The organism is Paenibacillus sepulcri (assembly GCF_042647105.1).
In the GTDB taxonomy this organism is placed as follows: domain Bacteria; phylum Bacillota; class Bacilli; order Paenibacillales; family Paenibacillaceae; genus Paenibacillus_Z; species Paenibacillus_Z sepulcri.
On the sequence record NZ_JBHRUP010000001.1, the window covers coordinates 7975293 to 8032963 of the forward strand.

The 57671-nt window shown below is 51.1% G+C and carries 52 protein-coding genes (2 of these 52 cut by a window edge); 41 read left to right on the forward strand and 11 right to left on the reverse strand.

Going from position 1 to position 57671, the window contains the following annotated elements; translation table 11 throughout:
- Both ACFOLF_RS34570 and ACFOLF_RS34575 read right to left on the reverse strand, forming a co-directional pair.
- Positions 1-396 carry the 5' portion of a Ger(x)C family spore germination protein gene (locus ACFOLF_RS34570; protein ID WP_210045371.1) on the reverse strand. It extends 756 nt beyond the left edge of the window, so 396 of the gene's 1152 nt are visible here — the first part of the coding sequence; its start codon is at positions 394-396; its stop codon lies beyond the left edge, outside the window.
- Positions 393-1889: a spore germination protein gene (locus tag ACFOLF_RS34575; protein ID WP_210045370.1), complete on the reverse strand. Its 1497-nt coding sequence runs from the start codon at positions 1887-1889 to the stop codon at positions 393-395. The genes ACFOLF_RS34570 and ACFOLF_RS34575 overlap by 4 nt, the downstream gene beginning before the upstream one ends.
- A 263-nt stretch (positions 1890-2152) precedes the next feature.
- Here ACFOLF_RS34575 and ACFOLF_RS34580 point away from each other — a divergent pair, with 263 nt between their 5' ends.
- A complete protein-coding gene (locus ACFOLF_RS34580; protein ID WP_210045369.1) occupies positions 2153-3274 on the forward strand; it encodes a polysaccharide deacetylase family protein in 1122 nt (373 codons plus the stop codon).
- A gap of 106 nt (positions 3275-3380) precedes the next feature.
- On the opposite strand, the gene ACFOLF_RS34585 is transcribed toward ACFOLF_RS34580, so the two are convergent.
- Positions 3381-4118 (reverse strand): GntR family transcriptional regulator, encoded by a 738-nt coding sequence (locus ACFOLF_RS34585; RefSeq protein ID WP_210045368.1) that lies wholly within the window; start codon positions 4116-4118, stop codon positions 3381-3383.
- 411 nt (positions 4119-4529) lie between these two features.
- Here ACFOLF_RS34585 and ACFOLF_RS34590 point away from each other — a divergent pair, with 411 nt between their 5' ends.
- From ACFOLF_RS34590 to ACFOLF_RS34655, 14 genes are all read left to right on the forward strand, one after another.
- Positions 4530-5816 carry a 6-phospho-beta-glucosidase gene (locus ACFOLF_RS34590; protein ID WP_210045450.1) on the forward strand — a complete coding sequence of 429 codons (1287 nt, stop codon included), beginning with the start codon at positions 4530-4532 and terminating at the stop codon, positions 5814-5816.
- A gap of 416 nt (positions 5817-6232) precedes the next feature.
- Positions 6233-7138: a carbohydrate ABC transporter permease gene (locus ACFOLF_RS34595; protein ID WP_210045367.1), complete on the forward strand. Its 906-nt coding sequence runs from the start codon at positions 6233-6235 to the stop codon at positions 7136-7138.
- Positions 7139-7145: 7 nt separating this feature from the next.
- The gene (locus ACFOLF_RS34600; RefSeq protein ID WP_379113461.1) at positions 7146-8021 is read left to right on the forward strand and encodes a carbohydrate ABC transporter permease; all 876 of its coding nucleotides are present in this window, start codon (positions 7146-7148) and stop codon (positions 8019-8021) included.
- Between the two features lie 87 nt (positions 8022-8108).
- Complete coding sequence (locus ACFOLF_RS34605; RefSeq protein ID WP_210045366.1) at positions 8109-9521, forward strand: ABC transporter substrate-binding protein; 1413 nt, start codon at positions 8109-8111, stop codon at positions 9519-9521.
- Positions 9522-9665: 144 nt separating this feature from the next.
- The gene (locus ACFOLF_RS34610; RefSeq protein ID WP_379113439.1) at positions 9666-10469 is read left to right on the forward strand and encodes a sugar phosphate isomerase/epimerase family protein; all 804 of its coding nucleotides are present in this window, start codon (positions 9666-9668) and stop codon (positions 10467-10469) included.
- A 12-nt stretch (positions 10470-10481) separates the two neighbouring features.
- Entirely contained in the window at positions 10482-11612 is a 1131-nt protein-coding gene (locus ACFOLF_RS34615; protein WP_210045365.1) for a Gfo/Idh/MocA family oxidoreductase, read from the forward strand.
- A complete protein-coding gene (locus ACFOLF_RS34620) occupies positions 11613-13223 on the forward strand; it encodes a gamma-glutamyltransferase family protein (RefSeq protein WP_210045364.1) in 1611 nt (536 codons plus the stop codon).
- 48 nt (positions 13224-13271) lie between these two features.
- Positions 13272-14435 (forward strand): MFS transporter, encoded by a 1164-nt coding sequence (locus tag ACFOLF_RS34625; protein WP_210045363.1) that lies wholly within the window; start codon positions 13272-13274, stop codon positions 14433-14435.
- Between the two features lie 18 nt (positions 14436-14453).
- Complete coding sequence (locus tag ACFOLF_RS34630; protein WP_210045362.1) at positions 14454-15431, forward strand: N-acetylglucosamine kinase; 978 nt, start codon at positions 14454-14456, stop codon at positions 15429-15431.
- Positions 15432-15591: 160 nt separating this feature from the next.
- Entirely contained in the window at positions 15592-16092 is a 501-nt protein-coding gene (locus ACFOLF_RS34635; protein ID WP_210045361.1) for an isochorismatase family protein, read from the forward strand.
- A gap of 85 nt (positions 16093-16177) precedes the next feature.
- Complete coding sequence (locus ACFOLF_RS34640) at positions 16178-17158, forward strand: aldo/keto reductase (RefSeq protein ID WP_210045360.1); 981 nt, start codon at positions 16178-16180, stop codon at positions 17156-17158.
- Between the two features lie 345 nt (positions 17159-17503).
- Entirely contained in the window at positions 17504-18124 is a 621-nt protein-coding gene (locus ACFOLF_RS34645; RefSeq protein WP_210045359.1) for a CGNR zinc finger domain-containing protein, read from the forward strand.
- 255 nt (positions 18125-18379) lie between these two features.
- Positions 18380-19288, forward strand: a complete 909-nt coding sequence (locus tag ACFOLF_RS34650) for a pyridoxamine 5'-phosphate oxidase family protein (RefSeq protein ID WP_210045358.1) — start codon at positions 18380-18382, stop codon at positions 19286-19288.
- Between the two features lie 88 nt (positions 19289-19376).
- Entirely contained in the window at positions 19377-19742 is a 366-nt protein-coding gene (locus tag ACFOLF_RS34655; RefSeq protein WP_210045357.1) for a DsrE family protein, read from the forward strand.
- A gap of 47 nt (positions 19743-19789) precedes the next feature.
- Here the strand turns inward: ACFOLF_RS34655 and ACFOLF_RS34660 are convergent, their stop codons facing one another.
- Positions 19790-20119, reverse strand: coding sequence for a winged helix-turn-helix transcriptional regulator (locus ACFOLF_RS34660; protein ID WP_210045356.1), 330 nt, complete (start codon positions 20117-20119; stop codon positions 19790-19792).
- Between the two features lie 165 nt (positions 20120-20284).
- Here ACFOLF_RS34660 and ACFOLF_RS34665 point away from each other — a divergent pair, with 165 nt between their 5' ends.
- The 15 genes from ACFOLF_RS34665 to ACFOLF_RS34735 all read left to right on the forward strand — a co-directional run bounded on the left by ACFOLF_RS34665 (position 20285) and on the right by ACFOLF_RS34735 (position 39421).
- The gene (locus tag ACFOLF_RS34665; RefSeq protein ID WP_210045355.1) at positions 20285-21184 is read left to right on the forward strand and encodes an SDR family oxidoreductase; all 900 of its coding nucleotides are present in this window, start codon (positions 20285-20287) and stop codon (positions 21182-21184) included.
- A gap of 383 nt (positions 21185-21567) precedes the next feature.
- Positions 21568-21915: a Na-translocating system protein MpsC family protein gene (locus ACFOLF_RS34670; protein WP_210045354.1), complete on the forward strand. Its 348-nt coding sequence runs from the start codon at positions 21568-21570 to the stop codon at positions 21913-21915.
- Between the two features lie 108 nt (positions 21916-22023).
- Positions 22024-22827, forward strand: coding sequence for an ABC transporter ATP-binding protein (locus ACFOLF_RS34675; protein ID WP_379113441.1), 804 nt, complete (start codon positions 22024-22026; stop codon positions 22825-22827).
- A gap of 29 nt (positions 22828-22856) precedes the next feature.
- Positions 22857-23735, forward strand: coding sequence for an ABC transporter permease (locus ACFOLF_RS34680; protein WP_210045353.1), 879 nt, complete (start codon positions 22857-22859; stop codon positions 23733-23735).
- Between the two features lie 67 nt (positions 23736-23802).
- Positions 23803-24870, forward strand: a complete 1068-nt coding sequence (locus ACFOLF_RS34685; RefSeq protein WP_210045352.1) for an ABC transporter substrate-binding protein — start codon at positions 23803-23805, stop codon at positions 24868-24870.
- A 26-nt stretch (positions 24871-24896) separates the two neighbouring features.
- Entirely contained in the window at positions 24897-25535 is a 639-nt protein-coding gene (locus ACFOLF_RS34690) for a cysteine hydrolase family protein (protein ID WP_210045351.1), read from the forward strand.
- Positions 25536-25665: 130 nt separating this feature from the next.
- A complete protein-coding gene (locus tag ACFOLF_RS34695; protein WP_210045350.1) occupies positions 25666-27117 on the forward strand; it encodes an MFS transporter in 1452 nt (483 codons plus the stop codon).
- Positions 27118-27543: 426 nt separating this feature from the next.
- Positions 27544-28539, forward strand: a complete 996-nt coding sequence (locus ACFOLF_RS34700; protein WP_210045349.1) for an oxidoreductase — start codon at positions 27544-27546, stop codon at positions 28537-28539.
- 371 nt (positions 28540-28910) lie between these two features.
- On the forward strand, positions 28911-29963 hold the full coding sequence (locus tag ACFOLF_RS34705; protein ID WP_210045348.1) for an ABC transporter substrate-binding protein: 1053 nt from the start codon (positions 28911-28913) through the stop codon (positions 29961-29963).
- Positions 29960-30970 carry a FecCD family ABC transporter permease gene (locus tag ACFOLF_RS34710; RefSeq protein ID WP_379113443.1) on the forward strand — a complete coding sequence of 337 codons (1011 nt, stop codon included), beginning with the start codon at positions 29960-29962 and terminating at the stop codon, positions 30968-30970. Before ACFOLF_RS34705 ends, ACFOLF_RS34710 begins: the two co-directional genes overlap by 4 nt.
- Positions 30967-31779 carry an ABC transporter ATP-binding protein gene (locus tag ACFOLF_RS34715; RefSeq protein ID WP_210045347.1) on the forward strand — a complete coding sequence of 271 codons (813 nt, stop codon included), beginning with the start codon at positions 30967-30969 and terminating at the stop codon, positions 31777-31779. Before ACFOLF_RS34710 ends, ACFOLF_RS34715 begins: the two co-directional genes overlap by 4 nt.
- Positions 31769-32695, forward strand: a complete 927-nt coding sequence (locus ACFOLF_RS34720) for an ATP-binding protein (protein WP_210045346.1) — start codon at positions 31769-31771, stop codon at positions 32693-32695. The genes ACFOLF_RS34715 and ACFOLF_RS34720 overlap by 11 nt, the downstream gene beginning before the upstream one ends.
- A gap of 5 nt (positions 32696-32700) precedes the next feature.
- Entirely contained in the window at positions 32701-34584 is a 1884-nt protein-coding gene (locus ACFOLF_RS34725) for an ATP-binding protein (protein WP_210045345.1), read from the forward strand.
- Between the two features lie 30 nt (positions 34585-34614).
- Entirely contained in the window at positions 34615-38325 is a 3711-nt protein-coding gene (gene bchH / locus ACFOLF_RS34730) for a magnesium chelatase subunit H (protein WP_210045344.1), read from the forward strand.
- Between the two features lie 148 nt (positions 38326-38473).
- Positions 38474-39421: an aldo/keto reductase gene (locus ACFOLF_RS34735; RefSeq protein WP_210045343.1), complete on the forward strand. Its 948-nt coding sequence runs from the start codon at positions 38474-38476 to the stop codon at positions 39419-39421.
- A gap of 169 nt (positions 39422-39590) precedes the next feature.
- Here the strand turns inward: ACFOLF_RS34735 and ACFOLF_RS34740 are convergent, their stop codons facing one another.
- Entirely contained in the window at positions 39591-40466 is an 876-nt protein-coding gene (locus tag ACFOLF_RS34740) for an oxidoreductase (RefSeq protein WP_210045342.1), read from the reverse strand.
- Positions 40467-40795: 329 nt separating this feature from the next.
- Here ACFOLF_RS34740 and ACFOLF_RS34745 point away from each other — a divergent pair, with 329 nt between their 5' ends.
- From ACFOLF_RS34745 to ACFOLF_RS34755, 3 genes are all read left to right on the forward strand, one after another.
- Positions 40796-41356, forward strand: coding sequence for a TetR/AcrR family transcriptional regulator (locus ACFOLF_RS34745; protein ID WP_210045341.1), 561 nt, complete (start codon positions 40796-40798; stop codon positions 41354-41356).
- 170 nt (positions 41357-41526) lie between these two features.
- On the forward strand, positions 41527-41943 hold the full coding sequence (locus ACFOLF_RS34750; RefSeq protein WP_210045340.1) for a MarR family winged helix-turn-helix transcriptional regulator: 417 nt from the start codon (positions 41527-41529) through the stop codon (positions 41941-41943).
- Positions 41944-42025: 82 nt separating this feature from the next.
- Positions 42026-43144, forward strand: a complete 1119-nt coding sequence (locus tag ACFOLF_RS34755; protein ID WP_210045339.1) for a Gfo/Idh/MocA family protein — start codon at positions 42026-42028, stop codon at positions 43142-43144.
- On the opposite strand, the gene ACFOLF_RS34760 is transcribed toward ACFOLF_RS34755, so the two are convergent.
- From ACFOLF_RS34760 to ACFOLF_RS34785, 6 genes are all read right to left on the reverse strand, one after another.
- On the reverse strand, positions 43139-43729 hold the full coding sequence (locus tag ACFOLF_RS34760; RefSeq protein WP_210045338.1) for a TetR/AcrR family transcriptional regulator: 591 nt from the start codon (positions 43727-43729) through the stop codon (positions 43139-43141). The two genes, ACFOLF_RS34755 and ACFOLF_RS34760, sit on opposite strands and share 6 nt — an antisense overlap.
- Positions 43730-44212: 483 nt before the next feature.
- A complete protein-coding gene (locus ACFOLF_RS34765) occupies positions 44213-44995 on the reverse strand; it encodes a pirin family protein (protein ID WP_379113445.1) in 783 nt (260 codons plus the stop codon).
- 364 nt (positions 44996-45359) lie between these two features.
- Positions 45360-45794 carry a protein-tyrosine phosphatase family protein gene (locus ACFOLF_RS34770; RefSeq protein ID WP_210045337.1) on the reverse strand — a complete coding sequence of 145 codons (435 nt, stop codon included), beginning with the start codon at positions 45792-45794 and terminating at the stop codon, positions 45360-45362.
- 61 nt (positions 45795-45855) lie between these two features.
- A complete protein-coding gene (gene arsC / locus ACFOLF_RS34775; protein ID WP_210045336.1) occupies positions 45856-46278 on the reverse strand; it encodes an arsenate reductase (thioredoxin) in 423 nt (140 codons plus the stop codon).
- Between the two features lie 29 nt (positions 46279-46307).
- Positions 46308-47600 (reverse strand): arsenic transporter, encoded by a 1293-nt coding sequence (locus tag ACFOLF_RS34780; RefSeq protein WP_379113447.1) that lies wholly within the window; start codon positions 47598-47600, stop codon positions 46308-46310.
- A 13-nt stretch (positions 47601-47613) separates the two neighbouring features.
- Entirely contained in the window at positions 47614-47928 is a 315-nt protein-coding gene (locus ACFOLF_RS34785) for an ArsR/SmtB family transcription factor (protein WP_210045335.1), read from the reverse strand.
- A gap of 309 nt (positions 47929-48237) precedes the next feature.
- Between ACFOLF_RS34785 and ACFOLF_RS34790 the strand changes: the two genes are divergently transcribed.
- The 8 genes from ACFOLF_RS34790 to ACFOLF_RS34825 all read left to right on the forward strand — a co-directional run.
- Positions 48238-48585, forward strand: coding sequence for an ArsR/SmtB family transcription factor (locus ACFOLF_RS34790; RefSeq protein ID WP_210045334.1), 348 nt, complete (start codon positions 48238-48240; stop codon positions 48583-48585).
- Between the two features lie 25 nt (positions 48586-48610).
- On the forward strand, positions 48611-49420 hold the full coding sequence (locus tag ACFOLF_RS34795) for an arsenite methyltransferase (RefSeq protein WP_210045333.1): 810 nt from the start codon (positions 48611-48613) through the stop codon (positions 49418-49420).
- Positions 49421-49653: 233 nt separating this feature from the next.
- The gene (locus tag ACFOLF_RS34800; RefSeq protein WP_210045332.1) at positions 49654-50421 is read left to right on the forward strand and encodes a glycerophosphodiester phosphodiesterase; all 768 of its coding nucleotides are present in this window, start codon (positions 49654-49656) and stop codon (positions 50419-50421) included.
- 138 nt (positions 50422-50559) lie between these two features.
- The gene (locus tag ACFOLF_RS34805; protein ID WP_210045331.1) at positions 50560-52296 is read left to right on the forward strand and encodes an alpha-1,3-galactosidase-related protein; all 1737 of its coding nucleotides are present in this window, start codon (positions 50560-50562) and stop codon (positions 52294-52296) included.
- Between the two features lie 52 nt (positions 52297-52348).
- A complete protein-coding gene (locus ACFOLF_RS34810; RefSeq protein ID WP_210045330.1) occupies positions 52349-53965 on the forward strand; it encodes a sialate O-acetylesterase in 1617 nt (538 codons plus the stop codon).
- 81 nt (positions 53966-54046) lie between these two features.
- Positions 54047-55867, forward strand: coding sequence for a cache domain-containing sensor histidine kinase (locus ACFOLF_RS34815; RefSeq protein WP_210045329.1), 1821 nt, complete (start codon positions 54047-54049; stop codon positions 55865-55867).
- A 35-nt stretch (positions 55868-55902) separates the two neighbouring features.
- Positions 55903-57483 (forward strand): response regulator, encoded by a 1581-nt coding sequence (locus ACFOLF_RS34820; RefSeq protein ID WP_210045328.1) that lies wholly within the window; start codon positions 55903-55905, stop codon positions 57481-57483.
- A gap of 125 nt (positions 57484-57608) precedes the next feature.
- Positions 57609-57671: the 5' end (the start) of an ABC transporter permease gene (locus ACFOLF_RS34825; RefSeq protein WP_210045327.1), read on the forward strand. It continues 885 nt past the right edge of the window; only the first 63 of its 948 coding nucleotides appear in the window; it begins with the start codon at positions 57609-57611; its stop codon lies beyond the right edge, outside the window.

Sequence of the window (57671 nt, forward strand, 5' to 3'; positions counted from 1 at the left end):
GCGCATTTCCGAATCGGGATTACGGACAAACATATCGATAAAACTGCTTACCCCATGCTCAGCCATTCCTTGTCCGATAAGGATGGTCTGGCGATGGCCATAAAACAAACTTCTCGACAGCTGCGCCTGCATGTTTTGACCTGCGTCCATAATATTCTTGCCAGTTGCGCTGACCACACTGAAGCTGTTCTTGGTGCCGCCGCCGCTATCCTGTCCACCGACAATACCGGCAGGTATTGCAATTTGTGAACTTAACTGAAACTGACCGTCTTTTGTGAAATCGATCCCGGCACCCACAATAAATGCCAGTTGATCCGGTTCCTTAAGGTTCCAGCAGCCGGTTATGTTCGATACGATCAGGAGCAATACGAAACAAAGTTTACCTATCCTCTTCATGGATGATCCGCCTCGCTATTAGGATTGGCAGTATGCTTTCGAGGCCAACGCATCAGCACGTCCTTAAGGCGGCGCGTCATCAGCGGGGCTGCCGGGGTGAGATAAGGAGTCCCAAATGGATTTAGTTGAATCAGGTGAATTAATACCGCAATGATCCCGATTGCAGTACCAAATAGGCCAAATAATCCGGAAAGGATTAATAACGGGAACCTCAGCATCCGCAGGGGGAAGCCGAATCTATACCGCGGAATGACAAATGATGAGATCCCGGCAGCCGATACGACAATAACAATAGGCGCGGAAATGATTCCGGCACGGACCGCAGCCTCCCCAATAACCAACGCCCCAACGATACTTACGAGAGGACCTATTTGTTTGGGCAAGCGAATTCCGGCTTCCCGCAAACCTTCAAACATGATCTCCATAATAAAGACCTCAATCACGGTCGGGAATGGCGCCCTTTCACGCAGAGCCGCAATACTCATCATCAGCTTTGGCGGAACCATCTCCGGGTGAAAGTTGGTTAACGCAATAAAAATGGAAGGCAAAAAGACCGATATGAGGGCAAATATATAACGGATCCATCTGTTGAGGGAAACAAACAAAAATCGTTCGTAATAATCGTCAGGCGCCTGTAATCCATCCCAAAACGTCATTGGAATGACGAGGGCATGCGGGGTTCCATTAGTTAATACGGCCACTTTGCCCTCAAGCAATCCGGCAGCAACAACGTCGGGGCGCTCTGTGGTCAGCATTTGCGGAAAGGGGGATAAAGAAGTATCTTCAATCGATTCTTCGATATACCCCGATTCAAGGATTCCATCCAGTTTTATCCGATTTATTCGTTGACGTATTTCCTGCAGAACGGATATTGAAACAATCCCCTCAATATAGGTAATAACTACATTGGTTTGTGTAAGTTTTCCGATTTTCAAGGATTCAATTTTCAGCTTCGGCGTTGCAAATATCCTGCGCAGGAGCGTAAGGTTCGTCCGCAGGTGCTCCGTAAAGCTTTCTCTGGACCCCCGAAGTGTCGCTTCGTCTGCAGGCTCTTCTATATTGCGGGTCTGAAACATGGAGACATCGGCAAGAAGTGCAGTATTCTCCGCATCCGCCAATATAGCAACGCATCCCTTTAAAATGTGTTCAGAGATTTCTCCAATGCTGGAAAGCTTCTCGGTATTGACAAAGGATAAGTGTTCTTGCTCACACATTTGGGCGATACTATCGATTGTCCCAAGACCTTGAGGCAGCCCATTGTACATTAACGGTCTGAGAAGGTTTGAGCTAATCATATTTTCATCGATCATGCCGTCTACGAAGATCAATAAAAGTCTGGTTTGGCCTTGAATCGTTATTTCACGGAAACAAATATCCGAACAATTCTGAAATATATTTTTTAAAATCTGCTCATTTTCTAAGAGATTGTTACCTAGATTGTTGTCGGAATCTTCGAAGGATCGGTTGGTAGGAGTTTTGTGTTTATTATTCATAAGCTGACTTTCCCGAACCATTTCATGATTGTACCCGCTTTCGTGATGAGTGTTTTTAGATACTATCCCCCAATTCATGAAAACCATACTTTATTTACCTCGGATTCTCCATTCCACCAAAAGCTTCCTTTTCAGCTCAACTAAAAAATAATTGAAGCATACAGGTGAACAGCTTCGCACTGTAGAAATAGTTTATAACATTGCTGTTTTTTTAAGTAATTGTACGTATGATATGAAATTCATCATGACAAGGAGAGTCGAAAATGAATAACGAAGTGATTTGGCACGGAGATTTGGACCAGAGCTTATGCGCATTTACATTCGACGATGGGCCGCACCGCTATTCCGTTGAACTGTGGTTGGACATTCTGGAGCAGGGAGGGGCGATTGGAACATTTTTCTTCACTGGAGAATGGATTGACCGCCATCCCGGGGAAGCCCGGGCGATAATTGCCCGGGGCCATGTTCTTGCGCCTCATTCCTACCATCATCGGCGCATGGCCCAGCTTCCGAGGGACGTGTTCTTCGAAGAACTGAAGCTCACCGAGCTTGCCTATCAGGATGTTACCGGACAGCCGTGTCCGGCATTCATGCGTTTTCCCTATTGTTCATTCACGCCGGAGAATCTGGTATGGCTCGCCGAATGGGGTTATACGGATGTGGAAGGGGAAGATTCGGGGGATTGGGCGGGCATCTCCGCCGAGCAAATCATGGAGCGGATCGAGCCGCGTTTGCAAAACGGGGCAATCGTCGTTCAGCACAGCAACGACATCGCTCTCGGCACTCCGGCCGCACTTAAAGCATTAATTCGCAAGGCGTACGAAAAGAATCTCACTCCCGTCGGTATCCCGGAGCTGCTGAGTTCGCTGGGAATAAAGGAATCGTTCCGGGCATGGAAAATTGTCATTGACGTTCCGGCTGAAATAGATGTTCCCGCAGATCATTGGGAGCCGGCTTCCAGGGAGGAAGATCTCCGACGGCTGGCCTATGAATCAGCGGACTGGCGAGTGCCGCAATTTACATCCTCGTATGCCAGCGAGCGGGACTGGTATGAGCATCTGAGGACGCCTCTGAGCCGCGGGGCTGTCATGGAGAACCGCGAGCTGCTGTCCGTAAGGCATTTCTCGGATAGCTGCTGGGGTTACGTTCGGGCAGGGGTTGACGGGGATACACTTGTCCTGATGGATTACGCAGCCAAGGAAACACAGGCTGATACGCTGGTGTATCTGCTTCGCTGGGCAGCGCAAGCCTCGATGCGGCTGGGCTGTACGCGAATCGAAGCGGGAAGGGATATCCGCAGGATGAGTGAAATGTGCAGACAGCTGGGGTGGAAAGCGGAGCTGGTCCAGGATAATCAAGCGGCGCCGCTTCTTGGCATTCGATAGTTCGCCGGGACAGGGCATTGCCCTGTACGGCCTGTATAATCTTGACAATCGGGAGCCCTTGAGGCTCCTTCTTCTCTGGCAGAGGACGATTTTAGCTTGGTTCTTCTTACATTTGGTCGTACCTTCGTTCAATAATAAAGTGGGACACATTGGTGCGGAAAATGCTTTCGCTGTATTCGATAGGCGTATTATCCTGCAGATAGGAAACGGTTTGAATGTAAATGGAGGGGGACCCGGGATCAATATCGAGCAGCCGCGCCACATCATCGTCCGCGATGACCGGCTTCAGCGTGTCGAGGGAACGGTCTATCCGGTGCCCGTATTTTTCTTGCAGAAGCTTGAATAACGAACCGATCTGCTTCTCGTTAGAGAGTCCTGGAGCCAGGGACCAGGGCAGATAAGAGGTTTCGTAAGCGACCGGCTGATCATCCGCCAAGCGCAGCCGCACGAGCTTTGTGACGGGGGACAGCTCCGGAATTTCGAGATGCTGCTGGAACGGTGGTCCGGCCGGGACAACCGACGCTTCGAGAACCCTTGTTTCCGAACGGCGGCCAAGCTCCTGCATATGATCGGAGAAGCTGACGATCGGAGCGATCATATGATGAACGATCCCCGATTTGGCTGTGGAAATAAAAGTCCCCTTGCCTTGTATTTTATTGATGCGGCCTTCCAATTCCAGCTGCTGAAGCGCCTGGCGAATCGTCGTCCGGCTGACATTGTACATTTTGCACAATTCATCCTCTGTCGGCAGCTGTTCCCCCGGTTGATACTGTCCTTCTTTAATGGCTTCCCGCAATTTTTGTTTCACGACTACATATAACGCAACGTTCTTGTTTGTTGACATATCGATGCTCCTCAAATGACCTTTAGGCAATGAATTTAAACAAATCAGGCTGAAAACGTAATCATAATAACATATTTCCCCGAACTTCGAAAGGTAACAATTTGTGCCTTCGCTTCTTCGCAGACGATATTTCGCACAAATCGGATCTCTAGATCTGTGTTTTCGCCTGCTTTTCCCTGCGCTTCAGACATCTTGGCTTTCAATGTTCAGAATATTTTGTGTTGACTATTTGTTATTATGAATTTATAATTCGATTATAAATGTAGTAACAAATAAAACAATGACTTGCTGCTGTAAAGGAGTGTGAGCCATGACTGACTCTATTTAAATGTCCGTCGGCATTATACCAATTCCCTACATGGAGGTTGCACAATTGTGAGAAAAGAAAAAGATCGGTTAAAAGTGGCGGTTATGGGTGGCGGGTCGTCTTATACACCGGAGCTGATCGAAGGCTTCATCAATAATCAGGACGCTCTCCCGGTCCGGGATTTATATCTGGTCGATATCGAAGCTGGGCGGAACAAGCTGGAGACGGTCGGCAATCTGGCCAGAAGAATGATTGAGAAAGCGGGAGTGCCGATTAAGCTTCATACCACATTTGACCGCCGGGAAGCGATTGAGGGCGCTGACTTCGTCACCTCCCAGATGCGCATCGGCATGCTGGACGCACGCTCCAGGGATGAGAAGATTCCATTAAAGTACGGATTGATCGGCCAGGAAACAACAGGAGCAGGCGGCTTTGCCAAAGCGCTCCGTACGATTCCGGTCATTCTGGATATCGCCAAGGACATGGAGGAGCTGGCTCCGGACGCCTATATGATCAACTTCACGAATCCGGCCGGTATTGTCACGGAGGCTGTACTGAAATATTCCAGGATCCGCACGATGGGTCTATGCAATCTCCCGATCGGCACCAAGATGCAAATTGCCCGGCTATGCAATGTGGATGTGTCCAAAGTCAGCATTGAAATGGTCGGCATCAATCATTTGAACTGGACGACGCGCATCGTGGTGGATGGGGTCGACATCACCGCCGATGTGTTGAATAAAGCGGCCGGAGCGAGCGGGCTTACGATGAAGAATATCCCTGATTTCGGGTGGGACGCGGAGTTTCTGCAATCCGTCGGAGCACTGCCATGCAGCTATCATCGTTATTATTATATGAAAGACCTCGTGTTTGAAGATATGAACAAGGCGTTTCTGGACAAAGGAACAACCCGCGCTGACGATGTGAAACGGGTTGAAGCCGAGCTGTTCGAATTGTATAAAGATCCAATGCTCACAATCAAGCCCCCTCAGCTGCAGCAGCGTGGAGGCGCCTACTATTCAGAAGCTGCCGTCAATCTGATCAAGTCGATCTACAACGATACGAAGGATATCCAGACGGTGAATGTTCGCAACAACGGCATTCTGCCTTTTCTGCCGGAGGATGTATCCGTTGAGATCAACTGTGTCATCGATTCCCAGGGAGCGCATCCGGTTCAAATCGACACGCCGGTCCCGCCGCAGATCAGGGGCCTGCTGCAAATGGTGAAAGCTTATGAGGAGCTTACCGTGAAAGCGGCGGCAGAGGGGGACTATTTGGCTGGCTTGCAGGCGTTGACGCTGCATCCGCTGGTTGGCAGCGCGAAGCTGGCCAAGCAATTGCTGGATGAGATCATCGAGTCGAACAGAGAGTACCTTCCTCAATTCAAATAAAAGCTCTTGAAGTAACAAGTTTTCAATCATATAGAATCATCACTATGATTTTTATATTTACATAAAAGGTAGTAACATATATAATGAAAAAAAGGTTTTCAGCCATTTTCTTATATGCTTGCTAACCGGATAAAACAGGAGGTGGGGAGCTTCCCGCAAGAAATGCCGTGCCGGGTATGGGGAAATCGCAAACGCGGATTGTAAACGCTGTCAATTTTACAGCTTCATCGAATGTTTTGAGGCAATTCCCTTTCGTACTAATATCAGAACGTATAAAATTTGGCCCCCGCCTTTTCTGATATTTTTGAGGAAGAAACTAACTTTGCCGACATAAGACGGCGAAGCCGTTTCTTCTGAGCTGGCAGAGTTATACCTTTCGCAAGGTTACTAACGATATTAAGGGAAGGAGACCCAATATGACGGGCAAGCGTCTACGGCAAAAAGCGGACTTTCGTGAAACGAAATACTTCTACCTCTTCATTTCTCCTTGGATCATCGGACTCATACTCTTCACAGGCGGACCGATTCTGTTATCCGGCTACTATAGTTTTACACGCTACGATATCGCCCACGATCCCGTCTTCATCGGTTTGCAAAACTACACCAATCTGTTTCACAATGAACTGTTCTGGAAATCATCAGGGGTCACCTTGTATTACACCCTGGTAGGCGTTCCGGTAGGTCTTGCGGTTTCTCTGCTGCTGGCCATGCTCTTGAACGTCCGTATACCGGGTCAGCGCATATTCAGCACCATCATTTATCTCCCGTCAGTTGTCTCCGGCGTAGTGCTTTCCTTGTTATGGGTCTGGCTGCTGGATCCTGATTTTGGAGTCGTTAACGTGCTGTACTACAAAATAACCGGCTCGGTCGGTCCTCAATGGCTGGCGGACGAGAATTGGGTCATTCCTTCCCTGATCATGATGTCGCTATGGACACTGGGCAATAATGTGGTGATCTATCTTGCCGGCCTCAAGAGCGTTCCTGCAAATCTGTACGAAGCGTCCCAGATCGACGGGGCATCCCGCTTCAAACAAATGCTGCATATTACAATTCCGATGATTTCCCCTGTCACGCTGTTCCTTCTGATTACAGGGATTATCGGATCCTTCCAGGTGTTTGTCCAGGCGGATGTCATGACCAAGGGCGGACCGAACTATGCCTCGTACTTCTATGTGTACTATTTATACCAACAAACCTTCAGATCGTTCAACCTCGGCTACGCTTCGGCGATGGCATGGGTGCTGTTCATCGTCGTGGGGATTCTGACCTGGCTGATGATGAAGGTATCCAAACGTTGGGTTCATTACGAAGGAGGGGAATAAATTGTCCGTGCCTACCCAGGTTAAACAGCAAACAGCCGCCCGAAGCAGCTCCATTGCCTCAGGAGAGCGGGCCGTTAAAATTTTTGCCTTCAGTATTCTGATTATTCTATCAGCTTTGATGATCATGCCGCTTTATATCATGCTCAGCACCGCGCTCAAAACGCAGCAGGATGTCTTCTTGTTCCCGCCCAAGTGGATTCCAAGTCCGATGGTATGGCATAACTTCATTGATGCGTTCAATGCCAGACCGTTCGGCCAATATTTTTACAATACCGGTATGTACGCTATTGTCGGAACATTCGGAGAAGTCTTTTCTTCCGCTATTGTGGCTTACGGATTCTCGCGATACCGCGGATACGGTCGCAATGCCATGTTCCTGATTTTATTGGCCACCATGATGATCCCATACCCCGTAACGATGATTCCGCAATTCGTCCTGTTTAAAAACCTGGGTTGGATCGACAGCTATCTGCCCCTGAATGTTCCTGCTTTTCTCGGTTCGGCCTATATCATCTTCCTGCTGCGGCAATTCTTCAATTCGGTTCCCGTAGATTTGTTCGAAGCGGCAAGACTCGATGGCTGCAGCGAGCTGCGGACCTTCTGGAATATCGCGCTGCCGCTATGCAGTCCAGCATTGGCAAGCGCCGCAATCTTCGGCTTCATGTGGCGCTGGAATGATTACCTGGGCCCGTTGATCTATCTCAATACAGATTCCAAATACACCGTTTCCATCGCATTATCTTCCTTTACCAGCATGTACAACATCGTACCCTGGCATTTGCTGATGGCCGCTGCGCTGATGGCTGTTCTGCCTCCGATTATCATCTTCTTCCTGGCGCAGAAATACTTCGTGAAAGGGATTGTCGTCTCCGGACTGAAATAGGGGACCGTCCTGAAGGGAGTTGATGCCGGCCGAGGCAAGCGGTTCATGACAGCTGTTCACATCCACAATATTATGGGAGGGTTACACATGGTGAGAAAGTGGTTAGGCGTTACAATCGTTTCGTGTATTTTGGTCGTATTGGCTCTTAGCGGCTGCAGCTCGAGCACGGACAATAATGCGGGCAACAGCCCCGAAACCGCCGGAACGAATGAACCGGCAGGCAATAGCGGCGGCAATAATGCGGGCAGCGGCGAGAAGGTCACCATCACCCTGCTTAATGCCCAGGACAACGGGATCCGCGACAAGTTTCTGCCGGATGTCATAAAGAAGAAGTTCGAAGAAGCCAATCCAAACATCACTCTGGAAATTATCAGCGTACCTTATGAGCAGTTCGATTCCAAAATGAACACCATGGTTGCGGGCGGAACGCCGCCGGATGTGTGGAGCCATTGGGGGCAAAGCGGTTTCGTCGATTATAATGTCCGCGACATGGTGCTCGATCTTACTCCTTATATGTCGCAGTTCAATAATCCCAACATTTCGCAAGCCACGCTCGATATCTACAAAGTCGGCGACAAACAAATGGGCATCCCGCTTAATGTTTACTCCAGCATGATCTTCTACAACAAGGCTATATTCGAGAAAGCCGGCGTTACGGTAGAGAACTACAAGCCTGGAGATGCTGCATGGACCTGGGAGAAATTAACCGAATTGGCGAAGTCGGTGAGCAAGGATTACGGCAAGCCAAGCGCCATATACGGCTTCACCTATGGAATGGGCGAGCATTTGTTGACCTACAGCTGGGACTGGGGACTTGATGTTTTTGACAGCGGCTATGCGACCGGATTTGTAGACAAAGCCGACTTGACCGATCCCAAAATCGTAGATTCCACGAAGTTTTTCCAGGATCTTATTTTTAAAGACAAAATCATGCCGACGGGAGCCGTTCTGGACTCCATCAGCAAAATCGGCGATCCGATCCTCACAGGCAAGGTAGCGATGTCACTGGTCGGCAGCTGGGCGATGGGCGGCTTCAAAGAGACAAACACGAAGTTCGGCGTGCTTCCGCTTCCAACCGGACCTGCCGGAACATCGACGCCATTCATCTATGCGGATCCGCTTATGATTTCCTCCAAATCGAAGAATCCGGATGCGGCATGGAAGCTGGTTCAATTCATGACCAGTCCCGAAATGCAGCTGGAAATGACCAAGGAAACCGGCTATCCGCCGGCTGACAGCGTGGCTTATGAAGAGTGGTTCAAGCAGTACAGCGATTTGACCGATATCCAATATCTGGAGGAAGTCAATACGGCAGCAATTGAGAAGGGCAAAGAGTCGCCGAACCATCTCATTGCCGGATACGGAGATATTACCTCCTTCATGCTGAACGAGCAGCAGCCGATTTTCAACAAGGAAGAGGATCCGGCAGGTGTGCTGGAGAAGATGAATCCTAAATTCCAAAAGCTGCTGGATGAAATCAAACAGAAGGCCGGCAAGTAAAAAGCACGGTAAAATAAGAAAGGCTGGCTGCGCAGGTTAATCACCGGATTTTTAAATTAAGGCTATTGTGATACAAAAGCCGGGAGGGCTCGACTGTCAGTCCTCCCGGTCATAAAATCAGCATGGATAAGGAGAGTGGGCATTTTGTTGAAGCTTTCCATTGGGGCTTTTTCTTTTTTTAATACGATGCGGGCGGGGAAAATGGATATTTTCGGCTACCTCGAATCGGTTAAATACCGGTACCGTCTGGATGCCGTAGATTTGTGGAATGGATTTTTCGCGGGGCAGGACGATAGCGGTCTGGTTATTCTGCCCGAAGAAGAGGAAATCCGCAAGATCCGCGAGGCGATCGACGAGAAAGGGTTAACCGTTGCGAATATCGCCCTTGACGGTGTGCATCTCATCGATCAGGACCCAGACCTGCGCGAGCGGCTGTATCAAAACGCGCTGCTTCACCTGCGCGCTTCCGAAATCCTGGGAGCCAAAACCGTCCGGATCGATATTTGCAATAATCGGACAGAGGAAATAACCGAGCAGGAATTCGACTATATCGTGAATCGTTATCGCGAATATTGCGATCGTGCGGCGGAGCATGGATATACGGTCGGCCCTGAGAATCACATGGGCGCGGCCTTGAACCCGCATCTGCTCAAACGGATTGCCGAGGCGGTGGACCGTCCGAACTTTGGCATCCTGCTGCATTTGAAACGCTGGAAGCCCGAATTTGCCGACGGCGATGCCATAGTGGCACCATGGGTGGTGCATACGCATATCGATGCGAAAACCGTAGCTTCGGGTGATATCGAGGTCTCGATTCGCGCCTTGGAGCAGGCGGGCTACGATGGGCACTGGGCCGTTGAATACAATGCCAAGGAAAACCAGTATGCGGAAATCGAGTGGCTGCTGTCATCGATAAGACGGAAATTTTATCAAATGGCTGAGGCCTGAGAGGAAGCGGCTATGGAACCGGTCAGAATTGGAATTATCGGCGTCGGTTTGATAGGAAAGCATCATATTCAGCAATATTCCGCCATTGAAGGCGTAGAAATTGCCGCCGTGTGCGATATCAATGAGCAGGAAGCCCGCAAAACCGCAGAACAATACCAGATTTCCAGCGTATATTCTGATTACAGGCAGATGCTGGCACGCGATGATCTGACCGCTGTGGATGTGTGCCTGCACAATAACCTGCACGCGGAAGCGACAATCGCCGCCCTGCAGGCAGGGAAGCATGTGTACTGCGAGAAGCCCATCGCCGGAACTTACCGGGATGGCCTGACGATGGTGGAAATGGCGCAGGAATGCGGAAAAATGCTGCATATCCAGCTGGGTACGCTGTACCGGAACGAGACGAAGGCGGCCAAAACGCTGATTGACGCCGGCAAGCTCGGCAAGCTCTACCATGCCCGGTCTACCGGTTTCCGGCGGCGCGGGCGTCCTTTTGTTGACGGTTATGGCTCCAGGATGTTTACGCGCAAGGAATTTGCAAACGGCGGCGCTCTCCTGGATATGGGCGTATACCATATCGCGCAGCTGTTGTATCTGCTGGGCATGCCGGAGGTTGCGCGGATTTCCGGAAAGCTGTATCAGGAGATGGACATGGACCCCAAACGCAGGGAAGAAAGCGGCTTTGACGTAGAAGAGTCAGGCATGGGATTCGTCCGTTTTGCAGGCGGGGTCTCCATGGATATTATCGAAGCCTGGTCTCTTCATCTGGACGGGTTCGAAGGCAGCAGCATATCCGGTTCGCAAGGCGGCATCCGGCTGCCGGCTTATTCGGATATTCACCCCAAGTCAGCCTTCAGCTATCACACGACGATCTGCGATATGGATTTCGACAGCACGCTGGACCTCAATGCTATGAGCGAGCGCCGGCACCGGCTGAATCCCGATGAGGACGCATACGATTCTTCCTCCAAGCATTGGGTCGCGGCGCTGCAGGGTAGAGTAGGACTGCTGCCAACCGCCGAAATTGCGCTGAAGACCATGCTCATCAGCGAGGGCATATATTTGTCCAGCCGTCTGGACCGGGAAGTCGCCGCAGATGAAGTGGCAGAGCTCTCGTATTTGACTGCAGAGAAGGAGATCTAGATGATGAAATTCGAATCCTTGTTTAATCCTTATCCATCCCAACGCATGACAACCTATGGCAGCAAAGGCATGGTTGCGACTTCCCAGCCCCTCGCTGCCCAAGCGGGGCTCGACATCCTCAAGAAGGGCGGGAATGCCATCGATGCGGCAATCGCAGCGGCTGCCTGCTTGACGGTAGTGGAACCGAATTCCAACAGCATCGGAGGCGATACATTTGCCATTGTATGGACGGAAGGAAAGCTGCACGGGCTGAATTCAAGCGGGCCGTCGCCTGCCTCGATAAGTGTGGAGAAAGTGAAGGCGGAAGGGCTGGAGCGGATTCCCGCGTACGGGATGGTCCCGGTGACGGTGCCCGGCACTCCCGGAGCCTGGGCCGCATTGTCCGAGCGCTTTGGCCGCCTTCCCCTGACGGAAGTGCTGCAGCCGGCCATCGACTATGCGGAGCATGGCTTCCCCTTATCGCCGACAATCGCGAAATATTGGGCGGACGGTTTCCGAAACATCAGCGGACTGAACAGTGAGCTGTATCAGCCATGGCTGGATACTTTCGCGCCGGAGGGCAGAGCCCCTGCCGCCGGGGAAATATGGCGTTCCCCGGATCATGCAAGGACGCTCCAGTCCATCGCGGAAACAAAAGCGGAATCGTTCTACAGGGGGGAGCTGGCAGACAAGATCGACCTGCACTTCCGCGAGCAAGGGGGATTCCTGCGGAAAGCGGATTTGGCGGCATTTTATTCCGAGTGGGTAGACCCCATTCATGTCGCTTACAAAGGCTATGAAGTATGGGAAATTCCGCCCAACGGTCAGGGGCTGGTGGCGCTGCTTGCGCTCAATATTCTGAAGGGCTTCGACTTTGCCGCCAAGGACCTGGCCGATACCTATCACAAGCAGATCGAAGCGGTCAAACTGGCATTTGTCGACGGACTCAAATACATTACCGACCCCAGGAAAATGAACGTCTCCGTCGAAGAGCTGCTTTCGGATTCCTATGCGGATAGCAGAAGAGCACTGATCGGAGATCAGGCTGTCACCCCTCAACCGGGGGAGCCTCCGAAGGGCGGCACGGTGTACCTTGCTGCCGCTGACGGGGAGGGGAATATGGTCTCATTCATTCAGAGCCACGCAGGCGATTTTGGAGCAGGCGTTGTTATCCCCGGAACCGGGATTTGCATGCAAAACCGGGGCACCGGCTTCTCCTTGGACCCCGGGCACCTAAATGTTCTGGAGCCGGGCAAGAAAACCTTTCACACGATTATTCCCGGTTTTCTTACCAAAGGCGGCGTTCCTGTCGGACCTTTCGGCGTCATGTGCGGCTCCATTCAGCCGCAGGCGCATGTGCAAATTCTGCTGAATACGATCGATTTCGGTCTGAATCCCCAGGCTGCCCTGGACGCCCCGAGATGGAGATGGCTACGGGACAAGATTATCGAGGTGGAGCCGCAATTTCCGGATTATCTGGCCCAGGCGCTGGCCCGCAAAGGGCATATTGTGCAGCGGGCGCTGGATTCCGGCATGTTCGGCCGCGGTCAGATTATCTGGAGAGATCCGGATAGCGGCGTGCTGGCAGGCGGAACGGAACCGCGGGCGGATGGAGAAGTCGCAGCCTGGTAAACGTGTTATGCAGGGCAAGGCCTATATACAACCTGGGAGATTTCAACTGTGGGTATTTTAGCGGCTTATTATTTTTTTCTGTACCTTTCCATGTCCGTATTCATGCCGTATACGAGTCTTTACTTCAGTGAAAAAGGGTTCAGCACCTCGGAGGTCGGATTTATTCTGTCCTTATGGGCGTTGGTGAGCGTCGTTGCACAGCCTGTCATGGGACTGATTAATGACCGCATCGGAAGTCCAAGAAAAATAATCATGATTTCGGTCATCGCGGCGCCGGTTATCGGTCTTGGTTTTCATTACGTGAATGAATTCGGCGCCGTTATCGCTTTATCCGTGCTTTTCACATGGTTCCATTCCTCAACAGGACCGCTCAGCGACTCCATTGCAGTAGAAATCGGCAGCCGTGCCGGATTCAGCTTTGGCAGCATCCGTCTGTGGGGGGCGCTCAGCTACTCGGTTGGAACAATCAGCACGGGATTCCTGTATGACAAGTACGGTTACGGCAGCATTTTTGCCTATTATCTTGGGTTCAGCCTCCTGGTCTTCGCCCTGCTGTTCGGATTCCCGAAGTCCAGAACCTCTTCTACGCTTGAAATTACGCTGCTCCAGCAGGCGAAAGAGGTGATCGGGAACAAGCCGTTTATGGCCTATCTGGGCATCTGTCTGATTCTGGTCATGTCCATGGCCAGCAGCTCCACATTTCTGCCCCTGTATTTTCAGGAAATGGGGTTTGACAAAGCGCTTCTTGGCAGCGCGTTTGCAGCAGCGGCCTTGATTGAAGTCCCCATGTTCTGGGCTGCCGCCAAGCTGAGCCGGAGGATCGGGAGATTCCGGCTGCTCGCGCTTGCTGCGTTTATCTTTGCGCTCCGGTGCCTGATTCTGTTCTTATTCCACAATGTTTACCTTACGCTTGGCGTCCAGCTGCTTGACGGGATTTCCTTCGCGTTCGCTGCGGGCACCTTTGTTGAGGTCGTGGAAAGCTACGCCAGCAAAAATACGAAAGCAACGTTTCAGACGATCTTTGCGGCTGTCAGCTCGGGGATGGGGGGCGTCATCGGGATCGCCGCTGGCGGCGTTATCGTGGAGATTTGGGGAGCGCCGGCGCTGTATCTGGTTTTGTTCATCCTGAGTGCTGCGGCATCCGTTTTATTCATCGGCATGCGGCAACCCGGGGCTGCTGAATTTCAGCTGTCTGACCGCTCCAATACCTAGATGAAAGGGAGACGAACAATGGCATATATGATGGGTGTGGACGGAGGAAACAGCAAGACTTTTACGGTTATAACGGATGCTGAGGGCCGCCTGATCGCCCGCGGACTGGCCGGCTGCGGGAATCATCAGGTACCGGGGATCGACACAGCGCTCGCCAATATCATAAAGTCTGCCGACATGGCGCTTGAACAGGCCGGATTGCGTTATGAGGACATTGCTTTTGTGCAGTATGGGCTGGCAGGCGCCGACCGGCAAAAGGATTTTGATATTCTTCGTCCCTGCTTGGCGAGCCTGCCTTTCTTGAAATGGGATGTGGTTTGCGATACATACGAGGGGCTGCGCGCGGGTACCAAGGACAACATCGGCATCGTTCTGGTTTGTGGAAGCGGCACCAATGCGGCAGGCAGAAATCGCGAGGGCCGCATGGTACAGACCGGCGGCTTCGGTTATCTGTTCGGCGACCGGACGGGAGGCGGGCATCTGGCCAGAGAGGCCTTCAGTCACGCTGTCCGTTCCTGGGAAATGCGGGAGGAACCGTCGATCCTGCCCGATAAAGTAGCGAAGTATTTTGGTTTTACCGACATGGGGCAGGTATTCGACCACTTCCTTGATCATGACATTGCGGAAGTCCCCCATGACATGACACTGATTTTGCATGAAGCGGGGGATGAGGGAGACGCGCTGGCCATCAGGCTGCTGCGCCGGGCGGGAGATGAGCTGGGCCGAGGCGCGAATTCCGTGATCAGCCGGTTGGGAGGCTTCCCCGGGGAAACAATACCGGTCGTCATGGTTGGCAGTGTCGTGCAGGAAGGAAGAAATCCGCATCTGCTGGCCGCTTTAAGGGACAGGATCGCACAGCAGAACGAGCATTTTGAATTCATCATTCCGAAAATGGCGCCCGTATTCGGCTCCGTATTGTTGGCCATGGATCAGTTGGGAGTACCGGTAACAGATTCGATTATAAAACGTTTCGAAGAATATGGCAGCTATCAATAGCCCTAAGCAATCGGAACGAAAGCGCAGGACTGCCGGGCCAACCGGCAGTCCTGCTGTGTGTTAATGATATCCAATTATGATGGATGTGCAAAAAGGATAAACAAATGCCTGTCTCGAATACAATATGAGTTGCTGGAAGAATCAGAAGGGAGCTGCAGGAATGAAGATCGGATTATTGATCGTGGATATGCAAAATGTTTATCTGAACGGCTATGTGGAGAAAGCAAAAATAAGAGAAGCGAGCGAGTATATCAATTATGTCTCCAACATGATGCGGGATAAAGAGCAGACGGTCATCCATATTCAGGATATGGATGGTGCGGATGAGGACACGGATCCGGAGGCAAGAGAAATTGTGCCGGAGATCGTCGTGGGTCCAAAGGACATACGGGTAGAAAAGCTGTACTCCAACGGGTTCTGGAAGACGGATCTGGAGCAGGTGCTTCGTGATCAAGGAGTTGGATTTATTGTTGTTGCCGGTTTTTCTGCGGAATATTGTGTGACATTCACGACGAATGGCGCATTGGAACGCGGGTTTCAGGCCGCCATATTGCAGCGGGGAATTATAAGCGCAAACAACGAGGCTGTCAGCTCGACTTACCGGGACCGTCATGTGGTCTCCTATCCGGCGATTAAATTCATGTTGAGTGAACTGGTTTAAATACGAATAGGCAATCAAGCTGGCAAATCTATCATTAAATCGTTTACAATAATCAAGAATGGCAATCATAGAGGAGGAGAAGTCAATGAAATACACCAAACTGGGAAAATCCGGACTAAACGTCAGCAAGCTTTGTCTGGGTACGATGAATTTCGGCGTCGACACCGAAGAGAAGGACGCGTTCCGCATTATGGATGCAGCGCTTGATGCGGGGATTAACTTCTTCGATACAGCTAATATTTACGGTTGGGGAGAAAATGCCGGCCGTACGGAAGAGATTATCGGCCGCTGGTTCGCACAGGGCGGCGGCAGGCGGGAGAAGGTCGTGCTTGCGACCAAATTCTACGGGGACATGAGCGACAAGAATGATGGTCCGAACAGCGGACCCGGCCTGTCGGCGTATAAGCTGCGCCGTCACCTGGAAGGCTCGCTTCTCCGGCTGCAGACGGATCATATCGAACTCTATCAGATGCATCACGTCGACCGTGATGTTTCCTGGGACGAGCTGTGGGAAGGCTTCCGCATCGCCCAGTACCAAGGCAAGATCGGTTATGTGGGCTCCAGCAATTTCGCTGGACGCGATCTGGTCAAGGCTCAGTACGAAGCCAAATCGAAAGGCCTGCTCGGACTCGTGTCCGAACAGCATAAATACAGCCTGCTTACGCGTCAGCCCGAATTGGAGCTGCTGCCTGCGGCACAGGAATACGGCATCGGCGTCATTGCCTGGAGTCCGCTGGATGGCGGCATCCTGAGCGGCAATGCATTAAATCCCGTTGCAGGCTCAAGACGCGCCAGCGATCAGACCCGGGTGAACAAGCACCGGGCGCAGCTTGAAGCCTTCGCGGGACTTGCCAAAGAGCTTGGCGAGTCCGAAGCCAACATCTCACTTGCCTGGACGCTGGCTCATCCTGCCATGACGGCGCCGATCATCGGACCGCGCACGATGGAGCAGCTCGAAGGCGTGCTTCGCGTCGTCGATATCGTTCTGAGCGAAGAAACATTGAAGCGGCTGGACGAAATTTTCCCCGGTCCCGGCGGCGAAGCCCCCAAAGCTTACGCCTGGTAAGGTTATGCCAAGCCGAGCTCCGTTGTCAGAGGCAGCACGATTTTTAACTTGAATGACTTAAGGTAAAATGGCACCCGTTCGGCATGAGCCGGGCGGGTGTTGTTTGTTCAAATATCAGAAAGGATAAAACTGGTCTATGATATTTATTGAGGAAGAAACTAACTGTGCCGCCAAAAGAACTTCAGCCGTTTCTTCTTATGCGAAGGGCATAATAGTTTGCTTTTTCTGCAAGGGGTATCGTGTGATTGACCTGGGTATAACATAACGAGTACCATATGGATAACGGAAGACAATCTCAAACCATAATTCCTTCCGTGCAGAACGTATTAAGGAGCGATGCATAAGATGCCAAAAATAATCGCGCCATCCTTTAATTTTATTGGAAATCATCCGATTCTGGATTTTATAAATACGAAGATAGTCCACAATGGAAAACCATATGATCTGCTTGAATCGTTTGCGGATATCCTCGATTGGTTAAATCAAGCAAATATGCTGGGTCAAGAAGAGGTTGATCATAACGTACCGGGATGGAGTGATATGGATGAAAGACTTCATGTTGTACATGAAGCCCGAATATTGCGAAGCAGTCTGCTCACCCTTGTCCAGAACGGGTTGAATCAAGAAGAGGCTCACGGTGAATGTATTGAAATTGTGAACAGCTTTCTTAAAGACCGGATAATTACAAAGAAAATAATAAAGACAGATAAAGGTTTTGGCACTTTACAGCATATAACTATGCAAAGGCCGCTTGATATTATTGCTCCTATCGCCGAAACGGCTGTAGATTTTTTATGTCATTACAATTTATCATTGGTCAAAAAGTGTGAGAATCCGGAATGTGTCCTTTACTTCTATGACAACAGCAAGAACAGTACACGCAGATGGTGCAGTCAGAAAACCTGCGGGAACAGGATGAAGGTGACAGCTTATCTTGAACGGCAACGGAATAAAGGAAGCTTGTGAACAGGGTCTTAGAAGATATCTTCTAAGGCTCTTTTTTTTCAAGGGAAAACAGTAAATAATTAACCACCAAAAATAATATTTACAGGTTAAATAAATTATTATATAATGCTCCTAATTGAGTTATAACGGTTAAATAACCAATCGAAAGCAACCAGGCCCCGCCATATCAAATTAAGATAAGATGATCAGCTTTATTGGATATGTTAAGAGAAACTAATCGTGTTATACAGTTATTCGTCGTAAGGGGTGATCAGAATGTCGGAAAATTTTCATGCGGGAGAGTTAATGGTTCAAGAAATGGCAGAGGAATCGGTGTTAGCTGCTCAAAACAGTAAAATGATCAGTTCGCATCTTTCAAAAGGTGCTGCTGCATTTTTAAATAAGCAAATGTTTGTTGTGGTTGCTTATGGAGATACAAACGGAAAAGTATGGATTTCGTTTTTGACGGGAGACGAGGGATTTATTGAAGCGTCTAACGAGAATACCGTCCAAATCCATGCACCTTCCTATTTGAAAGATGTCAATTTTCAATCCATCAGCCTGAATCGGCCATTGGGATTGTTGATCATGGACGCAAACAGACGAATACGTCTTCGGATTAACGGAGAAGTCGATTCCTTTGATGAAAACGGGTTGAAATTAAACACCAAACAGGTCTACGGGAACTGCCCAAAATATATTCGCAAAAGAAATTTACGCGAAGACGCAGACAAGCATCGCAGCCTGGTATCGGAGCACCGCAGCCGCATATTGAGCAAAGAACACCAAGAGTGGATTGAATCCGCCGATACCTTCTACATTGGGAGCTTAAACTCGGCTTACGAGGCTGATGCTTCACATAGGGGCGGAAATCCGGGATTCGTTCAGGTGGCGAGCGAGTCGGAATTGGTGATACCTGACTATTTCGGGAACTCTATGTTCAACACGCTCGGCAATATCGTTACGAATTCAGCTACAGGGTTATTATTTATCAATTATGACAACGGCCATTCCCTGCATCTGGCCGGACAAGCTGAAGTGATATGGGATGAGAATGAAATAGCAGAATTCCCGGGAGCAAGCAGATTGGTACGTTTTCGTATCGATGAGGTGCTTCAACTGAATAATGGCTCAAGACTGGGGTGGATTAACGGCGAAGCTTCTCCGTTTAATCCAACTTTATAAAAGATTTAAGGTGGTGGTATGTATAAGCAATCGCGGATTTAAGCAGGTTTTTATTTTGAATCTACTACTATTTTAGGAGGAATTTTACGTGAATACAAATAAATACATAATCATTGTTCAAGCAGGTAAGCAGGATATGGCCAGAGCGCTGCATGGCTTGTTGTACGGCATCGAACTGCATGGAGCGGGCATTGAAGCGGAGCTCTTTTTTGACGGAGCTGGAACGTATTGGCCAACTGAATTTGCCAAACCGGATCACGAGTTGAATCCTCTGTACAAACAGGCTTTAAAAACAGGTATTATTAAAGGCGGCTGCACCGCCTGCTCAGGATTTTTTGAAGTTGCAGAAGAAATGCAGCAGGCGGGTGTACCGCTGGCAGGCAGTGAGGCAAGCGGAGGCCATCTTCCATTTGCCCAATATATTAAAGAAGGTTTTATCCCGGTTATTCTTTAAAATTCAGCCATCTGGCCGGTTTTGCCCAAACAAAGCCGGCTTCTCCTCTAAACGACAGGATCCCATTCATTTTTCCAGCGGTTGATTTCCATAAAAACACCGGTAAAGGCCTTTCCTTTATCCGTCAAGGAGTACTCCACAGTCAGCGGTACAGTCAGAAAAACGCTGCGGGTGAGCATTCGGTGCTGCTCAAGATTGCGTAAGGTGTCAGTCAATCCCTTCGTGCTGATTTTCCCCAAATTTCTGCGTAATTGATTAAACCGTTGAGGCTCTCTCAGAAGCTCGGTGATAACTAAAAAAGGCCACTTGCCTGCTAGAAGCTGTAAAACCTCGGATATGGAAGCAATGCATTGGTTGTCCTCCTCAGTCGTGCTCACAGTTCTGTCATCTCACTTTCAATAATATAGTAATATTAAATTATTAAGTAAATCATAACATGCAGTGATAGGTTAATCCACCCCATAATTGCACCGTGACAGGTACCAATCAGGAACTGGGCGAATACTCTGGTTTTGACTAGAAAAGCAAATGGAGGTTTCGCTGTGATTCCCATGTACCCCTATTACGGTTATCAGACAAAATGCCAGCAGGTGCCGATCACATTTCCGCCCCAGCATCAGGACGTGCAGCCTGGCTTAGAGTATTTAATGAACCCGATTCCTATATCCGACAATCCCCATTACAAGGGAAGCTGCAAGCTGGAGGGGAAAGTAGCCATCATCACCGGGGGCGACAGCGGAATCGGCCGTGCAGTTGCCATCGGCTTCGCCAAAGAAGGAGCGGACACGGCGATCGTCTATCTGTACGAGCGCGAGGACGCCGAAGCGACCAAGCGGATGGTGGAGCATTATGGCGGCCGCTGCCTGCTGATTGAAGGAGATTTGCGCCAGCCCGGTTTTTCCGTGGATGTGGTGAAACGGACGATTGAATGCTACGGCAAGCTTGATATCCTTATCTTGAACCAGGGCGTCCAGTTCCCGCAGGAGAGCATAGCTAATATTTCCAATGAACAGCTTGAGGACACATACCGGACCAATATTTTACCGCATTTCTACATGACGAAGGCTGCGCTGCCTTACCTGAAGCCGGGAAGCGCGATTGTATCTACGGCATCCGTTACCGCGTACGCAGGCGCCCCTTTGCTTGTCGATTATTCTTCTACCAAGGGCGCGATCGTATCCTTTACCCGTTCGCTGTCGCTCCAACTGGTCAGCAGGGGAATCCGGGTCAATGCCATAGCTCCGGGACCGATCTGGACACCGCTAATCGTATCGAGCTATTCGGCTGAATATGTTAAAACCTTCGGACTTGAAACGCCGATGAAACGCGCAGGGCAGCCATTCGAGCTTGCGCCCGCCTACATTTATCTGGCATCCGACGATTCTTCCTTTGTTACGGGACAGGTGCTTCACGTCAATGGCGGCGTAATGACGGAAACTTAAGCAAAGCCTGCAAGCCTTACGAATATGTCATTTAGTCGATTGAAAAAGGTTGGACGTCCCTTGTCGAGAGACAGGAACGTCCTTGCTTTTTTTTTGAAAATATAGAATCTCCCCTACATAGCTTATATTTCAGAGGTGAGGATATTCGCTGTGCCGCAAGAAGAAGGCGATAGCCGGTTCTTCCTATTTTATTGTTAGATATGCGTCATATTTTAGACCGTAATCTATATATCTATTATTTAATGTCATTTAATATTACATAAAATCGTTGACAGTCAGATATTTTCCGATATAATAAAACTCAACAAAGCAAAACACCCAATACTGTGTTAGAAAATATAACAATCATAGGGTGTGATGAATTGGGTTGGACAGCAGGCAGTATGAAACAAAGCATTCTCAAGCTGTACAATGAGATTAACATGGGGATGTTCAACGCCGGCGTCAGCCGTCAGAAGGTTGATTTTGTCGGCAACAAGATATTGATTCTGTCTATCAATCATCGCGTACCGGTATTAAAGCTCCTGGACGGGAAGGACATCGCGTCCACCAGAAGGTTGGACATGCTGTTATCCGAGCATTTCAAGGCTGAAATCAAGAGGGAATTTGAACAGGCATTTCAATTTAATATCGTTGCGATTCTGAAGGATTACGATATCGAGACCGAATACTCCGGTACGATCGTCATCCTGGATCGAGACGTGGAAAGTTATCTGAATGATGCGTTGTAGCTCCGCAAGGAGAGCCGACAAAATCGTCAGTTCCTGGGAAAGCATAGGCACATCTGTGTCTTCCCGGAGCTGGCGGTTTTTTTATTCTATCGCGGGAGGGAATTTGGTATGGAGAATGCGGCGGGACAAATGATCGAGATCAACGGTGTGAGTAAAATTTTCCGAAAAAACGGGAAAGACATCATGGCCATGCAGGAAACGAGCCTGTCGATTGAGGAAGGGCGCTTTGTCAGCATCATCGGACCCAGCGGCTGCGGGAAATCGACGCTGTTCAACATTATTGCCGGGCTCGTTCCCCCGTCGACAGGTCAAGTACTGGCTGGCGGCACCAACATTATCGGGAAAACCGGGCATGTCGGTTATATGCTCCAGAAGGATATGCTGCTGCCTTGGCGCACGATACTGGACAATATTATTCTCGGCATGGAAATTCGCGGCGTCCCCCGGAAACAGGCGGTGGATCGGGCGCTTCCCCTGATGGAGCGGTACGGGCTGAAGGGCTTCGACAGGCATTATCCGAAGGAGCTTTCCGGAGGCATGAAGCAGAGAGCCGCACTGCTCCGGACGCTGCTGTACGACCGGGATATTATTTTGCTGGACGAGCCTTTCGGGGCACTGGACGCCCAGACCCGGATAACGATGCAGAACTGGCTGCTGCAGCTGTGGGGCGATTTCGGCAAAACGGTGCTGTTCGTCACTCACGATATCGACGAGGCGATCTATCTTTCGGATGAAATCTACGTGTTCACCGCAAGGCCGGGCAGGATCAAGACAAAGGTGACGGTCAATATGGAGCGGCCGCGCAAGCAGGAGGATCTCACCTCGCCCGCGTTCATGGAGCTGAAAAATCATCTGATGGGCTTGCTCGCAGAAGAGCAGCAGACAGCGCAGGCGGCAGAAATGATCTCTTAAATAAATGATAGAGGGAAGGGACAGCACTTATGAAAATCGAGAGCGAGGCAACGTTTCTGAAGTCGGCTGTGATTGAAAACCTGCTTCATAAGAAAGAGGCGCATCGGGCTGAGGCGCCGGTCATTCAGGATGAGGAGCTGCAGGAAAGAAGAAGCCAGCGTTTTGTCATGATGGGCCGGTTATTGATCACGCTGCTGGTGCTGGTGGTATGGGAAGGCTTTACGCGGATTGGCTGGCTGGATTCCTACTATTGGAGCAGTCCTGTAACAATCGCCCAGACTGCCTGGATCCAGGCAACGCAAAATCATTTGCTGTCCGACATGCTGTATACTTCGGGCTCCACCATTATCGGCTTCGTCGCCGGTACAGCCATCGGCGCTGCAATCGGATTATCATTCTGGTGGTCCAAACAATATGCGCTGATCAGCGAGCCGTTCCTGATTATTCTGAACGCCATGCCGAAGCTGGCGCTCGCTCCCATCATCGTTATTCTGCTCGGCATCGGCTTCTTCTCCAAGGTGGCGCTGGCCTTCGCCCTGACTGTCATCGTCTCGGCGCTTTCCGCCCACAGCGGCGTCAAGAGCGTCGATCCCGATATGGAGAAGCTGATGTATTCGCTGGGTGCCAAGCGAAGGCAGGTATTCACAAAGGTTGTCGTCCCGTGGTCGATGCCATGGATTATCAGCAGCCTGCGCATCAATATCGCGCTTGCTCTGGCCGGCGCTATCGTCGGCGAGTTCATTGCTTCCAGTCAAGGGGTTGGGCGGATGATCATGTATGCCGGGACCATTCTCGATATTGATCTCGTCTGGGTCGGCGTCGTTGTGCTCTCCATCCTGTCCATGGTCATGTACTGGGGCGTCGTTGCTCTGGAGAAGTGGCTGTCCAAGGGCTTCATCAAGCAGTAGCTCCAGCCGAAACGGTTGTTTGCTCAATAGAGATGGCCTATGAGCCAAAAAAGGGAGAGATGAAATCATGCTGCGTACCCGTAAATTGTTGGCTGCCTTGATCTGCGTCTGTCTGTTCAGCCTGGCCGCCGCCTGCGGCAGCAAGACCTCGAATAACACCGTTGATACCGGCGCTGCTGCGCCCGCATCCGGAACCGAAACCGTCGCGGCAGGCCCGCTCAAGAAACTCGTTATCGCGGAGCCGCTCCATTCTATCGGCTACCTGCCGCTCTATATTGCGCAGCGGGACGGGTATTTCAAGAAGAACGGTCTGGACGTAAAGGTGATCACGGCAGCCGGAGGCACGCATGTAACGGCAGTCGTCAGCGGCGACGCCTGGGGCGTTATCGGCGGACCGGAATCCAACGCCATGGCCAACAGGAAGAACGACGATCCGATCATCTCCGTCGTCAATGTCGTCAACCGGGCCAATGTATATCTGATGGCGAAGAAAGGAACCGGGCCGAAGAGCGATTCGCCTGAGGACTTGAAGGCTTTTCTCCAGGACAAGAAGCTGATTGTCGGCCGTCATGGCGGCACGCCCAATCTGCTGAGCCGGTACCTGCTCATTGAGCTCGGCCTTGATCCAGACAAGGACGCGCAGCTTCTGGAGCCGGCGGACAGCTCCGCGGTTGTCGCCATGATGCAGTCCGGAGCTGGGGAAATCGCGAACGGCGCCGAGCCGCAGGTGAGCGATGGAATGTCCAAGGGGGTATGGGACGAGCCGTTCTACAAGTTCCATTCGCTTGGCGACTACGCCTATTCCGTCCTTAGCGTCAAGAAATCGACCATCGAGAAGGACCCGGAGACGGTCCAAAAATTCGTGAATTCGATTCTGGAGGTGTTGCAGAAGGTCAAAGACGATAAGGAATATGCAGCTGCTCAGGCAAAGCTGGAATTTCCGACCATGACGGATGAGGCGCTTAAAGCATCGATGGAACGCGCTTATGCGGACGAGCTGTGGAGTCCGGACGGGCAGATTTCCGAAGAGGCGCTTAAAAACGACATGGATGTCATGGCCAAAACCAAGATATTTACAGATCCCTATACGTATGACGGCCTGATTGATATGCAATTCGTGAATAACGCGAAATAACTACATTAATCCATGAGGTGACGACAATGAGACTCGTAAAAGAAAACCTGGAGCCTTCAAAAACGGCTATTATCGTAGTCGATGTACAAAACGATTTCTGTCATCCCGACGGCGCCTGTGCCCGTCGCGGCAGCGATGTCAGCGGCGTGAAGGAAATGATGCCGCATCTGCACGGCCTGCTTAGCGGAGCAAGAACATACGGTGTGCCGATTATATTCATCCAGACGTTCCATGAGAAGGCGACCGACTCCGCTGCCTGGACTGGCCGCTCAGACGGCCGCTCGGGCGAAGTGTGCCGGACCGGCACCTGGGGCGCAGAGTTCTACGAAGTGGCTCCGCTGCCGGGCGAGATTATCGTCAACAAGCACCGGTACAGCGCCTTTATCAACACCCGGCTGGACTCCGTGCTCCGCACCCTGAAAATCGAGACGCTGGTCATGACCGGCGTCAGCACAAATGTATGCGTGGAATCCACCGCACGCCATGGCTACATGCTGGATTACAATATTGCGTTCGTAGCCGATGGCTGCGCCGCTTTCTCGCAGGCGGAGCATGACACGACGCTTTCGAACATCGACAGATTCTTTGGTACTGTCGTGAATTCCGGCCAATTGATCGAAACATGGGAGTCAATGGCTGCCAAGACCGTTACGACGGCAGGCTGAAGATCACAATCATAACCGGAAGGAGGCGTCTCCAGCGGCAATTATGCCGCCTGTGGGCGGCCTCCTTTCTTTTTCCCGGCACCCGCACGCTGCGCTGTTTAATACGTTACAGAAATGGGAGAATGCTGCTGTGAAAACCAAATCAACCGCTGCCATCCAGTATGTCATATGTCTTGGAGCGTTCCTGTCCAATCTGTCGGCAGGGATGTTCAATATTGCGCTGGTCGATATCGCCGGAGACTTTCACCGCTCCATTCCATCGACCCAATGGGTGGTGACGATCTATCTGCTGACCATATCCGTTTGTCTGCCGCTGATGGGCGCGATTGGAGACCTGCGGGGCAAGCGGGATATTCACAATCTGGGATATTTTATATTTATGATCGGAGGCTTATTCTGCGCATTGTCGCCTAATTTGCCTGCGCTGATCGGCTTTCGCATCCTTCAGGGCATCGGGGCGTCCATGTACCAGGCGAATAATATGGCACTCGTCGTCTCGCTGTTCCCTCCCGAGAAAAGGGGAAGAGCGCTTGGAACAGTCAGTACCTTCGTGGCCGCCGGCGCTCTGATCGGTCCAAGCCTGGGCGGTGTCATCATTCAGTTGTCCTCCTGGAGGTTCAACTTCTGGCTGCTCGCTGCCGTTGCGCTCGGCGCGTGGCTGCTCGCGCAGCGGCTAATACCGAAGGACAAGACAGTCGGCAAAGCTATGCCCGATTTGCCCGGGGCCGGTTTATTCGCCGTTTCCCTCACTGGGCTTGTTACGGGTCTGAACCTCGGAACGACCCTGGGATGGAATTCGGGGGTCGTCTGGCTGCTGCTTGCTTCCTTCTCCATATTCGCCTATCTGTTCGCCAAGTGGAGCTTATCCGCCAGATGGGCGCGAATTGGCCGTGCGCCCTTCATCCGGCTCGCCATGTTCAATCATCCCGCAATCGTCTTCGGGATCCTGCTGACCATCGTCACATATGCCGCAGCATTTGCCACCCAAATCGTACTTCCTGTATTTCTGCGCAGCGTGATGGGGATGGAGCCGGCCGCTGCAGGTCTGGTGGTTATGGCATATCCGGCTTCGCTGATCATATCCGCGCCGCTGAGCGGCGGCAGCTCCGACAAATACGGTTCTACGCCGATCATGCTCATAGGGCTGGGCTGTATGGTCGCCGCCATGACTGCGCTGAGCTTCCTTTCAGTGGACACCAGCCTGGTTTACGTCATCACGTTCGTTGTGCTGCTCGGCTGCGCGATGGGTATGATCACGTCGCCGAACAACAGCATCGTGATGAGCCGCACGCCGAAACAGAACCTGGGCATGATGAGCAGCATGATCGCGCTGAACCGCAATCTTGGCATGATGACAGGCGCGGCCATCGGCGGCATGATTATGATTGCCGCGCCTGGCAGTCAGAGCGCTGGAGCAGGAGGCAGTGCCGGTCAGCTTGTGCGCAGCTTCCGGGAAGGGTATTTGTTGATGGCGGCGATTGTGCTCGCAGCGCTGCTGGTTTTTGTATGGATCGTGCGCGTCGGCGCAAGACGGGATCGCACCGGAACGCACGCCGGTGTGGAACAGAAATCGATGGTCTAGAGCTGCCCCCGGGATATATGGGGAGCATTGGGAGCAACGCTTGATTCTATTCGGATCGGCCATAGTTTAAAGCACATAGCCGCGCAAAGCTGCGGCTTTTTATTTTGGTATCCCATTGAACGAAATAATCATGCAAGCGTATCAAGGATGGAATTGGAAGAAATAATAAACGAAATACCGCTTGACTTGGAGTGCACTCCAAACGATAAGATATCCCTTGCAGCGAATCAATCCTAACCATAGCGTCCAACATACTGGAAGGAGAGCAGGACGGTGGAGTATGGATTTTCGATTGCAGGGAAAAACGAGCATGCACTCCCATTCGGCAGACGACGGATTTTACCTTAGTCCGGCAGAGGCTGGGAAGGCTGAATAGCTGGATAATGTTAGGAACATCATATCTCAAGACATGAGAGGAGACTGGTTATGCATACGGATAACTTATATAAAATCACCCCGCAAGCGCCGATTCCATCGGGCTTCGGGCATCAAACAACGGCGCGTGAGGCGCTTGGCGGACGCGACCTGAGCGGCAAGACTGCAATCGTAACCGGCGGCTATTCAGGCATTGGCCTTGAAACAACCCGCGCTCTGGCAGAAGCGGGAGCGACTGTTATTGTACCCGCAAGGACGCCGGAAAAAGCCCGCGCTTCAGTCGCCGGGATTCCAAGGGTGGAGCTGGAATCGCTTGATCTTATAAACCCGGCTTCGATTGATGCCTTCGCCAGGCGGTTTCTCGATTCCGGCAGGCCGCTGGATATTCTCGTCAACAGCGCCGGGATCATGGCTGTTCCTCTTACGCGTGATGCGCGTGGATACGAATCCCAATTTGCCACCAATCATCTGGGCCACTTCCAGCTGACTGCCCGGCTCTGGCCCGCCTTGAAAAAGTCGGGAAACGCACGGGTTGTCTCGGTCAGCTCGGGGGCGATACGCTATTCGGGCATAGATTTCGGGGATCCGAACTTCGAGCGCAAAGAGTACGACAAATGGATAGCATACGGCCAGTCCAAATCAGCCAACGCGCTGTTTGCCGTCGAACTGGACAAGCGTGGATATTCGTCCGGCGTGCGCGCCTTCTCGCTCCATCCCGGCGTGATTATAACCGATTTATCACGTCATCTGTCGGATGACGAGATGCGCGCCATGGGCGCGCTCGACGAACAGGGCCGCCGCGTCGCTTCCGATCCTTCGCGGTACAAGTCCCCTGAGCAGGGTGCGGCAACAAGCGTTTGGTGCGCAGCAAGCACACAGGTGGACGGCATGGGCGGCGTTTACTGCGAGGATGTCGACATCTCCGTCGTTGTTCCCGATGACGCTCCGATTGGTCCGGGTGTCGTGCAATGGGCGATCGATCCCGAATTTGCAGAACGGCTGTGGCTGCTCAGCGAGGAACTGACCGGCGTGAAGTTCACGATTTGAACGGATGAGGCGCGCTGATCCGATCGGTTGATAATTTTCAAGCATTAATGCTCCTATGCATACACTTCGAGGGCTGCTCAGATTCCTGCTTCCAGGAATTGAGCGGCCTTTTCACTTTTCTTGCAAAACGCCTTCAGATAATTGCCTTCTTGACACTTGAATCATCCTCACTCTATAATGATCACTATATTAAACGTAATTATTACGTTTAAATAAGGCTAATCGAATTGGATTATTCGATTATTCATTTCATATTAATCAGCACGCGATGATTAGCATGAAGATGGATTCAGAACATAAGGAGGGTCGGAGAGGCACGGGCGGCAATTGAAAATGGAATATGAGACCTATACATAATTGGGAGGATTACCATGAGGAAATCGATTAAGCTTTCATTCACGATCATTGCGGTTTTGATACTTGCCCTGACTGCAGCAGCTTGCGGGCAGGAGGACGAAGCTGACCCTGCATCTAATTTGGCGAACACAACCAACACAACCGCGGCGGCAGCTCCCGTGCAGGATTTATCCCCGACCAAGGAGGAGATCGCCGCAGACGGCCAATCCACAGTTTTTTATACGTTCCAGGATGATGCGGACAAAACCGTCACTTTGACGGCCAAGCCTGAGCGGATTATTGTGCTGGCTCCGGAGTTCCTGCCCGTGTTATACGAGCTTGGCGGGAAAGCTGTCGGACGTATCACTGTCAACGCCTCGCCTGTGCCGGAGGCAGCCGAAGATATTCAACAGCTGGGTACGGTGGGGCAGGTCAATGTTGAGCAGCTGGTTGCCTTGAAACCGGATCTGGTCATTGGCTCCACAACCTTTGATGCAAAATTAACCGATTTGATGGCAAGCAATAAAATTCCTTTGGCATTGCTGAAAATGTCTTCCTTTGAAAGTGTTAAAGAAAAAGCGGAGCTGTTCGGTATTATAACCGGCAATGAAACGAAAGCAGGCGAGCTGATTGCCAAAATTGAAGCCGACATGGCCGGGATCAGCAGCAAAATACCGGCAGACCAGCATCCGACCTTTACCGTATTAAACGTAACTCCATCAAGTATTTCGCTGCAGCGTTCGAACACGACGGCACTGGAGATCGGACATCTTCTGGGCATGACCAATATTGCCGAAGGCATGAGCGCGTCTCCAAACAGCGCAACCTCCGCGCCTTACAGCATGGAAGCTTTAGTGGCCGCACAACCGGATTTCATCTTCATGACCATACACGGAGCCCAGGACAAAGGGATGGCCAAAATCCAGCAGGACCTGGAGAAAAATCCGGCATGGGCTTCTCTGACTGCCGTGAAGGAAAAACGCGCGATGGTCATTCCAGCAGATAAATTTCTGACGAATCCCGGCTTTAATTATGCGGAATCCATGAAGCTGATGGCTCAGATTGTATATCCGGAGATTTTCGGGTGACAGCAAACAATAAAGCATTAAGGCACCGGGGCGGCTGGAAGGCGGGGATGCTCATCCTTTTTCTTGCGGCAGCGGTGATGGCCTTTACGTTCAGCATGAACGGAGGGGCCATCGCGATTCCGCTCGGAGATACGTGGAGATACTTGTTCCACCCGTCCCAAGAGGGCGTGATGAGGGATATTATCTGGAATATCCGTTATCCGCGGACATTGGTAGCGGCCCTGGTAGGTGCGAATTTGGCGGTTTCGGGCGCATTGCTTCAAGGCGTCATGCGCAATCCGCTGGCTGATCCCCACATCATCGGGGTATCGAGCGGTGCCGGTCTCCTGGGGATGATCGTCCTCATTGCGCTGCCGAATATGTCCTATCTGTTAACGCCGTTCGCTTTTATCGGCGGGACGGGCGCTGCTCTGTTGATCTATTTATTGGCGTGGAAGAACGGGATTGTGCCTACACGAATCATATTGGCCGGCGTAGCCGTATCTGCCTTTATGGGGGCGGGAATATCCGCATTGTTAACATTCTACAGCGACCGGGTTCAGGGTGCGATTTCGTTCATGGTCGGGGGGCTGTCCGCCAAAAGCTGGCCGCAATTCGATACGATTTTGCCCTATTCGGTCGTTGGCCTGGCGGTCGCGTTCTTATGCGCAAGAAAGATGAACATTCTCATGCTGGGCGACTCGACGGCGAAGAGCCTGGGAACGCGCGTGGAGCTGACGCGGATTATCGTGACAATGGTGGCTACTTTTCTGGCTGCCAGCGCGGTCAGTATTGTCGGTTTGCTCGGCTTTGTCGGGCTGATCATTCCTCATACCGCAAGAATGCTGGTAGGCAATGATTATCGCGTGCTGCTTCCTGCTTCCGCACTGCTGGGCGTTGCTGTTATTACGGCTTGCGATACTGTTGCGCGGCTTGCTTTTGCCCCTATCGAGCTGCCGGTCGGCGTCATCATGGGAGCATTGGGCGCGCCGTTCTTCCTGTATCTGCTAAGGAGGAAAACCGTATGAGCTTCATCCGGGCAGTGGGAATCACTCAGCAATTTAATGACAAAACAGCCGTCAACCAGCTGGATCTCTCCATCGATCAAGGCAGGATTTACAGCATTATCGGGCCGAATGGCTGCGGGAAGAGCACTCTGCTCAGGATACTGGCGCGGCAGCTGAAGCCAAAGCAGGGCGAGGTGTTCCTTGAAGGAGAAAATTTGTACAAAATGCCGCCCAAACGGGCAGCGCTTAAGCTGGCTCTGCTGGCTCAAAGCGCCGAACCGGTCGATTTGACCGTTCAGCAGCTCATCGCATATGGGCGCTCTCCACATAAATCGATGCTCCAAAAAATGAACAAGGACGACGATGAAATCATTCGTTGGGCGATTGAGCAAACGAATCTGCAGCATTTGGCAGACCGCAATGTGGCAACATTATCCGGCGGAGAACGCCAGCGCGTATGGATTGCGCTGGCTATTGCCCAGCAATCCGCGGTGCTGCTTCTTGACGAACCGACGACCTTCCTCGACGTTTCCCATCAGCTGGAGGTGATGGAGGTGGTGGCGGGGCTTAACCGCAATCACGGGACGACGATTATTATGGTGCTCCATGATATGAATCATGCGGCTGCCTATTCGGATGAAATTATCGTCATGAATCATGGGAGGCTTTATTCCAAAGGCGCTCCTGACGAGGTGATGACACCCGCCATGCTTCGGGAGGTTTTTCAGGTTGAAGCGCGGATCTATACCGATCCGGAGGACGGGAAACCGGCATACTTACTCAAAGGTCTTGCTGACAAAGAAAGGGCAGGTAAAGAATATGTCCACTAAAACCTATCGATATCCGATAACGGCGATTGTCGGGCAAGAGAAGATGAAGCAGGCGCTGCTCCTGAATGTCGTCAATCCGAAGCTCGGCGGGGTCCTGATCCGCGGGGAGAAGGGGACGGCGAAGTCGACGGCCGTTCGCGCGCTGGCGGATTTGTTGACGGAGCTAAAAGTGGTAAATCTGCCTGTAGGAGCGACTGAGGACCGGGTTGTCGGGACGCTGGATATCGAGCATGCCATCAAACACGGCGAGAAGAAATTCGAACCCGGCTTGCTGGCAAAAGCGGACGGTCATATTCTCTATGTGGATGAAATCAATCTGCTGGAGGACCACATCGTTGATGTGCTGCTGGATGCGGTAGCCATGGGGATCAATACGATCGAGCGGGAAGGGATTTCTTATTCGCATTCTTCACGGTTTATTCTGATCGGAACGATGAATCCCGAGGAAGGGGATTTGCGCCCGCAGCTGCTGGACCGGTTCGCCTTATCCGTCGAGGTCAGCGGGGAGAGGGATGCCCGGCAGCGGGTCGAGGTCATTAAACGAAGGCTCAGCTACGAGAAGGATCCGGAAGCTTTTTGCCAATCTTACGGGACAGATCAGCTTCTGTTGGAAACGCAGATCCGTCAGGCCCGGGAAACCTTGAAGCATGTGCAAATAAGTGACGACATGCTGTCGCTTGCTGCCCGCTTATCGATTGGTTTGGATATGGACAGCCATCGTGCCGATATTATGATGATCAAAACCGCAATGACGATTGCCGCCGTCGATGGAAGAACGGAAGCATGTCTGGAAGATATGAAGCAGGCGGCACAGCTCGTCCTGCCCCACCGTCTGCGTCAGGCTCCGTTTGCGGCAAGGGAAGTATCCTATGACCGGATCGATCTATTGATCGATGAAATAAGTGTGGTGAAGTAAAGCGGATGACCAGCTTTCCTTATTGCGCAATTACAGGACAGGAGAAGGCAAAGAAAGCATTGATTATGCTGGCTGTTAACGAGGATTTGGACAGCATTCTGTTATCCGGGGAGAAAGGGTCGGGAAAATCCTTATTAGCCCGGGGCTTTGCGGCGTTACTGCCCCGGAAGCGGCGGGTGGACATCCCGCTTCATACAACAGAGGATCGTCTGCTGGGCGGTGTCGATCTGGAATATGCCTTGAAGCATGGAGAGAAAAAGGTTCAAGCCGGATTATTGGCAGCCGCACATCAGAATATTGTTTTTGCGGATGACATGAATCTCATGGCTGATTCTGCGGTTCATGCGATCGTTAATGCCGTCACGAGCAGGCAAGTTGAAGCGGAGCGTGAAGGTTTGTCCATCTCGTATCCAAGCGACAGCATTCTTGTTGCGGCGATGAATCCGGAGGAAGGCGGGCTTTCTGCAGGCGTATTGGACCGGTTTGGTTTATTTGTCTCCATGACATGTGAGCATTCAGTTGAACACCGCCGGGATATTATCCGCTCAGCACTGGCGTATGAGCGGGACCCGGAGGGGTTCAGCCGGTCGAAGGAGCAGGAGACCCTTCAGCTCCAGGAATTGATCATTACAGCCAAAGGTTATTTATCAAGGATGAATATAAGCGGGCAGCTGCTGGAATTGGCTGCATGGACCACACTGATCGCGCAATGCCGCGGACACCGAGCCGATTATTATTTGGTTGAAGCGGCCAAAACCATCGCGGCATTGGCCGGCCGGGACGAAGTGGAAGCAGGCGACATCCGCTTGGCGGCGGAGTATGTGCTGCTGCATCGGATGGGTAACGAGCAAAACAGCTCAGCAGCGCAAGAGCAGGAAGCAGATAACGATGAGATCCCCCCGCAGCCGCAGCGTCCACAGCCCGATTCATCGGGTTCACCGAATGCGGGCCAAGGCGCTCAACCGGATGCAGCTTCTATGGATCATGAATCGGGGCGGCAAACTAAGACCAAGTCCGGAGCGGATCAGGATAAAGTGGAATCCATTGGAGCCATTATAGAGCCGAAGAAGCTGGTCTTCTCCGCCCAGGATGACAAGATCCGCTCAGGTACCGGCAAAAGAAGCAAAACGAAAACAGGAACCAAGCAAGGACGTTATGTGAAAGCCGTCTACCCGAAGGGCAAGACGCTGGACATTGCGTTCGATGCTACCCTGCGGGCGGCGGCGCCCTTTCAGAGGATGCGTCCGCAAAAAGAAGAAACGGCATGGAACATTAGCCGCGAGGATATCCGGGTCAAGGTGCGGGAGAAACGCGTTGGCGTAACGATGCTGTTCGTTGTCGATGCAAGCCGCTCCATGGCGGCGGAGAAACGGATGCAGGCGGTGAAGGGGGCCATACTCTCGCTGCTGCAGGATGCCTATCAGAAGCGGGACCGTGTGGGTATGGTCGCATTCCGTCAGGAGTCGGCGGAGGAAGTGTTATCTATCACCCGCAGCGTCGAGTTGGCGGAGAAGCAGCTTCGTTTGCTGCCTACGGGAGGCAGGACACCGCTCGCGCTTGGCCTGATGAAAGGGATTGAGCTGCTTCGTCAAGCCCTCAAGCGGGATCCGGAAATTGTGCCGGTGATGGTTGTGATTACGGATGGCAAAGCCAATGTCGGCCTGCAGCAGGGAGCATCGATCCAGGACATTCTTGCAGAAAGCAGGCAGGTTGGCGGCGGGGTGCCGGCGGCGGGTATCCATTCGCTTGTGCTCGACACGGAGCAGGGCTTTGTGAAGCTGCATCAGGCCCGGGAGCTGGCGTCGGCGATGCAGGCACAATATGTTCAGCTGGAGCAACTGGAGGGATCGCATATCACAGCAGCGATAAGAGACAGTCTAAGGATATAGATCATATCTATAAGCGGGAGCTGGAAACCTATGCATATTATAATAGCTACAACGTCCTATTCGACATTGGCGGATATCGCCGCTGCCTATCAGCAGCTGTCCAGGGCGCAGCAAGCCCGGCTTACCCTCGCTTTATTTAATATTGAGGATAAGCAAGCAGATGACCGCCGGGCGCGTTTTGCGGAAGATGTGCAGCGTGCAGATCTCTTTCTCTATGATCCCCACGGAGCCGACGCCGAAACCATGATGGAGATGAACAAAGCCGGTGAAGCTCACGGAATCAGTCAAATATCGATGATGCTGCAGGAGGCCGGCTCGCTGCGGTTTTTGAGATTGGGGGAATTGCTGGGCAGCGATATTGAGATTGATCCTGTCACACAGCTGCCTATACTTGCCGATGATGCCGTGGAGACCAATCTGCATGAGGATGAAGCAGGAAGCAAGCAGCAGGCTTTGCAGCAGTTGATTAAAATCCAGGCCTATTGGCGGGCAGCGGGAGCTGCGAATTGGCTGCAATTCTTTTATTATGCGGGACGTACATACGGAAAGCTTGATTTCCCTGAACCGGGCGAACCGGCAGCCTACCCGGACCTTGGCATTATAGATCCTGATACTAAATTGTTCTATGAGAATGCGGCGGCTTATGCGGCGGATAGGCCTTTCGATAATGAAAAACCGGTTGTCGCCTTTATTTATTTGGCGAATAACTCGCGTTTGTATACCTCGGGTGTAGTTGCAGAAATCGCTGAGCGCATGAGAACGGTGGCCAATGTGCTGCCGATCGGATTGGTCAGCTCGATGAAAGTGAATGTGCAGCGCTTAAAGCAGCTGCTGGCGCAGCCTGACAGTGAAGCGGCCTTGCTCGTGAACTTTCTTGGCTTCCGCCTGGGGAGCGGCCCGCGCAGCGAAGGCATATCCGGCGTAGTTGAGATGCTGGAGGAGCTTGCGGTTCCGATCGTGCATCCCTTCTTTCTATCCAGATTAACGCAGGAGGAATGGGAGCAGTCAACACGGGGCCTTAGTCCCTCCGAGTTTCTTGTTCATGTGGTGCTGCCGGAGTTGGATGGCAATATCGACATTTATCCAGTGGCGGCTATGAAGGATACCGGTTATGACGAAACGCATCAGATCCGCCATAGACAGCTAGCTATTATTGAGGAGCGCGTAGAACGTTTGGTCGCGCGGGTGAAGAAGCTGTTGGCGCTTCAAGCAAAGGCGAACGCGGAGAAAAGGATTGCGCTGATTTGCTATAATTATCCGCCGGGCGAAGGCAATCTCTTCGGCGGATCCTTCCTGGATACCTTTGAATCCGTATCCCGGCTGCTGGCCCGGCTGCAAGCGGAGCGTTATCAGGTTGAGCCGTTATCGGCAGAGGAGCTGCGCGGGCGGTTCCTCCAGGGACAGCTGGTAAACTCGCCGAGATGGGCGGATGAACAAGGGGCGGATCGTTTGATCCGTTACGACAAGACGAATTATGATCAGCGCCTTCAAGCCATGCCGCAAAGCTTCATAGAGGCCATGACGGCTCAATGGGGGGCTTCGCCAGGTACCGTTATGGCCGAAAATGAACAATTTCTTATACCCGGCATAAAAAACGGCAATGTTTTTATCGGACTGCAGCCTACGCGAGGCATTCATGAAAATCCCGAGAAGGTCTACCATGATGATGCGCTTCTTCCGACTCACCAGTATGCGGCGTATTATCAATGGCTGCGCGAGGAATTTGCTGCCGATGTCATTGTTCATGTTGGAACTCACGGCACGCTCGAATTTCTGCCGGGCAAGGAAAGCGGCATGTCGGGAGATTGCTTCCCGGACAGCTTTATAGGAGATGTTCCGCATCTATATTACTACTATGTGGGCAATCCCTCAGAGGGGATGATCGCCAAGCGGCGGTCGCATGCGGCCTTAATCAGCTACCAGTCGCCCCCATTCGTTGAAGCGGGATTATACGACGCGTTTGCAGAGCTGGAGTCGCTTGTTCACGAGTATCGCGGCGCAAGGCAGCTGGATCCGGATCGCTGTGAATCGATATGGGCGGAGATGAAGCAGCAAGCGGAGCATTTAGCGTTGAATTGTGAGAATTTTGAGCAGGTAGAGGATGAATTGTATCTCATGAAACGCTCCGCGATTCCGCGCGGGCTGCATGTTCTGGGCGAAGGGTATGAGCATGACGATGCGTTGCGGCATATGGCCTTTGTCCTTCGTCATGACCGGACAGAGGCGCCTTCCTTGCGCAGGCTGTTGGCAGCCGCGCAGGGACAGGGCTACGATCAATTGATCGCAGATAATGCCATCGATCAATTGTCGGTTCTGGATGAAGAAGCCCATCGAGTCATTGAAGCCTATATTCAATCGGGAGAAATCCCGGATGTGCGGAGCGAGCTGGCAGGGGATTTTCAGAGAACGCTGGCTTTTGGCAAAGCCGCATATGACGCTGCATTGCATAATGAAGAAATTGAAGGCCTTCTTCGCGGTCTAAACGGCCGATATCTCCCCGTTAACCTGGCAGGTGATGTTCTGCGAAATCCGGAAATATTGCCGACCGGACGGAATATGTACCAGCTGGATCCCCGTGCGGTTCCAAGCGCCTCGGCTGTGAAACGCGGCATCGAGATCGCAGCCAATACCGTTTTGTTATTTTATGCACAAAAGGGTGCTTATCCGAATACGACGGCGATTGTGCTGTGGGGAATCGAAACAGCCCGGACGCAGGGAGAATCCATCGGACAGATCATGCATTACCTGGGCGTGCGGCTGGGCAAACGCGGTCATAATCTGAAGCCCGCCTATGAGATCATACCTTTAGCAGAGCTTGGCCGTCCCCGTTTGAACATTGTGATCACTATTTCCGGCATTTTCCGCGATATGTTTTCCAATGTGATGGAGGACTTGAATTTGCTCTTCAAACAAATCGCCAGTCTGGATGAACCGGAAGACATGAATATTTTCAAGCAGCACACCGGTAAATTGCTGAAGCAGCTGGAGGAAGACGGCTATGCGCCGGACGATGCCTTCGACCTGGCCTGCGCGAGAATATTCGGCCCGGCCGAAGGGGAATATGGCACGGGTGTAACAGGAATGATTGAGACGAAGAATTGGACGGACGAGGAGCAGATCGGAGACCGGTTTAATCAGAGCATGCATCATGTCTACAGCAGCAAGATCCGCGGACAAGAAGCAAGGCGGCTGTTTAACGCCAATCTCGAAGCTGTCGATATAGTTTCGCAGCTGCGCAGCAGCCATGAGCATGAAGTGGTTGACATTGATCATTATTATGAGTATTTCGGCGGGCTCTCCAAAACCATCGAGAAGATCAAAGGGGAGAAGGCCGAAATCTACATATCCGACACGACGGGGGAAAGCGTACTGACGGAGGATGTGCGCGAGTCCATCAACCGGGGGGTTCGCACGCGCTTGCTGAATCCCAAATGGATTGATGGCTTAATGGAGCATCCGTATCATGGCACACAAAAAATCGCACAACGGTTCGAGAACCTGTTGGGACTCGCTTCAACCACTAATAAAGTGGATAACTGGGTGTTCTCGAGCCTCCATGACACCTATGTAGCGGATCCGGAACGCAGCAGGCAGTTGGAGGAAAACAACGCTTTCGCCTTTCATGAGATCATCGAGACGATGCTGGAAAGCTATCAGCGCAGTTACTGGTCGCCGACGGATGAGCAGCTTGAACAGCTTAAGCAAAAATATATGGAGATCGAAAACGGCCTGGAATCCTAATTCTTTCCTGCTGCCGAAATAGTTGATACGTCCCCTAGCCTGGTAGTCCTGTTACTAGTATAAGCATACTGTGGCTGCCTCCATACGGATCGATTAGAATGAATCTATATTCAATCAACATCAATCCAGGGGAATGAGGGAATCATATATGCAAACAAGAAAACTGGGACGCGAAGGGCTGGAAGTGTCGGCCCTGGGCCTTGGCACCATGATGATGCCAAACGATGAGGAGTCTGTGCGCACGATCCAGGGAGCGCTGGATCTCGGCGTAACGATGTTCGATACTGCAGATATTTATGGAGAATTCCTGCAGCAGCGCTTCGGAATCAACGAGAAGCTGGTTGGACGGGCGCTCAAGGGCCGGCGGGAGGAAGCTGTGATCGCGACAAAATTCGGGATTACGCATAGTCAAGGCCCGAAGGGAGATCCTGCATATATCAAAAAGTCCGTGGACGCCAGCCTGTTCCATCTCGGGATCGATTATATTGACCTGTATTATCAGCACCGGCCTGATCCGAATACCCCGATTGAGGAAACGGTGGGAACACTGGCCGATCTGGTCAAGGAAGGGAAAATCCGATATATCGGCTTGTCCGAAGCATCGCCCGATCTGATCCGCCGTGCACATTCGGTGCATCCGATAAGCGCTGTAGAAACTGAATACTCATTGTGGAGCAGAGAAGTGGAGGACGAAATCCTGCCGCTCCTGAAGGAGCTGGGGATCGGCTTCGTGCCTTATAGTCCGCTAGGGCGCGGCTTCCTGACCGGCCAGATCAAGAAGTTCGACGATCTGCCGGAGGATGATTACCGCCGCTATTATCCCCGGTTTCAAGGTGAGAATTTCGTCAAAAATCTGGAGGTCGTGACTCTCCTTGAAACAATGGCTGCGCAAAAGGGCTGCACCGCCGCCCAGCTGGGACTGGCGTGGCTGCTGGTGCAGGGCGACCATATCGTCCCGATTCCGGGGACGAAGAGATTGGATCGAGTGCAGGAGAATCTCGGCGCTCTGCAGGTTTCCTTATCGGAAAACGATCTTGCGGAGATCGAACGCATTTCGCCGAAAGGCATCGCTATGGGGTCCCGATTTCCAGGCTAAGAGCCCCGGACACGAAAGATGAAACGGATGAAATTTGATCGTCGCCTGAATCTTCCGTGAATAGAACTCGAATATTGAACACTGAAAAAAACCAGCCTAAGCACAGCGCGCCTGTGATTGGACTGGTTTTTTGTTATTTTATCGACCGAAAATTCAAGAAACACTGTGATTATTCCATCTCGTCGTACATATCGGTAACAGCTGCAGCCAATGCTCTGGCTTCAAAATCTGTGGAGGAGCTGAGTTTCTCCCAACGTTCCGTCTCGGCCAGCTTGGCCTGATCGACAGCCTTGGCGATTGCTACCGCATCGCTGCCGAGCAGAAGCCGCAGCGGTGGATTCTCCTCGTTCACAACGGCGATGATCGCAAGAGCCGCTTTGGCCGGATCGCCATTTTCTTTGCCTGTCGTTTCACGGGCATGTTTCAAGAGACCGCCTACTGTAGCCTGGTATTCCTCGCGGGGCTCGATATGGTTCATGGATGACCCCGCCCAGTCGGTGCGGAAGCCGCCCGGCTCGATGATTGTCACCTTCAAGCCAAGTGGGGTCACTTCTTTGGACAGGACCTCCGAGAACCCTTCAACCCCCCATTTGGCTGTCTGATAAGCAGCCAGTCCCGGTGCGCTGGTGCGTCCGCCTATGGAGGAAAACTGCAGAATATGTCCGAAGCCTTGTTCTCTCATCACGGGCACGGCAGCCTTGGTGACGTTGATGACACCCCACAGATTGGTCTCGATCTGAGCCCGGAAATCCTCGAAGGATGTCTCTTCAATCGATGAAATATTGCCATAGCCCGCGTTGTTCACCAGCACGTCAAGCCGACCGAATGTCTGAACAGCAGCTTCAATGGCATGGTTAGCCTGTTCGAAGTCTGTTACGTCAAGCGTTACGGCGCGAACCTGATCGCCATAACGTTCAACCAGGTCGGCAAGCTGTTCCGGCTTGCGGGCGGTGGCGATTAATTGATCCCCTTGAGCGAGGACCGCTTCTGCAAGACTGCGGCCAAAGCCGCGCGAGCTGCCGGTGATAAGCCATACTTTTTTCATTACAAATCATCTTCCCTTCGTTGTGTTGTTATGGAATGTTTAATCCAACGTTAGTATAGATCCTTAACTGGATATAGTCAAGAAATTTTGGATTAAATATTCCGGTAAAATTATATATAGTTATAAATCGCATAACTTCTAGAAAAATACGCATAATTACAACTGATCTAAATCGTTGATGTTGGATTAAATATTCTTAAATATTATTAAACAGAAACTTAAACATAAATAATAATAGGGATGTAAACTGAATATATGGATCATATGATCCAATACACTTGACATGGCACAGAGGCAGCACTAAAATAGTGGTTATCGAGGTGTGAATAATGAGCAAACGCCAGGATATTATGAACGCTACGCTGGATTTGATCGATGAAGAGGGGCTGCAATCCGTCACCTTCGCCAAAATCATAAAAAGAGCAAAGGTTGGCTCCGGCACCATTTTCAATTATTTCAGCAATAAGGAAGAGCTGGTCAACGAAGTTTATAAAGAGGCGAGAATGCTTATGGGCCGATGCCTTTTATCCGGCTATGACCCCGAACTGAGCTTATATGAGAGATTCAAATGCCTTCAACTGAACAGACTCCGGTTCGCAGTTGATTTTCCCAAGGAATTCAGGTTTATTGACCATTATTCGTATTCGCCTTATATCTTGCGGGAAATACGCGATATGGATGAAGCCGGCTCGTCACGGATTGTGCAGGCTCTCATTGTAGAAGGGCAGAAGCAGGGAATCTTCAAGGAGCTGAACTCGCACTTATGCCATCAGCTTATCCACGGTATTATTTCCTCAATCGCCAAAGGATATTATGTCCATAAATACCCTTTGACTGAGAGGGAGATTCGGCAAACCCTGGAAGTATCCTGGAAAGCGATCCTTGTTTAGCGGGGTGACATGAACAGCCAGTCAGATCTGACAGACTAATTTTATGGCCTCTCGGGATTGATTCATGTATTTTCTGAGGAAGAGTTCTTTACAAACAAGGATAAGTATGATAAAAATATAGATACTATTTTATTAGCCGGCTAATTAAAATAATTTGAGGAGCTATGCTAATGATTGATGAAGAAATTCGGGAGCGTCTCTTTAAAATATCCGCTCAAATGCGCCGTAATTTTTCCGAGCTGCTGAACAGTGTAGATCTTTATGTTGGACAGGATCAGTTATTATGTCAGCTTTGGAAAGAAGACGGAGTAACTCAGGTCCAGCTAAGTGAAAGTCTTAACTGTGAACCGCCTACTGTAACCAATATGATCAATAAGCTTGAGAAGAAAGGAATTTTATTGAGGAAGCGCGATGATGCAGACGGAAGAGTGAGCAGAGTGTACGTTACCCCAAAGGGGCGGGAGTTACTTGAGCCTGTCGAGAAAATCTGGAGACAGCAGACAGACAAGCTGCTGGAAGGATTTTCTCCGGAAGAACGAATTACGCTAAAAAATATGATGCAGCGAATGGAAAAGAATCTTTCCTGAGCTTTTTTTTATTCCAATAGTTAGCCTGCTAATAATTTATGGAGACAAGCTAATAATAATATGTATAAGGAGCTGATTTATTATGAGTAACAATAAAGTCCGCGTTGGTATTATTGGAGGATCCATAAATAATGGATGGGCTAAGGGGACACATATTCCTTCGATACAACAACTTCCAGAGCTTGAACTCGCTGCTGTAAGCACAAGCAGGATGGAAAGTGCTGAGGAGAGTGCCCGCGAATTCAATGCCGCTCATGCTTTTGCCAATGCAAACGATTTGTCGCAGCATTCCGATGTCGATATGGTGGTGGTCAGTGTGAAGGTCGTGGAACATTACGATGCCGTAAAAGCAGCTGCGTCAGCCGGGAAACATGTGTATAGTGAATGGCCTTTGGGTTCCAGCACCGCCGAAGCGATTGACATGCAGAAGTTAGCGGAGGCTAATCATATCCATAACACAGTTGGTCTGCAAGCAAGACAAGCACCCGAAATCAACTATCTCAAAGATCTTATTGCGGAGGGATATGTCGGAAAGGTACTGTCGGTTAATTTGCGAGCATACACAGAAGTCATGGGGGGAACCGGTTTCAGCTCCAGCAGATATGTCTTTGACAAAACGGCAGGCGGGAATCTATTAGCCATATACGGCGGGCACTCCCTTGATGCGCTCACCTATATACTGGGTGATTTCACAGAATTATCGGCCGCCCTGGAGAATCAGTACAATCAAGCCGAAGTAATCGGCACTGGTGAAATCGTGGAAAAAACATCGGATGATCAAATATTGATTCATGGCAAATTAAACAGCGGGGCCATGGCCAGCGTCCATATTCAAGGCGGGGTGAAACAACCGGGACTTTATTTGGAAGTTTATGGTGACAAAGGCATGCTTGTTCTTCAAAACGCCAAGGGCAGTATTCAAATGGGACCTTACAAACTGTCCGGCGCGCATCAGACCGAAGAAGAACCAAAAGCTTCGCTGAAGGAATTGACTGTCCCTGATTCCTATCGCTGGGTACCTGACGGAATTAACAACCAGGGGGGACCCGTCATAAATGTGGCACAAGCGCTCAGAAAGTTTGCCAAAGATATTCAGGAAGGAACCTTCCGTATGCCGACCTTTGCGGATGCTGTTAAAGTCCACCAACTTCTGGATACGATCGAAAAAGCGGCTAATACCGGCGAACGCCAGTATTTATAAAAATTCATTCCTTATATTTGCGATGTCATTTTTCTCAAACAATCTGTATAGCTGTTCGGCCATAAATTGAGGGGGATGCGGCATTTTATGCTGTATCCACCACTCCACGATACCAACAAAAGCCGAAGCCATAAATTGGGCATTCAGTTCATTGTCTATATTAGATTGATGGTCTTGCGTTTCAAGTTTATTTTGAACGCTGGCTGATATAAAATGCAGCAGACGATCCCGGAATACGAAGGTTCTTCGATTCGCGAACAAGGCGGAGAAGAACTGAAAGTTCTCCTCGAAATAAACGAACACCGGTTTCAGATCGCTGAGCAGCACGGTTTCTTCCCGTTTTATATCGTGAAGGCTGCAAAAAGCGATCAGTTTGCTCAAATGGTCTTCAATGCATTTATTCAGCAGATCGTATTTGTCTTCGTAGTGCAGATAGACGGTTCCCCGGTTTACATTGGCCATTTCCGCGATTTCGTTGATGGTGATTTGTTCAAGTTCTTTTTCAGAAAAAAGATCAAGAAATGCCTTGTTGATGGCTTCCTTGGTCTTTACGATTCGTCTGTCTATTTTGGTCGCGCTCTCCATGCTTTGCCAGCCCCCTCCGATAATAAACGCATTCATCCTTGTTGTTGGATATGGAATAAAAGAATTCTTATTAGCGAATGAATTCCCATCACTTCTCTATATAATAATCAACAAGCGCCAAATAATCAACACACGTTGTAAATAGGGCCGGAGCGGGCCGGTTTTGTGATGCCAACTCACGCCGTGGAGCTTGGGGAATGTCCCGGAACACAAACAATGCCCTTCCTGCCTGCGGGGAGGCGGAAGGGCTGAAAAGTCTGCTTTCTCGGCATAAGTAGCTTTATTAACCTTTTGGCATTGCCGTGTACGGAGTTAAGTTTATCATATCTGCAGCTTCAACTAATAATTAATCTAATTAAATATTAATTCGATTAAATAAATGACAACTATATGCGATGAGTCTTGAAAGCCAACAGTTACGGAGTAAAAGCGAGCTTCATGAATTAATTAATGGCATTAACAAGATGTTGTTAAGAATAAATCTTACCTTTGATACAAAGGATAGTCAACAGTTGTTGGCAGTTCAATCGCGAACATCCGTACATTGCTATCCCGATCGGCCCGGAGCCCGATGCTCTTGTTATTACCCGTTGCTTCAATCACGCTGAAATCCTTATGATGGAACAAAACGGGTTCATTCTCCGGGTTCATATTCTCCCATGTTCCGCCGCCTCTGACTGCCAGCGCCGCCCAGGAATATCCCGCGGGAATTACATGCTGGTAGGCCTGGCCCTGTGCGACTGTAATGTCCCACATCTTAACATCAGTGACCAGCTGAATCGGCGCTCCTTCACCGATCAACGTCTTCCGGCTGACGCCCTGTGCCGGCGCCGTCACCGGGAAATCTTCATTCCGGTAATCCCGATAGGTGGGTGTCCGTTTCATGGCTTCGCTCAGATAGGGCTCCAACCAGATCTGGAAACTTTCCGCATCGGGTCCCTGAACCTCCTCTTGGTGGGATACACCAGAACCGGTTTGCATAACCTGCACTCCGCCAGGACCGATCGTGCTCTTCGTTCCAAGCGTATCTCCATGCGTCAACTGACCGTTGATGACATAGGACATAATTTCGAATCCTCGATGCGGGTGCAGGCCGATCCCGCCTTTCTCTTTGGTATGAGCCCAGGACCAGTAGAATAGAGGACCGACGCGCTGCACGACAGAATTTTCCTGGGGAAAGCCGATCGGCTTCTGCACGCGTATATTGGTCCCGTCGAACCAGGAGTCGTCCTGCTGTTCCGGCGGATAAATTTTAATTGTCATCATGAATCATTCCTTTCGCAGAGAGATATGCGCCGAGTCCAGACTGCCTGAGTAAATCGGCTCGCTCTCGGGGGCGCTCGTTATACCGCGATCATTTACCCTAATGTTAGGATAAAAATATCCTAACATTAGGGTAAATGAATGTCAAGACCAATGGTCTCGTGCGATCTATCCATTTGATGGCCGTTGGATACCTTGTCAGATGGTTGAAGCTGCAGAAGGATCCCAATTATAAAAGAAATGCAAAACCCCTTTCCATCAAAAAAAGCGGAAGGGGGTCTTTGATGTTTATAATAACGCCGGTTCGATGGGAGTCTGCAGTTCCGGCCGGCGCGTTTTGATTGCAAGCATCCTCGGGATTCCTTTCTTACTTGTCAAATAACTTCTCCAATGCTTCCCGCTGAGGCGGACGGATGCTTATAGCGGAACGGATGCTCTTGGCCTGCTGCTCTGCATCATCAATAGAATCGGCTAATCCCAGCTTAATTAATGTTCCGATCGCGACTGCACCCGTCCGGCCTTTACCTCCGCCGCAGTGGAAGCCGACCTTCTTCCCGCTGTTGTAAGCATCAAGGACGTGATTAATAGCTTGGTCAATCAGCTCGGACTGCGGGGTGTCGGAATGATCCCCGATCGGAACCTGGATTCTTGTAATATTCTTATATGGATAGTCGCCTTCAGCGGCTTCGGCGCGCAAATCAACAATGACCTCGCAATGCGCTTCCGAAATCATCTCTTCCGCATCTGCCGCCCCGCCGAAGAAGATTTGGTCTCCTACAAGGGCTTGATAATTTCCGGACATAGGTAACACTCCTCAAAATATTGGATTTTCATATCACAACGTGATCGCTGACTTGGTTTGATTATTCGCCATTCAGGACAAATTTCTCGATTCGAGACTTTATGGCATCACGGACCGCACGGAATTGGTTCATGATTTCTTCTTCTGTACCGGTCGCTTTCGCAGGATCGTCGAAACCCCAGTGCCATTTCATAACATTAGGGTTGGAGATCACGGGACAATGCTCATCAGCATGTCCGCATAAGGTAATGACATAAGCAGCGCGGTTTAACGTTTCGGGATCAATGGTTTTCGACTTGTTAGCCGAGATGTCGACACCGGTCTCGGCCATGACGGTTACGGCGCGGGGATTCAAGCCATGTGCTTCCAAGCCTGCGCTTTTCACTTCATAAAGATGACCGCCGATAGCATTCAAAAATCCATCCGCCATCTGACTTCGGCATGAATTGCCTGTACAAAGGAAATAGACGAGTTTCTTATCCATGAATAAAATCCCCTTTAGCTATAATGGATTCAGCCCACAATTAATAACCAGAGATATAGGCTGGTCAGCGTAATCAACAAGACGGGAAGCGTCAGAACAATGCCAACTTTGAAGTAATATCCCCAGCTTATTTTAACTCCCTTGGCAGACAATACATGGAGCCATAGAAGAGTTGCGAGGGATCCGATCGGAGTGATTTTGGGACCCAAATCGGAACCGATGACATTGGCATAGATGAACGCTTCCCTTACGACACCGGTGGTATCCGTTCCCTGGATAGCCAGAGCATCAATCATGACAGTGGGCAGGTTGTTCATAATGGAAGAGAGAATAGCGGCTATAAAACCGGCGCCAACCGTGGCAATGAACAATCCTTGATCTCCGGCCCAATCGAACACTGCTCCCAGCTCATCGGTAAGCCCGACATTCCGCAGCCCGTAAACGACAACGTACATGCCGATCGAGAATGCTACGACAGCCCAAGGAGCTCCCTTTACCAGGCTCCATGTATGAATTTCCTTGCTTTGTCTGGAGAGAAAGAGAAACACAATTGCTGCAGCACCTGCAATAATCGATACCGGCACATGGATGAATTCACTTGTCAAATAGGCAATCAGCAGCACAGCCAGGATTACCCAGGAAATCCGAAACATCTTGTAGTCTTTAATGGCTTCGCCTGGTTTCTTTAATTGATCAAGATCATAGCTCTTTGGAATGTTCCTCCCGAACATGAGGTACAGGACCAGCAGGCTCGAGGCGATAGCGAAGATGGTAGGCACAATCATTCGACCGGCATATTCGGCAAATCCGATACCGAAATAATCCGAGGATATAATATTCACCAGATTGCTTACCACAAGTGGCAGGGAAGCCGTATCCGAGATAAATCCGCTCGCCATAATGAAGGGCAGAATCATCCTTGAGTCAAACTTTAAGGCTCTCACCATGGCGAGGACAATCGGGGTCAGGATCAGCGCAGCTCCGTCATTGGCGAAAAATGCGGCGACCGCGGCTCCGAGCAGGATGACATAAACGAACATTAGTTTGCCGTTTCCTCTGGCAATACGGGCCATGTGCAGAGCAGCCCATTCAAAAAAGCCTATTTCATCGAGGATGAGCGAGATCAATATGATGGCAACAAACGTTAGCGTAGCATTCCAGACGATCTGGGTGACTTCCCATACATCGTAAAAGCTGACGACTCCGAAAAGCAGGGCAATAATGGCGCCTCCGCATGCGGACCAGCCGATATTGAGGCCTTTTGGCTGCCAAATCACAAAAATCAGGGTAATCAAGAATATGAGCGAAGCAATCGTCAGCATAAATCCTCCAGGTTCAGTCGCAGCTTTGCGTATTTAACGCATTTATTCTGTCTTTCATAGATGGGAGATGGGCCAGAAGATCATTCAGATAAGGCTTGTCAGCCAAATTCAATGAATAATAAACCCACTGCCGGCGTTTGGTTTCGTTAATGAGACCTCCTGTTTTCAATTTCTTCAGATGCTGGCTTACATTTGGCTGCGTGGTCTCGAGGATCTCCACAATATCGCAGACGCACAGTTCCTGTTCCCTGAGAAGGGTCAGGATGGTCAACCTGCTTTTATCCGAGAGCAGCTTGAGGGATTCCAGCATCTCTCCGACATTGGTCATCTCGTTCAACTCCTTTCAAGTACCTCACACATGAGCTCATCATAATTATACATACTCTAGTATATAAGTAAATGATTATATTAGTCTGGAATAATATGAGTCACAGAATGATGGTTATTGCATTAAATCAAATTATTTTGATTTAGTGTTGAATTGGAAAATGTTTCGTGGTAGGATGAATACATCAAAATAATTTGATTAATGGAGCGTGGCGAATATGACCGATATACTTTCTGCCGGGTATCTGATGTTCCAGAATCACATATATGCGGCATGCTGCCAACCCGTTTGCTGCTAAGGAGAATCGATATGATTAAAGAGCTTCCCATAATCGTTTCAGAAGCAAAGACCCCTGATTTTACGCCGTATGAGAACAAATTCAAGGCTTTGGCCGACCAGAAAAGACTGCAAATCATGTATGAGCTTACCCAAAGAGGAAATACATGCGTCTGCGATCTGGTTGAGATCTTAAACATCCCGCAATCAAAGCTGTCCTATCATCTGAAGATCCTGCTGGATGCCGGATTAATTCTCCGCGAGACCAAAGGGACCTGGAGCTACTATGAGCTGAACCAGGAGGAGGTTAATAACTTGCTGTCTCCAGCGTTGTGCTGCATGTTCCGTAATGCTGATGCAGCTATAAGCGGGTGTTGTTAATTGAAACTAAAAGGAGCGAAAAAACATGAATCAGGTTCAAAACGATGAAATCCGCCAGCATGTCCGCAGCCGCTACAAACAAATTGCCTTGTACAACGAAAACGAATCAGACGCAGGCTGCTGCGCACCTGCAATCAGCTGCTGTGACACACCGCGTGATTTCAACGATATCTCGTCGAAACTGGGTTATTCGAATGATGAGCTTACCAGCGTTCCCGAAGGGGCAAACCTGGGGCTTGGCTGCGGCAATCCGCAAGCGATCGCATCCTTGCAAGCGGGAGAAGTCGTGGTTGATTTGGGCAGCGGGGGCGGATTCGACAGCTTCCTTGCCGCAAAGCAGGTAGGCGATAGCGGAAAGGTCATCGGAGTGGATATGACGCCAGAGATGATCAGCCGGGCCCGCGGCAATGCCCTGAGAGGCGGGTATGCGAATACAGAATTCCGGCTGGGCGAGATTGAGCATTTGCCCATTTCCGATGATAGCGTGAATGTAATCATCTCGAATTGCGTCATTAATCTCTCTCCCGATAAGCAGCAGGTGTTCAATGAGGCCATTCGTGTATTGAAACCAGGCGGACGGCTGGCCATTTCGGATATCGTGACGACTGCTGCACTGCCGGAAGAGATCAAACAGGATATGGACTCGTTGGCGGGGTGCATCTCTGGAGCCTCTTCTATTGATGAAATACAGATCATCCTTGAGGATAGCGGATTTGTTGATATCGTTATTGAGCCAAAAGACGAATCAAAGGCGTTCATTCGAAAATGGATTCCCGGCGCTCAGGTAGATCAGTATATTGTGTCAGCCGTGATTAAGGCGGCTAAAGCATTATAGTAGAAGCTAGTTGGCGCATTTGTATATTTCCTATTCAGCAGAAATCCGGGCTTAGTGACCGGGTTTCTTTTTTTTAGTCAGGATTGTGCAGCAGTCATTTTTTCTTCGGCTTTTGATGAAGTATTGAAAATACCGCTGCCGATACTTGAATTTATGGATTGCCCGGGAGAGAAAGCGGATGATATAGTGAAGACGCTTCCCAATATTTTCATTTATGTTGAAGGGAGATTCCAATGAACCAAGAAAGTAAAGGCAAGACGTTTTTGAACTTTGCACACAGAGGGGCTTCCGGTTATTGTCCGGAGAACACGATGGCCGCCTTTGAGAAAGGGCTGGAGCTTGGAGCAAACGGCATCGAGACGGATGTTCAAATGACTGCTGACGGCAGGCTGGTGCTAATTCATGACGAAACGCTGGTCCGGACGACGAACGGAGCAGGCAGGGTCATGGACCTCAGCTGGGACGAAATCAGAACAAAGGACGCCGGCTCATGGTTCGGATCTGAGTTTCACGGTGCGTCTGTGCCTGTTATTGAAGAGCTGTTCGAGCTTGCGAAGGACAGGGATGTCATCTTGAATGTGGAGCTGAAGAACAGCCTGTATCCCTATCCCGGGATGGAGGAAGCCTTGGTTCGCAGCATCAGGGAATTTGGACTGGAGAGCCAGGTTATTGTTTCCAGTTTCAATCATTACTCGCTGGCCCACTTCAAGAAGCTGGCTCCGGATATGAGAACCGCTATTTTATATTCGGCAATTCTCCATGAACCCTGGACTTATGCGGCTTTAATCGGCTCTGATGCGCTTCATCCGCCATATCGTGCGGTAACCGCAGAATGGGTAAAAGAAGCAGGCAAGCACGGAACTGTCTATCATCCATACACTGTCAACGATATAGCGACGATGCAGACGCTGATCGATATAGGCGTTGCCGGCATCATTACGGATTATCCGGACCGGCTGGCCGCTCTGATCGGCGGCGGGGCGGGAACCGGTGTGCGCTAAGCAGATACATGCAGATTCACGTTCTTTATTTTATCCAATTTCTTTCTTAAGTTTATGGAGTTCTTTGCCCTCGCATCGTCTGTATAATGGACGGTACGAGGGCTATTTTGTTTGACAGGGCAGGAGGAAGGAACAACAATGAGAATCGATATTTCCGAGTTCGGACTGCAAGAGGGACAAGAAGCGGATGCGGCGCTGGCCGTGTTCCGGGCGCTTGCGGCGAGCAGGACAGCGGACAATCCGGAGCTCGTATTTCCGAAGGGGAGCTATCACTTTTTCCCCGAGAGAGCGGCTGAGGGAAGCTATTATATAACCAATCACGATCAGGGAGGAACCCGCAGGACAGCGTTTCCCATTCTTAACCGGAACGGTCTCATTATAGATGGACAAGGCTCCGAATTTATCTTTCATGGTCCCATGATCCCATTTATTCTTGATAACAGTGCGAATATTACGCTGCGCAATTTCACGATCGATTGGGCAAGGCCGATGTTCGAGCAGGGCATCGTAACAGCGGCTTCCGAGACGTCATTTGATATTCAATTAGCGGCCAATGCCGATTATGAGATGAGATCAGACGGTCTTTACTTCGAATTTGGCGGTGGTCGTCTTCCTGTCTGGGGGTTTCACGATATCGATCCGATCAACCGCACCCATGCTCATCAGAGCGGAGACCGGATCAGCTGGAACTCGTTCAAGAAGCTGAAGCTGAGCGAGGCGGGGCCGGGTCTGATCCGCGTGACCGGCGACATCAGACATATTCCCCGTGTCGGCAATAGGATTACGATGCGTTTCGGGAGACGTGAAAATCCGGGCATCTTCATTAAAGGCAGCGATAAGGTGGAAATCGGGAACGTAACGCTGCATCATGCACCCGGTATGGGGCTGGTAGCTCAGCGATCATCCGATATTACGCTGCGCGGCTTCGACGTCAGGCTGAACCCGGATTCCGGCCGGATGGTGACCGCGACTGCGGATGCAACGCATTTCACGAACTGCCGCGGTACGATTCTGATCGAAGATTGTTTGTTCGAGAATCAACTGGACGATCCATGCAATGTTCATGGCATCTATGTAAGGGTATCGGAGCGGATATCAGAGGATACGCTGCTGGTCCGGTTCATGCACGAAATGACGGTTGGCATCGATTTTACCGGAATGGGCGATATCGTCCGTTTCATCAATAACGAATCCCTGCTGCCCTATGCGGAGGCAAGCGTCCGCAGTGCAGAGCTTGTTAATGAGGAATATATGCTGATTACCTTCGATCAGCCGTTGCCTTCTGCCGTCGGAGAATATCATGTGATCGAGAATGTTACATGGAACCCCGATCTGACGGTGCGCCGGTGCACCGTCAGAGCCAACCGGGCGAGGGGGTTTCTTATCACGACCCCTGGCCGTGTGCTGCTGGAGCACAATACGATCAGTGCTCCCGGAGCCGGGATCAAAATCTCGGGAGATGCCAATTCCTGGTATGAATCAGGGGCGGTTCAGGATGTAACGATCCGGTATAACACATTTCTGGATTGCAATTATTGTTATCCCGACTGGGGACGCGCGGTGATCGATATTGATCCGGAGATTGAGAATCCCGAATCGCATGAGGAGTGCTACCACCGGAATATCCGAATTCAAGAAAATGTGTTTGACACCTTCGAATCTCCCCTTGTTTATGGCCATTCCATTGACGGATTCACTTTTACAGGCAATGTCGTCCGGCGAAGCGGTAATTATCCGATGCATGGAGGCAGACCGTATACGATTGAGCTCCGGGCGGCCCGGAATACGGTCATTACCGGAAACCGCTTCGAAGGCGGCGAACCGCGAGCTGCCTTGTTGGAGAACGCGGAGGTCAATCTGCCGGTCGAATCATGAACAAACTCTGTCCGTTCATGCGGATTGAGGAAACAGGATGAGGAGTGGCGGCATGAGCGAATCGTTCACGATTGCATCGATGTTTACGGATCATATGGTCCTGCAGCAGCAGACGCCAATTCCGGTATGGGGACGCGGTCCGGAAGGCGGGAGAGTGACGGTTTCCCTGCCCGGACAGATGGAAACGGCCGTAGTGAGCGGCGGAGACTGGATTGTTCGGCTTGCGTCCATGCAGGCCGGCGGACCCTATGAGATGACGATATGCTTAGATAATCCGGCAGCAGTAGGTAAGGATACGGATACGTTTGCGGATACGGATCAAAACGCCTATTCAAATATACGCTTATCCGACATCTGGATCGGCGAGGTCTGGCTGGCAGGAGGGCAATCCAATATGGTGCAGCCGCTGCTGGTCGTGGAGGGAGGTATTGAGGCAGCGGCGAAGGCAGACTATCCGTGCATACGCTTCTTCACCACGCCGCGGCGGCCCTATCATGGAGCAGTCGTTCCGGGATGGGACTTCATCGGGACGCTCTCGGAAGATGCGGACTGGCAGGTGTGTACGCCGGAAACCGCTCTGCATGTTACAGGGATTGGTTACTATTTTGCCGAATTTCTGCAGCATGCCCGGGAAGTTCCGGTCGGAATCATCAGCTGCTGCTGGGGAGCGACGCCTGCCCAGGCCTGGATGAGCGAATCCTGGCTTAAACGCAGTCCGCGATTGAAACCCTTGTGGGATGCATTTACAGAACATACGGCTGCCCTCGATAAGAATGAATACGATCGGGAATATGACCGATACGTTGAGGATATGTACCGTCTCATTGAGGAACGCGGAGATATCGCGGGGAAGGTCCGGGAGCTTGGCCTGGATGGATACCGAAGATGGGTTTCTGCGCATCCATTGGTATGGCCGGATCAGCCTTACAGTCACAAATCGCCCGAGCGTCCTTGCGGCCTGTACGAAACGATGCTGCAGACGGTTGCGCCTTACGCGATCCGCGGCGTTCTCTGGTACCAGGGAGAAGCCAATGCCAACCGGGCTGAAGCCGTTTTGTACCGCGAGCTGTTGACAGGCTTGATCGCAAACTGGCGCGAGGCCTGGGATAGCCCGGAGCTGCCTTTTCTGATTGTGCAGCTGAGCTCCTTCGCGTGGCTTGGCAATCCGGACGGAGAAATCTGGCCCGTCATCCGTGAAGCGCAAGAGGCCGTGGCCAATGATGTGCCGCATACCGCATTGATTGTAACCATCGATTGCGGCCAGCGGGACGATATCCACCCTGTCGACAAGCGGACAGTAGCGGAGCGGCTTGCTCTGGCGGCTCGCGCGAAGGCCTATGGCGAAGACGCCAGCTATAGCGGTCCCCGATACCTGGACATGGCTGTGGAAGGGCGGAAGGCTATAATTGCTTTCGATCCGGACAGTGTGCAGCCTTGCGCTTCATCCGGAGCGTTATCCGGTTTTACAATCTGCGGGGATGATCGCCGTTTTGTGCCGGCAGATGCCCGATTTTCGGGCAACCGGGTGGAAGTCAGCAGCCCGGATGTGGACGCACCAGTCGCAGTCAGATACGCCTGGAGCAATATGCCGGCAGCCAGCGTCAAGGGAAATAATGGAATACCGGCTGCGCCTTTCCGTACCGACGATTTTGACATACAATTAGCTTAAAGTTCAAAGCCCCCTTCCGCCGTCGGACAGGCGGCTTTTGCTTTTCATATCCCGATATTGACGGGCTACCGGAGGCTGCCGATGATGGTTTTTTTTCAGAATGTCCGTTTGAATTTGCGCGCCAAGCTCATCATTCTCTATTTCCTGACGATCTTCATTCCGCTGCTGGTGACCGGTCAAGTGATTCTGTCGATGTCAGGCAAGAAAATCATCGAGCAAACGACGAATATTACGCAGGGCAGCTCCGTTCAGACCGCGAGAAACATTCAGACGCTGCTAAGCAGCTATGTGGACATCGTGAATCGGCTCAGCGTCGACCAGACGCTGAACAATTATTTGAATCCGGAGCGGGTTTATGAGAGCGAGCTGGACAGTATCGACGCTTACGATTTGTACCTGAAGCCAGTCACCTACTATGATTTCAATTACAAGGAGCCTGCCGCCGAGCTGAATATTTTATTTCTGAACCAGACGCTGCTGCAGGATTACAATATTTTCATTCACGCTGACGACAAGGTGCGGCAGCGTGCCGATTACCTGGCAGCAGTCCATGGGGAAGGCGCTTTGGTCTGGGGAAATAAGGACGACAAGGTGTATATCGCCCGAAGCATCTATAACAATAACCGGCAGCTGACTGCGGTCATATCGATGCAGATACCGGAGAGCAGCCTGTACGCGCTCATGATGGAGACAGACCAGAGCGGGAAAACCATGCTGATCGCCGACCGCTCCGGCTATACGATTTCCTCCAATGACAGGGAGCTGATCGGCAGCTTTATCGATAAGAAGGACTATTTCCAGCCGGATGCCTCCCAGCCGTTCGATATGAAGGAGGAGCGGGCAGGGAAGTCCTATAAAGTCATTGTTGAACCGCTCGGAAACGGCAAACAGTACCCCGATTGGAGGCTGTTCACCCTTATCCCGCTCGATCGGCTGATCAACGACGAGCAGACAATCCGGCGAACGGGGTTATGGGTGCTCGCGCTTGGACTGGTCGTCTCCTGCGGTATTTTCATTCTGGCGCTGAACCGGATCACGGACCGGGTGAAGGCTCTCGTCAAGAAAATGCAGGTCGTCAAGAACGGCGAATTATCGGTTCTGAAGGATAAGGGCGCAAAAGACGAGATCGGAGAGCTGACAAGCAATTTCAATGAGATGATCGTCAATCTGGAGCGCTCCATCTATGAGAACTATGAAGTGAATCTGAAGCTGAAGGACAGTACGATCAAGAAGCAGGAGGCGGAAATGTATGCACTTCAGAACCAGATCAATCCCCATTTTCTGTTCAACACGCTTGAATCCATCCGGATGGGGCTTCATAACAAGGGGGATCAGGAAACGGCGCTCGTGGTCATGAATTTCTCCAAGCTGTTCCGCCATTTGTTGAACTGGCAGGGGGAGTTCATCGAGCTGCGGGAAGAAATCGATTTGGTGCGCAAATATTTGGTTATCCAGAAATACCGTTTTCAGGAGCGCGTTCAATATGAACTGGATATCGACCAGAGTCTGACCGGCGCACTTATTCCCAAGCTAACCATTCAACCTCTCGTGGAAAATGCCGTCAAGCACGGGGCGGAGAGCGTCCGCGACAATGGACGTATCCGGCTCTCGATCGAGAAGATGGCGGATCCTGTGATGAGGATCGTGATCGAAGACAACGGGAGGGGCATTCCAGCCGAAACGCTGAGGCAGATCCGCAAGGAGCTTGAGAGCCAGGAAATAAAAAAAAGCGGCAGCATCGGATTGAAGAATGTGCACGACCGGATTCAGCTTCATTTTGGCAATAAATTTGGCGTTACCATTGAGTCCCCTCCGGAAGGGGGCACCCGGGTATGCTTGACGATGCCGGTTGTAACGGGAATTCCGGGTGCGAACGGTTACGGAGCGGAGCTTGCGCTTTAAGCAAGAGCATTCGAAGATCGGGCAGGAGGGAAAGCATGTTTAAAGTATTGATCGTTGACGATGAGCCGCAAATCCGCACCGGATTATGCACGATCATCCCTTGGGAAAGCTTCGGCTTCGTGATCGCAGGCGAAGCGGCGGACGGCGTGGAGGCGCTGGAGATGGCCAGGCGTCTGGAACCGGATCTGGTCATTACGGACGTCAAGATGCCTATGATGGACGGGATTGAGCTGTCAAGGCAGTTGAGGGCGGCGGGGTTTCCGGAAATGCCGATTCTTGTTCTCAGCGGCTACAATGATTTTTCCTTCGCCAAGGAAGCGATGAAATTCGGGGTGGCCGACTATCTGCTCAAGCCCGTCGATCCTGAGGAATTAAGCGGCGTACTGGAAAAGGTATACGAGCAGCTGCTGGCGGCCACCCGGCAGAAGGTGAAGGAGAAAGCGAAGTCGAAGTCGCTGAAGAATTTCTTCCTGGGCAGGCTGATACGAGGCGAGATTTATGAACATCACTTTGAAACCGCTGCCGATAACGGAATATCCCTCGATGGAGAGCGTTTCTGCAGCGCGGTTGTCTCCATAGACCGTTACGGTGAATTTGTGACATCATTGACAGAGCAGGAAATCGGTTTGATCAAATTTGCACTGGAGAACATGATCGAAGAAATAATCGGCGGGAACGGCTATTTCTTCGAGATTTCCGAGCAATGGTACGGCATAATGCTGATTGGACCCGCTTCGCTGGCGGAGCCGGATCTTCTCAGCCTGGCAGAGCGAATCGTCGACGCCACGCTGCGGTATGCGAAAGAAAGTCTGACTATCGCCTTCGGCTCAGTCGTCCATCATCCCGCTCAGATCAGAGATTCTTATGCGCAGGCCGTCAAAGCGCTGGATAAGCGGTTTTATTTTCAGGACGAGCATGTATTTCTCTTCAGGCAAGAAGATTTCGAGGAGGTGCAGGGCGGCATCCGCTGGGATTTGACAGGACTGCTTCAGGCGATCAGGCAGGGGAATACGGAGCGGACGCGGGAAGCGACGGAACGCCTGTTCGAGCCATTTGAGCAGCAGTTCGTATCACTCGATTATCTGAAGCATCAGATTATGCTGACGGTCATCCGTTTAGGAAAATTAATGGAAGAGTATCACGGGGATTGGGATGTCTTTTACACCGGCAAATTCAACGAGGTGGAGCGGATCATCCGGCATGGCGATATCCAGCTGTTGAAGGCGTTTCTAAGCCGGTTTACGAAAGAAATTTGCAGCAGTGTGGAGAGCGTCCGGCAGCCCCGGAAGACGGAGAACCGGATTCATGAAATTGTGGAGCTGATCGAGAGCCGCTACCAATCGGAGTTGAACTTAAAGGAATTATCCAAAATGTTTTATATCAATGCGGTCTATCTGGGGCAGCTGTTCAGGAAAGAGACAGGCGAATATTTCAATGATTATATTAACAAAGTAAGGATCAGGGAGGCCTGCGTGCTGCTTGCGGAGACCAATGCCGCTGCCGCCGATATCGCCGAGCAGGTCGGTTACAAGTATGTCGACCATTTCTACAGGCATTTCAAACAAATCCACGGAATGAACCCCGGTGAATACCGCAGAAGGCTTGTGGGCGGATAGCATCCAAACTTCTTTACTTTATCGAATACACTTCTAAAGTTTATGGAAAGCCCCGCCGCCGGCGGGGCTTTATACTTAATCTATAGACTACAGAGATCGTCCCGATTCGAAAGGAAGTGCTATGAATGGAACAGGCTGTCGTTCCCGCCGTTCAGACCGTCAGGCGGAAGAAAGCGAAATGGAGAGGA

Coding starts and splice junctions, on each gene's coding strand:
- ACFOLF_RS34575 (WP_210045370.1), bottom strand. CDS start 1,889: ATGAATAATAAACACAAAACTCCTACCAACCGATCCTTCGAAGATTCC.
- ACFOLF_RS34580 (WP_210045369.1), top strand. CDS start 2,153: ATGAATAACGAAGTGATTTGGCACGGAGATTTGGACCAGAGCTTATGC.
- ACFOLF_RS34585 (WP_210045368.1), bottom strand. CDS start 4,118: ATGTCAACAAACAAGAACGTTGCGTTATATGTAGTCGTGAAACAAAAA.
- ACFOLF_RS34590 (WP_210045450.1), top strand. CDS start 4,530: ATGGGTGGCGGGTCGTCTTATACACCGGAGCTGATCGAAGGCTTCATC.
- ACFOLF_RS34595 (WP_210045367.1), top strand. CDS start 6,233: ATGACGGGCAAGCGTCTACGGCAAAAAGCGGACTTTCGTGAAACGAAA.
- ACFOLF_RS34605 (WP_210045366.1), top strand. CDS start 8,109: ATGGTGAGAAAGTGGTTAGGCGTTACAATCGTTTCGTGTATTTTGGTC.
- ACFOLF_RS34615 (WP_210045365.1), top strand. CDS start 10,482: ATGGAACCGGTCAGAATTGGAATTATCGGCGTCGGTTTGATAGGAAAG.
- ACFOLF_RS34620 (WP_210045364.1), top strand. CDS start 11,613: ATGATGAAATTCGAATCCTTGTTTAATCCTTATCCATCCCAACGCATG.
- ACFOLF_RS34630 (WP_210045362.1), top strand. CDS start 14,454: ATGGCATATATGATGGGTGTGGACGGAGGAAACAGCAAGACTTTTACG.
- ACFOLF_RS34635 (WP_210045361.1), top strand. CDS start 15,592: ATGAAGATCGGATTATTGATCGTGGATATGCAAAATGTTTATCTGAAC.
- ACFOLF_RS34640 (WP_210045360.1), top strand. CDS start 16,178: ATGAAATACACCAAACTGGGAAAATCCGGACTAAACGTCAGCAAGCTT.
- ACFOLF_RS34645 (WP_210045359.1), top strand. CDS start 17,504: ATGCCAAAAATAATCGCGCCATCCTTTAATTTTATTGGAAATCATCCG.
- ACFOLF_RS34650 (WP_210045358.1), top strand. CDS start 18,380: ATGTCGGAAAATTTTCATGCGGGAGAGTTAATGGTTCAAGAAATGGCA.
- ACFOLF_RS34670 (WP_210045354.1), top strand. CDS start 21,568: ATGAAACAAAGCATTCTCAAGCTGTACAATGAGATTAACATGGGGATG.
- ACFOLF_RS34675 (WP_379113441.1), top strand. CDS start 22,024: ATGGAGAATGCGGCGGGACAAATGATCGAGATCAACGGTGTGAGTAAA.
- ACFOLF_RS34680 (WP_210045353.1), top strand. CDS start 22,857: ATGAAAATCGAGAGCGAGGCAACGTTTCTGAAGTCGGCTGTGATTGAA.
- ACFOLF_RS34685 (WP_210045352.1), top strand. CDS start 23,803: ATGCTGCGTACCCGTAAATTGTTGGCTGCCTTGATCTGCGTCTGTCTG.
- ACFOLF_RS34690 (WP_210045351.1), top strand. CDS start 24,897: ATGAGACTCGTAAAAGAAAACCTGGAGCCTTCAAAAACGGCTATTATC.
- ACFOLF_RS34700 (WP_210045349.1), top strand. CDS start 27,544: ATGCATACGGATAACTTATATAAAATCACCCCGCAAGCGCCGATTCCA.
- ACFOLF_RS34705 (WP_210045348.1), top strand. CDS start 28,911: ATGAGGAAATCGATTAAGCTTTCATTCACGATCATTGCGGTTTTGATA.
- ACFOLF_RS34715 (WP_210045347.1), top strand. CDS start 30,967: ATGAGCTTCATCCGGGCAGTGGGAATCACTCAGCAATTTAATGACAAA.
- ACFOLF_RS34720 (WP_210045346.1), top strand. CDS start 31,769: ATGTCCACTAAAACCTATCGATATCCGATAACGGCGATTGTCGGGCAA.
- ACFOLF_RS34725 (WP_210045345.1), top strand. CDS start 32,701: ATGACCAGCTTTCCTTATTGCGCAATTACAGGACAGGAGAAGGCAAAG.
- bchH (WP_210045344.1), top strand. CDS start 34,615: ATGCATATTATAATAGCTACAACGTCCTATTCGACATTGGCGGATATC.
- ACFOLF_RS34735 (WP_210045343.1), top strand. CDS start 38,474: ATGCAAACAAGAAAACTGGGACGCGAAGGGCTGGAAGTGTCGGCCCTG.
- ACFOLF_RS34740 (WP_210045342.1), bottom strand. CDS start 40,466: ATGAAAAAAGTATGGCTTATCACCGGCAGCTCGCGCGGCTTTGGCCGC.
- ACFOLF_RS34745 (WP_210045341.1), top strand. CDS start 40,796: ATGAGCAAACGCCAGGATATTATGAACGCTACGCTGGATTTGATCGAT.
- ACFOLF_RS34750 (WP_210045340.1), top strand. CDS start 41,527: ATGATTGATGAAGAAATTCGGGAGCGTCTCTTTAAAATATCCGCTCAA.
- ACFOLF_RS34755 (WP_210045339.1), top strand. CDS start 42,026: ATGAGTAACAATAAAGTCCGCGTTGGTATTATTGGAGGATCCATAAAT.
- ACFOLF_RS34760 (WP_210045338.1), bottom strand. CDS start 43,729: ATGGAGAGCGCGACCAAAATAGACAGACGAATCGTAAAGACCAAGGAA.
- ACFOLF_RS34765 (WP_379113445.1), bottom strand. CDS start 44,995: ATGATGACAATTAAAATTTATCCGCCGGAACAGCAGGACGACTCCTGG.
- ACFOLF_RS34770 (WP_210045337.1), bottom strand. CDS start 45,794: ATGTCCGGAAATTATCAAGCCCTTGTAGGAGACCAAATCTTCTTCGGC.
- arsC (WP_210045336.1), bottom strand. CDS start 46,278: ATGGATAAGAAACTCGTCTATTTCCTTTGTACAGGCAATTCATGCCGA.
- ACFOLF_RS34780 (WP_379113447.1), bottom strand. CDS start 47,600: ATGCTGACGATTGCTTCGCTCATATTCTTGATTACCCTGATTTTTGTG.
- ACFOLF_RS34785 (WP_210045335.1), bottom strand. CDS start 47,928: ATGACCAATGTCGGAGAGATGCTGGAATCCCTCAAGCTGCTCTCGGAT.
- ACFOLF_RS34790 (WP_210045334.1), top strand. CDS start 48,238: ATGATTAAAGAGCTTCCCATAATCGTTTCAGAAGCAAAGACCCCTGAT.
- ACFOLF_RS34795 (WP_210045333.1), top strand. CDS start 48,611: ATGAATCAGGTTCAAAACGATGAAATCCGCCAGCATGTCCGCAGCCGC.
- ACFOLF_RS34800 (WP_210045332.1), top strand. CDS start 49,654: ATGAACCAAGAAAGTAAAGGCAAGACGTTTTTGAACTTTGCACACAGA.
- ACFOLF_RS34805 (WP_210045331.1), top strand. CDS start 50,560: ATGAGAATCGATATTTCCGAGTTCGGACTGCAAGAGGGACAAGAAGCG.
- ACFOLF_RS34810 (WP_210045330.1), top strand. CDS start 52,349: ATGAGCGAATCGTTCACGATTGCATCGATGTTTACGGATCATATGGTC.
- ACFOLF_RS34815 (WP_210045329.1), top strand. CDS start 54,047: ATGATGGTTTTTTTTCAGAATGTCCGTTTGAATTTGCGCGCCAAGCTC.
- ACFOLF_RS34820 (WP_210045328.1), top strand. CDS start 55,903: ATGTTTAAAGTATTGATCGTTGACGATGAGCCGCAAATCCGCACCGGA.